Annotated in this window: 56 protein-coding genes and 1 pseudogene (2 of these 57 running past the window's edge); 40 read left to right on the forward strand and 17 right to left on the reverse strand. The window is 68.6% G+C overall.

All coding sequences use genetic code 11. From position 1 onward, the window contains the following. The 4 genes from ABZ863_RS12775 to ABZ863_RS12790 form a co-directional block, all read right to left on the reverse strand. On the reverse strand, positions 1-114 hold the 5' end (the start) of the coding sequence (locus ABZ863_RS12775) for a nitroreductase family deazaflavin-dependent oxidoreductase (RefSeq protein WP_358534612.1). It extends 321 nt beyond the left edge of the window; 114 of the gene's 435 nt are visible here — the first part of the coding sequence; its start codon is at positions 112-114; its stop codon lies off the left edge, out of view. 84 nt (positions 115-198) lie between these two features. Continuing rightward, positions 199-1,527: an MFS transporter gene (locus tag ABZ863_RS12780; protein WP_358534614.1), complete on the reverse strand. Its 1,329-nt coding sequence runs from the start codon at positions 1,525-1,527 to the stop codon at positions 199-201. Between the two features lie 20 nt (positions 1,528-1,547). After that, positions 1,548-2,105 (reverse strand): nuclear transport factor 2 family protein, encoded by a 558-nt coding sequence (locus tag ABZ863_RS12785; protein WP_358534616.1) that lies wholly within the window; start codon positions 2,103-2,105, stop codon positions 1,548-1,550. Between the two features lie 190 nt (positions 2,106-2,295). Continuing rightward, positions 2,296-3,069 carry an IclR family transcriptional regulator C-terminal domain-containing protein gene (locus ABZ863_RS12790; protein ID WP_358534618.1) on the reverse strand — a complete coding sequence of 258 codons (774 nt, stop codon included), beginning with the start codon at positions 3,067-3,069 and terminating at the stop codon, positions 2,296-2,298. A gap of 165 nt (positions 3,070-3,234) precedes the next feature. On the opposite strand from ABZ863_RS12790, the gene ABZ863_RS12795 reads away from it, so the two are divergent. Genes ABZ863_RS12795 through ABZ863_RS12835 form a run of 9 tightly spaced genes read left to right on the forward strand, consistent with a single transcriptional unit; the run spans position 3,235 to position 12,090 of the window. Beyond that, a complete protein-coding gene (locus tag ABZ863_RS12795) occupies positions 3,235-3,756 on the forward strand; it encodes a nuclear transport factor 2 family protein (RefSeq protein ID WP_358534620.1) in 522 nt (173 codons plus the stop codon). 56 nt (positions 3,757-3,812) lie between these two features. Beyond that, positions 3,813-4,988 carry a serine hydrolase domain-containing protein gene (locus ABZ863_RS12800; protein WP_358534622.1) on the forward strand — a complete coding sequence of 392 codons (1,176 nt, stop codon included), beginning with the start codon at positions 3,813-3,815 and terminating at the stop codon, positions 4,986-4,988. Between the two features lie 2 nt (positions 4,989-4,990). Beyond that, the gene (locus ABZ863_RS12805; protein ID WP_358534624.1) at positions 4,991-5,821 is read left to right on the forward strand and encodes a mycofactocin-coupled SDR family oxidoreductase; all 831 of its coding nucleotides are present in this window, start codon (positions 4,991-4,993) and stop codon (positions 5,819-5,821) included. A gap of 29 nt (positions 5,822-5,850) precedes the next feature. Further along, entirely contained in the window at positions 5,851-6,669 is an 819-nt protein-coding gene (locus ABZ863_RS12810) for a cupin domain-containing protein (protein ID WP_358534626.1), read from the forward strand. Beyond that, positions 6,666-7,640: a fumarylacetoacetate hydrolase family protein gene (locus tag ABZ863_RS12815; RefSeq protein WP_358534628.1), complete on the forward strand. Its 975-nt coding sequence runs from the start codon at positions 6,666-6,668 to the stop codon at positions 7,638-7,640. The genes ABZ863_RS12810 and ABZ863_RS12815 overlap by 4 nt, the downstream gene beginning before the upstream one ends. A gap of 20 nt (positions 7,641-7,660) precedes the next feature. Then, positions 7,661-8,497 (forward strand): mycofactocin-coupled SDR family oxidoreductase, encoded by an 837-nt coding sequence (locus ABZ863_RS12820; protein WP_358534630.1) that lies wholly within the window; start codon positions 7,661-7,663, stop codon positions 8,495-8,497. A 13-nt stretch (positions 8,498-8,510) separates the two neighbouring features. Next, the gene (locus tag ABZ863_RS12825; RefSeq protein ID WP_358534632.1) at positions 8,511-10,493 is read left to right on the forward strand and encodes an acetoacetate--CoA ligase; all 1,983 of its coding nucleotides are present in this window, start codon (positions 8,511-8,513) and stop codon (positions 10,491-10,493) included. Beyond that, positions 10,490-11,260, forward strand: coding sequence for an SDR family oxidoreductase (locus tag ABZ863_RS12830; RefSeq protein WP_358534634.1), 771 nt, complete (start codon positions 10,490-10,492; stop codon positions 11,258-11,260). The genes ABZ863_RS12825 and ABZ863_RS12830 overlap by 4 nt, the downstream gene beginning before the upstream one ends. Continuing rightward, positions 11,260-12,090 carry an SDR family oxidoreductase gene (locus ABZ863_RS12835; RefSeq protein WP_358534636.1) on the forward strand — a complete coding sequence of 277 codons (831 nt, stop codon included), beginning with the start codon at positions 11,260-11,262 and terminating at the stop codon, positions 12,088-12,090. Before ABZ863_RS12830 ends, ABZ863_RS12835 begins: the two co-directional genes overlap by 1 nt. 84 nt (positions 12,091-12,174) lie before the next feature. Here ABZ863_RS12835 and ABZ863_RS12840 read toward each other — a convergent pair whose 3' ends face one another. The 4 genes and pseudogenes from ABZ863_RS12840 to ABZ863_RS12855 form a co-directional block, all read right to left on the reverse strand. After that, positions 12,175-12,741 carry a hypothetical protein gene (locus ABZ863_RS12840; protein WP_358534638.1) on the reverse strand — a complete coding sequence of 189 codons (567 nt, stop codon included), beginning with the start codon at positions 12,739-12,741 and terminating at the stop codon, positions 12,175-12,177. Between the two features lie 376 nt (positions 12,742-13,117). Then, complete coding sequence (locus tag ABZ863_RS12845) at positions 13,118-13,270, reverse strand: hypothetical protein (protein WP_358534764.1); 153 nt, start codon at positions 13,268-13,270, stop codon at positions 13,118-13,120. 18 nt (positions 13,271-13,288) lie between these two features. Further along, positions 13,289-13,963, reverse strand: a pseudogene (locus ABZ863_RS12850) (replication-relaxation family protein); the annotation flags it as partial. 69 nt (positions 13,964-14,032) lie between these two features. Further along, on the reverse strand, positions 14,033-14,290 hold the full coding sequence (locus ABZ863_RS12855; protein ID WP_358534640.1) for a hypothetical protein: 258 nt from the start codon (positions 14,288-14,290) through the stop codon (positions 14,033-14,035). Between the two features lie 363 nt (positions 14,291-14,653). On the opposite strand from ABZ863_RS12855, the gene ABZ863_RS12860 reads away from it, so the two are divergent. The 15 genes from ABZ863_RS12860 to ABZ863_RS12930 all read left to right on the forward strand — a co-directional run bounded on the left by ABZ863_RS12860 (position 14,654) and on the right by ABZ863_RS12930 (position 32,244). After that, entirely contained in the window at positions 14,654-14,839 is a 186-nt protein-coding gene (locus tag ABZ863_RS12860) for a helix-turn-helix domain-containing protein (protein ID WP_358534642.1), read from the forward strand. Between the two features lie 228 nt (positions 14,840-15,067). Then, the gene (locus ABZ863_RS12865) at positions 15,068-16,048 is read left to right on the forward strand and encodes a site-specific integrase (protein WP_358534644.1); all 981 of its coding nucleotides are present in this window, start codon (positions 15,068-15,070) and stop codon (positions 16,046-16,048) included. A 471-nt stretch (positions 16,049-16,519) separates the two neighbouring features. Then, complete coding sequence (locus ABZ863_RS12870) at positions 16,520-16,807, forward strand: hypothetical protein (RefSeq protein ID WP_358534646.1); 288 nt, start codon at positions 16,520-16,522, stop codon at positions 16,805-16,807. A gap of 94 nt (positions 16,808-16,901) precedes the next feature. Continuing rightward, complete coding sequence (gene pstC / locus ABZ863_RS12875) at positions 16,902-17,900, forward strand: phosphate ABC transporter permease subunit PstC (RefSeq protein WP_358534648.1); 999 nt, start codon at positions 16,902-16,904, stop codon at positions 17,898-17,900. 4 nt (positions 17,901-17,904) lie between these two features. Continuing rightward, positions 17,905-18,972 (forward strand): phosphate ABC transporter permease PstA, encoded by a 1,068-nt coding sequence (gene pstA / locus ABZ863_RS12880; RefSeq protein ID WP_358534650.1) that lies wholly within the window; start codon positions 17,905-17,907, stop codon positions 18,970-18,972. 2 nt (positions 18,973-18,974) lie between these two features. Then, on the forward strand, positions 18,975-20,609 hold the full coding sequence (pstS, locus tag ABZ863_RS12885) for a phosphate ABC transporter substrate-binding protein PstS (RefSeq protein ID WP_358534652.1): 1,635 nt from the start codon (positions 18,975-18,977) through the stop codon (positions 20,607-20,609). Beyond that, positions 20,606-23,035 (forward strand): hypothetical protein, encoded by a 2,430-nt coding sequence (locus ABZ863_RS12890; protein ID WP_358534654.1) that lies wholly within the window; start codon positions 20,606-20,608, stop codon positions 23,033-23,035. Before pstS ends, ABZ863_RS12890 begins: the two co-directional genes overlap by 4 nt. Before the next feature lie 151 nt (positions 23,036-23,186). Continuing rightward, positions 23,187-24,179: a substrate-binding domain-containing protein gene (locus ABZ863_RS12895; protein WP_358534656.1), complete on the forward strand. Its 993-nt coding sequence runs from the start codon at positions 23,187-23,189 to the stop codon at positions 24,177-24,179. Between the two features lie 50 nt (positions 24,180-24,229). Beyond that, positions 24,230-25,813 carry an Ig-like domain-containing protein gene (locus ABZ863_RS12900; protein WP_358534658.1) on the forward strand — a complete coding sequence of 528 codons (1,584 nt, stop codon included), beginning with the start codon at positions 24,230-24,232 and terminating at the stop codon, positions 25,811-25,813. A 117-nt stretch (positions 25,814-25,930) separates the two neighbouring features. After that, positions 25,931-26,989, forward strand: coding sequence for a DUF916 domain-containing protein (locus tag ABZ863_RS12905; RefSeq protein WP_358534660.1), 1,059 nt, complete (start codon positions 25,931-25,933; stop codon positions 26,987-26,989). Then, positions 26,982-27,725, forward strand: a complete 744-nt coding sequence (locus ABZ863_RS12910) for a hypothetical protein (protein WP_358534662.1) — start codon at positions 26,982-26,984, stop codon at positions 27,723-27,725. The genes ABZ863_RS12905 and ABZ863_RS12910 overlap by 8 nt, the downstream gene beginning before the upstream one ends. 5 nt (positions 27,726-27,730) lie before the next feature. Continuing rightward, positions 27,731-29,257 (forward strand): hypothetical protein, encoded by a 1,527-nt coding sequence (locus ABZ863_RS12915; RefSeq protein WP_358534664.1) that lies wholly within the window; start codon positions 27,731-27,733, stop codon positions 29,255-29,257. Then, on the forward strand, positions 29,254-30,168 hold the full coding sequence (locus ABZ863_RS12920) for a sortase (protein ID WP_358534666.1): 915 nt from the start codon (positions 29,254-29,256) through the stop codon (positions 30,166-30,168). Before ABZ863_RS12915 ends, ABZ863_RS12920 begins: the two co-directional genes overlap by 4 nt. Before the next feature lie 32 nt (positions 30,169-30,200). Beyond that, positions 30,201-31,019 (forward strand): phosphate ABC transporter ATP-binding protein, encoded by an 819-nt coding sequence (locus tag ABZ863_RS12925; RefSeq protein ID WP_358534668.1) that lies wholly within the window; start codon positions 30,201-30,203, stop codon positions 31,017-31,019. 22 nt (positions 31,020-31,041) lie between these two features. Further along, complete coding sequence (locus tag ABZ863_RS12930) at positions 31,042-32,244, forward strand: lytic murein transglycosylase (RefSeq protein WP_358534670.1); 1,203 nt, start codon at positions 31,042-31,044, stop codon at positions 32,242-32,244. A 6-nt stretch (positions 32,245-32,250) separates the two neighbouring features. On the opposite strand, the gene ABZ863_RS12935 is transcribed toward ABZ863_RS12930, so the two are convergent. From ABZ863_RS12935 to ABZ863_RS12945, 3 genes are all read right to left on the reverse strand, one after another. Next, positions 32,251-32,790, reverse strand: a complete 540-nt coding sequence (locus tag ABZ863_RS12935) for a TetR/AcrR family transcriptional regulator (protein ID WP_358534672.1) — start codon at positions 32,788-32,790, stop codon at positions 32,251-32,253. Between the two features lie 22 nt (positions 32,791-32,812). Further along, positions 32,813-34,345, reverse strand: coding sequence for an MFS transporter (locus ABZ863_RS12940; protein ID WP_358534674.1), 1,533 nt, complete (start codon positions 34,343-34,345; stop codon positions 32,813-32,815). 71 nt (positions 34,346-34,416) lie between these two features. After that, complete coding sequence (locus ABZ863_RS12945) at positions 34,417-35,088, reverse strand: hypothetical protein (protein ID WP_358534676.1); 672 nt, start codon at positions 35,086-35,088, stop codon at positions 34,417-34,419. 122 nt (positions 35,089-35,210) lie between these two features. Between ABZ863_RS12945 and ABZ863_RS12950 the strand changes: the two genes are divergently transcribed. Then, positions 35,211-36,008: an HPF/RaiA family ribosome-associated protein gene (locus tag ABZ863_RS12950; protein ID WP_358534678.1), complete on the forward strand. Its 798-nt coding sequence runs from the start codon at positions 35,211-35,213 to the stop codon at positions 36,006-36,008. A 36-nt stretch (positions 36,009-36,044) separates the two neighbouring features. Here the strand turns inward: ABZ863_RS12950 and ABZ863_RS12955 are convergent, their stop codons facing one another. The 3 genes from ABZ863_RS12955 to ABZ863_RS12965 form a co-directional block, all read right to left on the reverse strand. Continuing rightward, entirely contained in the window at positions 36,045-37,136 is a 1,092-nt protein-coding gene (locus ABZ863_RS12955) for a hypothetical protein (protein ID WP_358534680.1), read from the reverse strand. Positions 37,137-37,155: 19 nt separating this feature from the next. Beyond that, a complete protein-coding gene (locus tag ABZ863_RS12960) occupies positions 37,156-37,434 on the reverse strand; it encodes a hypothetical protein (RefSeq protein ID WP_358534682.1) in 279 nt (92 codons plus the stop codon). Positions 37,435-37,557: 123 nt separating this feature from the next. Then, positions 37,558-38,205 (reverse strand): protein-L-isoaspartate(D-aspartate) O-methyltransferase, encoded by a 648-nt coding sequence (locus ABZ863_RS12965; RefSeq protein ID WP_358534684.1) that lies wholly within the window; start codon positions 38,203-38,205, stop codon positions 37,558-37,560. Positions 38,206-38,519: 314 nt separating this feature from the next. Here ABZ863_RS12965 and ABZ863_RS12970 point away from each other — a divergent pair, with 314 nt between their 5' ends. The 6 genes from ABZ863_RS12970 (at position 38,520) to ABZ863_RS12995 (ending at position 42,672) form a co-directional block, all read left to right on the forward strand. Continuing rightward, the gene (locus ABZ863_RS12970; RefSeq protein WP_358534686.1) at positions 38,520-39,020 is read left to right on the forward strand and encodes a SigE family RNA polymerase sigma factor; all 501 of its coding nucleotides are present in this window, start codon (positions 38,520-38,522) and stop codon (positions 39,018-39,020) included. A gap of 1 nt (position 39,021) precedes the next feature. Beyond that, entirely contained in the window at positions 39,022-40,002 is a 981-nt protein-coding gene (locus ABZ863_RS12975) for a hypothetical protein (RefSeq protein ID WP_358534688.1), read from the forward strand. Between the two features lie 114 nt (positions 40,003-40,116). Beyond that, positions 40,117-40,890 (forward strand): PspA/IM30 family protein, encoded by a 774-nt coding sequence (locus ABZ863_RS12980; RefSeq protein ID WP_358534690.1) that lies wholly within the window; start codon positions 40,117-40,119, stop codon positions 40,888-40,890. Further along, complete coding sequence (locus ABZ863_RS12985) at positions 40,887-41,165, forward strand: hypothetical protein (protein WP_358534692.1); 279 nt, start codon at positions 40,887-40,889, stop codon at positions 41,163-41,165. Before ABZ863_RS12980 ends, ABZ863_RS12985 begins: the two co-directional genes overlap by 4 nt. A 5-nt stretch (positions 41,166-41,170) precedes the next feature. Beyond that, complete coding sequence (htpX, locus tag ABZ863_RS12990) at positions 41,171-42,079, forward strand: zinc metalloprotease HtpX (protein WP_358534694.1); 909 nt, start codon at positions 41,171-41,173, stop codon at positions 42,077-42,079. Between the two features lie 14 nt (positions 42,080-42,093). Continuing rightward, positions 42,094-42,672, forward strand: coding sequence for a hypothetical protein (locus tag ABZ863_RS12995; RefSeq protein ID WP_358534696.1), 579 nt, complete (start codon positions 42,094-42,096; stop codon positions 42,670-42,672). A 7-nt stretch (positions 42,673-42,679) separates the two neighbouring features. On the opposite strand, the gene ABZ863_RS13000 is transcribed toward ABZ863_RS12995, so the two are convergent. Further along, entirely contained in the window at positions 42,680-43,327 is a 648-nt protein-coding gene (locus ABZ863_RS13000; protein WP_358534698.1) for a helix-turn-helix domain-containing protein, read from the reverse strand. A gap of 116 nt (positions 43,328-43,443) precedes the next feature. Here ABZ863_RS13000 and ABZ863_RS13005 point away from each other — a divergent pair, with 116 nt between their 5' ends. Beyond that, positions 43,444-43,998: an NADPH-dependent FMN reductase gene (locus tag ABZ863_RS13005; RefSeq protein ID WP_358534700.1), complete on the forward strand. Its 555-nt coding sequence runs from the start codon at positions 43,444-43,446 to the stop codon at positions 43,996-43,998. A gap of 12 nt (positions 43,999-44,010) precedes the next feature. On the opposite strand, the gene ABZ863_RS13010 is transcribed toward ABZ863_RS13005, so the two are convergent. Together ABZ863_RS13010 and ABZ863_RS13015 are read right to left on the reverse strand one after the other, a co-directional pair. Then, positions 44,011-45,450 carry an ATP-binding protein gene (locus ABZ863_RS13010; protein WP_358534702.1) on the reverse strand — a complete coding sequence of 480 codons (1,440 nt, stop codon included), beginning with the start codon at positions 45,448-45,450 and terminating at the stop codon, positions 44,011-44,013. Beyond that, positions 45,447-47,120 (reverse strand): FAD-dependent oxidoreductase, encoded by a 1,674-nt coding sequence (locus ABZ863_RS13015; RefSeq protein WP_358534704.1) that lies wholly within the window; start codon positions 47,118-47,120, stop codon positions 45,447-45,449. The genes ABZ863_RS13010 and ABZ863_RS13015 overlap by 4 nt, the downstream gene beginning before the upstream one ends. A 227-nt stretch (positions 47,121-47,347) precedes the next feature. On the opposite strand from ABZ863_RS13015, the gene ABZ863_RS13020 reads away from it, so the two are divergent. The 8 genes from ABZ863_RS13020 to ABZ863_RS13055 form a co-directional block, all read left to right on the forward strand. Then, entirely contained in the window at positions 47,348-48,757 is a 1,410-nt protein-coding gene (locus ABZ863_RS13020; RefSeq protein WP_358534706.1) for an MDR family MFS transporter, read from the forward strand. Between the two features lie 52 nt (positions 48,758-48,809). Beyond that, the gene (locus tag ABZ863_RS13025) at positions 48,810-49,397 is read left to right on the forward strand and encodes a TetR family transcriptional regulator (RefSeq protein WP_358534708.1); all 588 of its coding nucleotides are present in this window, start codon (positions 48,810-48,812) and stop codon (positions 49,395-49,397) included. Positions 49,398-49,435: 38 nt separating this feature from the next. Continuing rightward, entirely contained in the window at positions 49,436-51,511 is a 2,076-nt protein-coding gene (locus ABZ863_RS13030; protein ID WP_358534710.1) for a heavy metal translocating P-type ATPase, read from the forward strand. Between the two features lie 140 nt (positions 51,512-51,651). Then, positions 51,652-51,834, forward strand: coding sequence for a hypothetical protein (locus ABZ863_RS13035; protein ID WP_358534712.1), 183 nt, complete (start codon positions 51,652-51,654; stop codon positions 51,832-51,834). 149 nt (positions 51,835-51,983) lie between these two features. Next, positions 51,984-52,937, forward strand: coding sequence for a MaoC family dehydratase (locus ABZ863_RS13040; protein ID WP_358534714.1), 954 nt, complete (start codon positions 51,984-51,986; stop codon positions 52,935-52,937). A gap of 57 nt (positions 52,938-52,994) precedes the next feature. After that, the gene (locus ABZ863_RS13045) at positions 52,995-54,356 is read left to right on the forward strand and encodes an MFS transporter (protein WP_358534716.1); all 1,362 of its coding nucleotides are present in this window, start codon (positions 52,995-52,997) and stop codon (positions 54,354-54,356) included. After that, positions 54,353-55,360: a hypothetical protein gene (locus ABZ863_RS13050; protein ID WP_358534718.1), complete on the forward strand. Its 1,008-nt coding sequence runs from the start codon at positions 54,353-54,355 to the stop codon at positions 55,358-55,360. The genes ABZ863_RS13045 and ABZ863_RS13050 overlap by 4 nt, the downstream gene beginning before the upstream one ends. A gap of 32 nt (positions 55,361-55,392) precedes the next feature. Next, on the forward strand, positions 55,393-56,670 hold the 5' portion of the coding sequence (locus ABZ863_RS13055; protein WP_358534720.1) for a thiamine pyrophosphate-binding protein. 423 nt of this gene lie beyond the right edge of the window; the window shows 1,278 of its 1,701 coding nt (coding positions 1-1,278); it begins with the start codon at positions 55,393-55,395; the stop codon falls past the right edge of the window.

Below are 56,670 nucleotides of genomic sequence, written 5' to 3' on the forward strand. Positions count from 1 at the left end.
GATGGGCAGACCGTGCAGGGCGTTGCCTTCGGCCCCGTCGGTGCGCTCGTACAGCTCGACCTGATCCCGAACCGGCCCTCGCGTGCTGGGCTCATACTCTCCGGACAGTGGCATCTGGATTGCTTCCTTCTGTGTTTGATGGCGCGAGAGCCGCTATCACGCTCGAGGGGACTGTGCCGAGCGGCTGGGCTCTGGCGCTCACGCCGCCAGCTCGCTTCCCTTCGTCTCCTTCACGAAAGCGCAAGCGACCAGGCTGACCAGCGCGCACACCACGAAGTACCCCGCTGGCGCGAGCTCGCTGCCCGTGGCTGTCAACAGCAGAGTGGCGACGAACGGGGCCGGGCCGCCGAGCAGCATGTTGGTCACGTTGTTGCCGAGGGCGATTCCGCTGTAGCGGAAACGCGCCTGAAGCATCTCGGCGTAGACCGCGAACGAAACGCCGTTGACGACCGAAACGCAGATGAACAGCACTCCGGGCGCGACAGCGGCGAGCAGTGCGGGGCCATCGGACATCAACATGAACATCGGCACGCCGAGCACCGCGCCCGCGGCGGAACCAGCGATAAGCAACGGTTTACGGCCGACGCGATCGCCGAGGTAGCCGGAAATGGGCAGCGTGATCATGCCGAGGACGATGGCGATACAGATCGAGGCGAAGGCCAGCTGTGGTGAATGGCCACCGACCGTCTGTAGATAGGTCGCGGAGTAGACGGACGCGATATAGGCACCGCCGGTGATCAACCCGCCGAGGGCGATAATGATCAGGACTTCGCGCTTGGCCGACCTCAGTAGCGCGAACAGCGGCACCTGTTCGACTTCTTCTCGTCGCTGGAGTTCCTTGAACTGCTTCGTTTCGTCCAGCGAGCTGCGGATCCACAGTCCGGTGAGGCCGATGACCAAGCTGAGCAGGAACGGCAGGCGCCAACCCCACGCACCGACCTGTTCCTCGCTGAGCACAGATGTGAGCAGCAGCGCCATGAGCGCTGCACACAGCGACCCGATGTAGACACCGGCGTTGACCATGGAGGTATGGAAGGCTCGCCACCGTCGGGGCGCGTGCTCGGACACGAACGAGTTCGCGCCACTGAGCTCTCCGCCCGCGGCGAAACCCTGTAGGCATCGCGAGAGCGTGAGCAGTACGGTCGCCCACACGCCCAGCGTCACGTAGGTCGGCAGCATGCCCATGACCGCCGTGGCAACGGTCATCAGCAGGATCGTCCAGGTCAATGCCCGTTTACGGCCGTACTTGTCCCCCATGTGTCCGAAGAAGATGCCGCCGGGAACACGAAGGAAGAAGGCCACCGCGAAGGCGGCGAAGGTACCCAGCAATGCCGCGGCCGGGTCGTCCTTGACGAAGAACTGTGCGCTGAGCACGGTGGCCATGTAGCCGTAGATACCGAAGTCGTAGTACTCGACGATCGAGCCGAGAACGGCGCCACGGATGACCTTGGCGTTCGTTCCGGACGGGCGAGCGCGCGTGTCGTCGACCGTCGGGCCGGTCATGGCGGAAGCGTCGTTTGTCGTCATTGACAAGCTCCTAGTTCTGTTCAGCGGAGCGATTCGAATTCGTAGACGAGGTCATGGGGCGCGTGCAGGCCGACCGGCTGGCGGGACGAGAAGGCGGCCTCGCCCAGACCGTCGACGAGCCGGGACTTGCGGATCCAGTCGTAGACGACGGTGCGTCGCAGCACCCGCCACTCTTCGGCGCGCTTTTCGAAGACATCCAGGTACCGGCCGGCGAGGAATGTCTGGATACGCACCCCGTCCTCGCCGACCTCGAGAGCATGCAGGGCGATGAAGTACGCCTCGACATCGGCTTGGTCGCCACGAAGCGCGATGCTCGTGTTGCAGATCGAGTGAACCACGTGATCGGTGGGGGAGTATCCCTCGATCACCCGCTCGATCAACCCTTCCGGTCCACCCACGTACTCGCCGTGGTGATCTTCGGCGTCGGGCCAGTACGCGGAACGGATGGCGTCGACATCGACCCGGTCGACGCCACGGCAATAGCGATGAAGTGCCTCACGAATCGCTTCCCGGTCGAGTAGCTGCCGCACCATCGACTCCAGAGCTGTCGTGGCCGGCGGGAATACTTCAGCAGACATGGCCGCCATGCTTTCTCATCGACTGCGAACCTGACATCACCACGTGCTGTGCGTTATGCGCTCGAGCGTGCGCGAATTGCCTTGAGATTGCCATCGCTCGCCGGCAGTGTCAACGGCCGAGTTCGATCCGCCGACCGGCGCCGGAACCATCCACAATGGATGGGCGCGGTGGGCGATCGGAACCGGAGGGTCAGTTGAGCACGGCGAGATCTGATTCGATGCGCTTCGCGGTCTCGTGGAGACGTGGAAGAAGCTCGTTGATGAGCTTGCGTGCGGAGTAGGCGGCGGCCAGGACGCCGATCGAGATGGCGGCGACGACGGTGCCGTCCCGGTCGTGCACGGGAACCGCGATGGTGCGCAGCCCCATTTCGAGCTCCTGATCGCCGAGGGCGTATCCCTGGTCGGCCACGGTGATGAGCCGTTTACGCAGTGCCGGCTTGTCGGTGATCGTGTACCGGGTGGTCGGTGTCAGTTCCACGCGTTCGAGATAGGCCGCGCGTGCTTCGGCTGACTGGGCGGCGAGTAGTACGTGACCGAGCGGGCTCTGGTGGGCGGGTATCCGCAGTCCGACCCTGACGTTGATGCTCACCAGGCGCCGGGCCTGCACGCCGGCGATGTACACGATCTCGTCGCCGTCCAGGACGAACGCCATGGACGTCTCGTGGATCTCGCTGGTGAGCTGGGCGAGGTGCGGCTGGATGACGTCCGGGAAGTCCACAGTGCCCAGGTACGCCTGAGCCAGTTCGAGAACCCTGGGCCGGACGAAGAAGTTCGAGCCCTCGACCCCGATGTAGCCGAGCTCGGCCAGGGTGTGCAGCAGGCGCCGGGCGACGGCGCGGTCCACGCCGACCTCGCGGGCGACCTCGGAGATGGACAACCGGGTGCGGTCCTCGCCAAAGCAGCGCAGCACGGCGAGCCCGCGGTCGAGCGACTGGACGTAGGGGCCGTCACCCGCTCGAGGCATGTGGCTTTCCTTTCCCGCTTCTGGTCGAGGTATCCGGAAGCGTATCGCACACAGGTGCGCATACTGCCCGGTTCCCCGATCGCCTGGTTGACACACATTCCACCCGGATGGCACCCTGTGCGCTAGTAGCTCAAGTATGCGTTATCCGCACGAAGGGGTGCTGGTGTGACAGAGCGTCTCGTGTCTCGGCTCGCTGACCGGATGGAGATCCAGGACTGTCTCCATCGCTATGCGCGGGCGGTCGACCGGCTCGACTACGAGGGCATCGCGGAGTGCTATTTCGAGGACGCCACCGATGCGCATGGTTCGTATGTCGGACCGGCTGCCGGGCTGGTGGAGGACATCCGGCGCCGGCACCAGACGATCGACGCGGCACAGCATTTCGTGACGAATGTGCTCATCGACTTCGACGGTGACGACCGCGCGTTCGTCGAGTCCTATTGCCTGGCTTACCTGCGGCAGCAGCCCGTCGACGGCTCGACATCGCAGTCCGAAGCGATCACGCGGTGCCGCTATGTGGATCGCTTCGAACGGCGGGACGGGCGGTGGGCGATCGCCGACCGGGTCGTGGTGTTCGACGAATCGGTGTCGGTCGAGGTCGTGGACATACGTCGCGGCGACTGGGTCGCCTCGCGGCGCGACAAGTCCGACCCCGTCTATTGGTGGGGACGCGCCCCGCAGGCGTGACCCGTATCCGCAAAGCCACTATCTCGCACGAGAATGGGAAGACCGCGATGACCGCGATGACCGTTCAGGGACACTGGGAAGATCGGTTCGCCCCGCTCGCACAGATCCTGGAGAAGAACCTCGCTTCGGGGGAGGACGTCGGGGCCTCGGTCGCCGTGATGCTCGACGGCCGGCCGGTCGTCGACCTCTGGGGCGGCTGGGTGGATCAGGCGCACACCAGGCCGTGGGCGCGGGACACCATCGTGAACGTCTGGTCGAACACCAAGACGGTGACGGCGCTGGCCGCGCTGATCCTCATCGACCGTGGTGACCTGGACCCCTTCGCTCCGGTGGCGTCCTACTGGCCGGAGTTCGCCGCGAACGGTAAGGAACGGATCGAGGTCCGGCACATTCTTTCCCACACCTCGGGGGTGGCGGGCTGGGATATGCCGGTCACGATGGACGACGTCTACGACCCGGTGAAGTCGGTGGCGATGCTGGCCGCCCAGGCGCCGTGGTGGGAGCCCGGCACGGCCGGTGGGTACCACGGGCTGAGCATCGGCCACCTGGTGGGCGAACTCGTGCGCCGGGTGACCGGCATGAGCCTGGGCAGGTTCGTCGCGCAGGAGATCGCGGCCCCGCTCGGCGCGGACTTCCACATCGGGCTCCCGGAGTCCGAGGACTCGAGGATCTCGCCGCTGATCCTCCCGCCGCCCGGGCCGGCCTTCGACGAAGCGCTCGTCGACATCGACAAGGACAGCGTGGGCTACAAGCTCACCGCCGCCGGCCTGGCCACCGACCCGGCCACGGCCTGGGATGTCCAGTGGCGCCGGTCGGAGATCTGCGGTGCCGGCAACGGCCACGGCAACGCGCGCTCACTGGCCACCATTCAAGCGGTCGTCTCGCATGCCGGTGAGTTCCAGGGAGTCCGGCTGCTGTCGGAAAAGACCTGCGACCTGATCTTCACCGAACACGCCAAGGGCCCCGATCTCTATCTGGGGCTGCCCATCCGGTGGGGGGTGGGCTACGCGCTGTCCTACCCGGAGGCGTTTCCCTACCTGCCGGACGGCCGGGTGTGTTTCTGGGCGGGCTGGGGCGGTTCGATGGTCATCAACGACCTCGACCGACGCCTCACTTTCGCCTACATCATGAACAGGATGGAGCCCGGCGTGCTCGGCACCTATCAGGGGATCGTCGGTGGCGTCCGAAGCGAGGAACTGATCAGGGCGACCTATGCGGCGCTGGAGGCATAGCGATGGGAAATCTGGAGAACAAGGTCGCCCTCATCACGGGCGGCGCCCGCGGCCAGGGGCGCGCGCACGCAGTGGCGCTGGCGAGCCGAGGTGCCGATGTCGTGCTCGTGGACGCACCCGGTCCGGTGGCGTCGGTCAGTTACGGGCTGGGCACGGAGTCCGACCTGAGTGACACGGTCAAGCTGGTCGAGGAGCAGGGCCGGACCGCGCTCGCCGTCCAGGGGGACGTCCGGAGCTCGGAGGACATGCGGCGCGCCGTGACACTGGCCGTCGAGCAATTCGGTCACGTCGACATCCTGCTCGCCAACGCCGGTATCACCTCCTACCGGCAGCTGTCCGAAATGGACGACCAGCAGTGGCAGGACATGATCGACGTCAATCTGACCGGAGTTGCCAACAGCATCCGGGCCGTGCTGCCCCACATGCTCGAGCGCTCCTACGGCCGCATCGTCGTGACATCCTCGCAGGCCGCGCGACGCGGGATGCCTAACCTGTCCCATTACTGCGCGGCGAAGTGGGGCCTGATCGGACTGGTCAAGACCGTGGCGCTGGAGGTCGCGCCGTCGCTGGGCATCACGTGCAACGCGGTGCTGCCCGGTGGGGTGGACACGCCGATGATGCGCCACGACGAGGTCTACCAGGTTTTCGCGCCTGAGCTGGCGGCTCCGACGGTCGACGATCTGGAGGAGCGGCTGCGGCGCTTCAATCCCATGCCGACCGCGTGGATCGAGCCCAGTGACATCTCGCATGGCGTGCTGTATCTGGTGAGCGACGAGGCGCGTTACGTGTCAGGCACGACCCTCGACATCGCCGCAGCCTTCAACGCGTCCTGACCCATCCACGAATTTCAGAAAGGCAAGGCATGAACCAGGCGACGAACTGGAAGTCCGGCTGGACCGCGGCGAACCCACTGGACATCAAGACAGGGCTGGTCGGCAAGGACGACGGCACCTGGGTCACGGTGCCGGGCGCGTCCTATCGCGATCTCGGTCTTGCCGAGGCCACCGGCGGCCTGCTCCGCGCGCGGCATCTCCGCGGTACGGGCACCACCGACTGGCAGTTCCACGACCTGGACTTCCAGTGGTTCTTCGTGCTGCAAGGCGAGATCAAGATCCGCACCGAGGACGGCCGGGACCTCACGCTCGGCAAAGGCGCTTCGGCCTACCAGCCACCGTTCTGGCGCCACCAGGTCTACGCGGTGTCCGACGACTACGAGGCCATCGAGGTCACCGGCCCCGCCGACTTCGAAACGGTGACGGGCCGGGATGCGATCAAGCCGGCACGCGCCGGGGAGTTCGCACACCTGAAAGGGGTCTACACCTTCGACGAGCCGGACGAGTACGTCCGCGGTGACGGCCCGCGCGCCTGGTCACTGTACCGCGACCTGGGCACCCGCGAGCCCACGGACGGCCGGGTGCACATCCACATCATCAAGCTCGACACCGAGCAGCCGTCTCCCAAGGGTGGCACGGGCGAGCACCACCACTCGATGGCGCAGTGGTTCATGCCGATCCGCGGCTGGATCGACATTTCCGCGGAGGGACAGCCGGATCGGCGCCTGCACGCCGGCGACTTCATGAAGCTGCAACGGGGTGCGGCCCATAACGCGTTCGACGCGTCCCCTGACTACATGACGCTGGAGTTCTGCGTGCCGGCCGACTACGAGACGGTGGCGCGGTGATCCTCGCAACCCTGCAAGGCGGCGGGATCGACGGCACCCTGGTGGTGGTGAGCCGCGACCGCCGCCGGCTGGTGGTCCCGCCGCGCGGACCCCGGACGATGCAGCAGGCGCTGGATGAATGGCCCTCGTGGGAACACGCTCTCGAAGCCACGTTCGTCGAGCTTGACGACGAGCGACACGGCTTCCCGGTGGAGCACGCGACGTTCGACGCGCCCCTTCCCCGCGCGTTTCACTGGGCGGAGGGAAGCTGCTACCTCCAGCACATGGAACGCATCCGGGGCGGCCGGGGCGAAGCCCTGCCCGTCGACCACCTCCGCCAGCCGATCGTGTACCAGAGCGGCAGCGCACGGAACATGGCTCCATGCAGCGATATCGCGCTGCTGGACCCCGCATGGGAGCTCGACCTCGAGGCCACGGTGGTAGTGATCACCGGTCACGTCCGAGGCGGCGCGAGCGAGGACGAGGCCGCGGACCAGATCCGGCTGGTGGGCATGACCAACGACCTGACCTACCGGAAGCTGCTGGTGGACGAACGGCGGCAAGGGACAGGCGTCTACTCGTCCAAGCCGGGGCGGGCCTACGCGCCGTTCGTGGTCTCCCCGTCGGACCTCGGGCCGGCCTGGAGCGGGTCGAACCTGCGCGCGGTCCTGCGGTGTGAGGTCGGCGGGGACACACTCGGCGTGCCGCGAGCCGACCGGGACATCGCGTTCGAGTTCCCGCAGATCCTGGCGCACCTGGCGAAAACCAGGCCGTTGGTGCCAGGCTCGATCGTCGGTACCGGCACCGTCTCCAACGCCGATCCGGCAGCTGGCTACGCGTGTATCGCCGAGAAGCGCGCCGTGGAGCTTGCCAAGGACGGCGCAGCCACGACCCCGTTTCTGCGTGTCGGCGATACCGTCGGCATCGAGGCGCTCGGCGACGACGGGACATCACTGTTCGGGCGCATCCGCCAGACCGTCGTCCCCGCATGACACGAGGGAGCTCAGAAGGAATGTCCGGATTCGACGGACGGGTCGCGTTGATCACCGGTGGTGCTCATGGCCAGGGCCGCGAGCACGCGGTGCAGTTCGCGAAGGCAGGTGCGGACGTCGTGCTCGTCGACGTACCGGAGAAGGTCGCGTCGGTCCCGTACCCGCTCGGCACGCCCGAAGAGCTGCACGAAACCGCAGCCCTGGTCGAGGAACACGGGCGGCGAGCGCTCGCGATCGAGGCGGACGTGCGCCGCATGGACCAGATGAACGCCGCGGTGGCGCGGGCCGTGGACGAGTTCGGCGCCGTCGACATCGTGGTGGCCAACGCCGGCATCGTCACCTATCGACCGTTGTCCGATATGGACGATCAGATGTGGCAGGACACCATCGACGTCAACCTCACCGGGGTGGCCAACACGGTGCGCGCGGTACTGGCGCACATGCTCGAACGACGTTACGGGCGGATCGTGGTGACCTCGTCCCAGGCCGGTCGCCGCGGGGTGCCGAACCTGGCGCACTACTCGGCGTCGAAATGGGGCCTGATCGGGCTGGTGAAGACGGTCGCGCTGGAGGTCGCGCCCGCGCTGGGGATCACCTGCAACGCCGTACTACCGGGAGCCGTCGACACGCCGATGATGCACCACGACGAGGTCTACGCTGTCTTCGCGCCCGATGTTCCCTCCCCCTCACTGGCCGACCTCGAGGAACGGCTGGGGCAGCTGAACCCGATGCCGATCACATGGCTCGAACCGAGCGATATCTCCCACGCGGTGCTACACCTCGCGAGCGAGGAAGCGCGGTATGTCTCGGGCGCGACGATCGACGTCGCGGCGGCGTTCAATGCGAACAACCCGTGACCGGGCGGCACACATGACGAGCCCGCGCGTGCTGTGGCGACCGACGCCCGAATCCATCGCCGCGACCCGGCTCCACCGGTTCGCCACCTGGGTCTCGGAACGCCGTGGGATCACCTTCGGTGACAACACCGACTACGACGCCGTGTGGCGCTGGTCGATCGACCACCTCGACCAATTCTGGGCCGACCTGGCGGCCTGGACCGGTGTGTTACCCGAGCCGACCGGTCCGGTCCTGGCGAAACCGGCCATGCCGGGCGCGGTGTGGTTCCCGGATACCCACGTCAACTTCGCCGAACAGGCACTGAAGAACGGCAGTGACCAGTATCCCGCTCTGGTCGTGGTGGACGAGAATCTCGACACCGTCGAGATCACCTGGGCGTCGTTGCGGGCCCAGGTGGGAGCCTTCGCCGACACCTTGCGACACCTCGGCGTACAACGGGGTGACCGGGTCGCGGGTTACCTGCCCAATGGAGCCGAGGCGGTGGTCGCCTTCCTCGGCGCCGCCGCGATCGGTGCCGTGTGGACGGTATGCGCGCCCGAATTCGGTCCCAGTGCTGTGCTCGACCGGCTCGCTCAGGTCGAGCCCGTCGTCCTAGTGGCCGCCGACGGCTACCGGTTCAACGGCAAGGCTTACGACCGGCGCGATCAGGTCGCCGAGATACGGGCGGCGCTGCCCACGCTGCGCGCCACCATTCTGGTACCGGCCCTGTACCCAGCCGAGGAGCGGGAAGGGACCATGCCCTGGCGGTCCGCGGTCGCGAGCGGGCAGGAACCACGGTTCGACCGGCTGCCCTTCGATCATCCACTGTGGATCGTGTACTCGTCGGGTACGACGGGGCTACCGAAGGGCATCGTGCACGGACACGGCGGGATCGTGCTCGAACAGTGGAAGCAGGCCGCGCTCCACAGCGACATCGGTCCCGGTGACCGCTTCTACTGGTACGCATCGACGGCGTGGATCATGTGGAACATCGCCATTTCGACGCTGCTGTCCGGGGCGACCGTCGTCGTCCACAACGGCAGCCCGTCCTATCCGGCGCTCGACGTGCAGTTCGCGATCGCCGAGAAGACCGCGATCACCTATCTCGGGACCAGTGCCGGCTATCTCAGCGCCTGTGAAAAGGCGGGGCTGGAGCCACGAGACCGCTTCGATCTGTCAGCGCTGCGCACCATCGGCTCAACCGGCTCACCACTGCCCGCGTCGACGTTCGAGTGGGTCTACCGCTCGGTCAAGCCCGAGGTGTTCCTCAGCTCCTCCTCCGGGGGCACGGATATCGCGAGCGGTTTCGTCGGGGGCAGCACGCTGCTTCCGGTGGTGGCCGGTGAGCTGCAGCGGCCGATGCTCGGGGTCGCCGTCGAGGCCTGGAACGACACCGGTCATCCGGTCGTCGGCGAGCTGGGCGAGCTCGTCGTGACCACGCCGATGCCGTCCATGCCACTGGGGTTGTGGGGAGATTTGGACGGCGAGCGTTACCGGGCGACATACTTCGAGCCGTGGCCGGGCGTGTGGCGGCACGGCGACTGGCTCGAGATCACCGACCGGGGCACCTGCCGGATCATGGGCCGGTCCGATTCGACGCTCAACCGTGGCGGCGTCCGGATGGGCACCGCCGAGATCTACGCCGCCGTGGACACGATCCCGGACATCGCGGACTCGCTCGTACTCGGCGTGGAGCAGGCGGACGGCAGTTACTACATGCCGTTGTTCGTGCGGCTCGTGCCCGGCACCGACCTCACCGCCCCGCTAGTCGCGGCCATTGGCGAGGCGATCCGGACCGGGGCGAGCCCCCGCCACGTGCCCGACGAGGTGATCGCGGTACCCGCCATCCCGCGCACCCGGACCGGCAAGCGCGTCGAAGTACCCTTGAAGCGGCTTTTTCAGGGCGTGGCCCCGGACAAGGCGCTGAATGCCACCGCGCTCGACGACCCGTCCTCGCTGGATACCTTCGTCGAGCTTGCCAAGCATCGGTTCGAATCCCCGAGGAGGCCGCGATGACAGGCTCGCGACTTGCCGGCAAGACCTGCATTGTCACCGGAGCCGGCAGTGGCATCGGTGCGGCGACGGCCACGCTGTTCGCGGAGAACGGTGCGCGCGGGGTCGTCTGCGCCGACCTTTCCGCCGAGGCGGCCAAGGCGACGGCCGAGGCGATCACCGCCGCGGGCGGGAATGCGTCGCCGTTCGCCCTGGACGTGTCCGACGAAACAGCCGCCGACGCTCTCATCGAGCACACCAGCGCGGTGTACGGCCGGGTGGACGTCCTGCACAACAACGCGGCGACGGCGATTCCCGGCGCCGTGCACGAGACGAGCCTGCAGGACTGGAACCGCGTCCTGGCGGTCAACGTCACCGGCGCCTTCCTGGTTTCCCGCGCCGCGCTGCGGGTCATGCTTGAGCAGCACTCCGGGGCCATCGTCAACACCTGTTCCAACCACGCCACCGTGGCGTCACCGCGGTTGGCTTCGTACCACGCGTCCAAGGGTGCGATCCGGGCGCTGACCCGGCAGATGGCGCTCGACTACGCCCCGGACATCCGGGTCAACTGCATCTCCCCTGGACTGGTCGACACCCCGGCCGCACGCGGGGTCAGGGGCGGGACCGAGGCCGTCTGGGCGCGCAAGCAGGAGTCGAACCGCTACTTCAAACGCGCGGCCCAGCCGTTGGAAATCGCCTACGGGGTGCTGTACCTCGCCTCGGACGAGGCCGGCTTCCTCACGGGACACGATCTGGTGATGAGCGGCGGCCAAGGCGAGGTGGCGTTCTGATGCCGGTGGAGATCTCGCTGTGCGGGCGTGTCGCCGTGGTTGCGGGGGCGGGCCGTGGAATCGGGGCGGCGGTGGCCGGACGGCTGGCCGAGGCCGGCGCCGCGGTCGCCGTCGTCGACTCCCTTTCTGAGCGCGCGGAGAGCACCGTCGAAACGATTCGCGCCTCGGGTGGTGTCGCCGTCCCGGTCGTTGCCGACCTGCTCGAACCGGCGAGCGGCCCGCGCATCGTGGCGGAGACCGTCCGGCTCCTGGGTGGCATCGACATCCTCGCCACCGTTGCCGGCGGCTCGTGGGCCTACGTACCCTACCGGCGGATGCACGAGGTGACCGACGACGAATGGGACCTCGTGCACCAGCTCAACCTCACCTACGTCTTCCGGCTGACTCGGGAGACCATCCGCACCCTGCTCTCGCAAGGACGGGGCGGAGCGATCGTCCACATAGGATCCATCGCCGGTGTCCTCAGCTCACCCAGCGCCGCGGCCTACGGCGCGGCGAAAGCGGGAATCGGATCGCTGACGCGCAGCGTCGCCCACGAGTACGGCGCCGACGCGATCCGCGTCAACTGCGTGGCACCGGGACGTATCGAGACACCGGCGACGACTCCGGCTTCCGCCGAAAACGCGGTCGAATTCACCGGCAGTATCCCGCTGCGGCGCACGGGCCAAGCGTCGGAGGTCGCGGACGCGGTGCTGTTCCTGGCCTCCGACCTCGCCCGGTACATCACCGGCCAGACCCTCCTCGTGGACGGAGGGGCCACGGCAACCCCAGGGCTCGTGCCCACAGATGGCACGCCACTCCCGTCCTCCGACGCGGCCGGTCGGCGCTGAGCCGACGGCATCGTCAACCGTCGGCGCGTAACGGGCGGGCGGTCTTGGGCGGTCGGCGGTTGGTGCGGCCGTCGATCAACCGGGTCACCTGCCGATGCCGATGGCCTTGCGCGCCGAGCCGAGCACGCGGCCCGCCCGCTCGCGAGCCTTCGCCGCACCCTCGGCGAGCGTACCGATGGGCGCACCGATGTCGAGTCCTTTGTGGAATTCGCTGCCGCGATAGCCGAATGTGGAGGTGCAGGTGCCGCTCGTGGAGGTCGTCCAGCTGCCGGTCGTCGCACTGGTCGTACAGGTGGCACCTTGGACAGCCCCGACGATCTGGCGCGCTGTTGCCTCGAATTTCGCGTAGCGGTCAGGAAAGCCTGATCGCTGTACGGTCTGGGCGGCAACGGTGACCGGCATCTGCCAGTTCGGCAGCGCCAACAGGTGCCGGTAGAACTGCTCGCTGCTGTAGGTGGGGTCCATGATCTGCGCGACACTTCCCCAGCCTTGGGACGGCCTCTGGTGGAATAGGCCGACGCTGTCGCGATCGCCGTAGTTGAGGTTTTTCAGTTGTGACTCGGTGAGTGCGGTGGCGATCGCGACGACCCAGCCCTGCTCGGGCATGTTCATCCGTTTGCCGACAGCGACGATCGTCGCCGCGTTGCTCATCTCCTGCGGTCCGTACCCCGCTGCCGAGGTCGCGCTCGCCCCGGCGGGGGCACCGTTCATGGCCCCCGCCGGAACTGCTGGAACTGCCGAATACGGCTTGAACCACAGCGATGGCGCCGCCACCGATGAAGAGCATGATCACGACGACGAACCCGGCACCGGCGGCGGCCACCTTGCCCATGACGCATCACCTCCACGGATGCGCGGGGTCGGGCGGGTGCATCGGGGAGGGCGGGGCCACCTCCGGACGTGCGGCGGCGGCCGTGGCGGCCGTCGGACGCTGCCCACCGCTGGGGGCCGAGGCGCGCAGGTTCGGCCAGAGGGTGGGCAGGTCAGCCAGCGCCACTCGACCGGCAGTGCCGGACTCGTCGAGCCGTCACCAGCGCGGAGCGGCCATATCGAGCGGATCCGCCGCGGCCTCGCCGCTGCTGGTCGCCACGGGTACGAGTGCAGGCCGGTCGAGACCGCGCAGCGCCTCGGTCATCGCCCTGCGTGCGTTGACCTCGCGCCTGGCACTGGGCAGCCACACCAGCACGGGTGTGGTGATGCCCGTGACCTCGGCCAGCCGCTCGTAGCGGGCGAGCTTGCCCGCCAGGCGGGACAGTTGCTCGGTGCCGAAGTCGAACTCGATGAACCACTCGACGTCCCGGCCAGCCTCACGCCAGCGGCCGTAGCCGTCCGGGGTGACGATGTCGCCCCAGTGCCGGCCGCACCGGTCGGCCGACCACTACGCCGCGAGCACACCAGCGGCACCGGGCTGACGCGCTCGGCGGATCAGAGTGGTGAACAGCCCATTGCAGCCCACGGTGTGCGCCAGCTGTAGCGAGAACGCGCGTCCAATCTCGCGCTCACGGCTGTAGCCCAGCTCCTTGGGATCGATGCCGTCCTCGCGAGCCAGCGCGACCGCCCCGGCGGTGTCGAGGACGTAGTACATCGGGTGCGAGCCGCGGTCGCGGTGCGGCTGGAACCGGTGCAGCACGCCCCACTGATAGAGGTTGCGCAGGCGCAGGTTCGCCCCGCGGCGACCGGTGAAGGCAATATCGATGATCTGGGTGCTGGTGAGCACGTGGTGCTCGAACAGCATCCGGCACAGCCACCGGTCGCGATCGGTGAGATGCCGGGCCAGCCACGCGTGATGCTCGGCCGAGTTGAGCACCCGCGCAACAGGTCGTTCCGGCCGATGTGCACGCAATTGTCGCTGCTGGGTGGGATTGCTCACCATCGTGACGTGCACCTCCAAGACGGCAGGACGCGAGAACGCCCTGCGGGCAAACGGAAAAAGCTGAGCGGGTCAGGCCGCGCGGCGCGGATCGAACGCCACCGGCTGGACGTGCTCGGCCGGATCGGGCGTGCTTCGAGGCTCGGTGTTCACGAGCGCGAGCCGACGGATCTCCTTGGCCCGACCGGGAATCGCGGGCGGAAGCTTCTCAGTGACCGCGGTGAACGGGGGAGCTTCCTCGCTGTCGAGCACCAGCCGCGCGGCGATGTGGAACCGACCGAGATTGGCGAGATCATGCTCGGAGAGCCGAGGCGCGGTATGCCGGGCCAAGTCCCGGGCGTCTTCGGGCGACGCCGAGAAAATGAAGAGCGCCTTAGCAGGTTTCGCACTAGTCGAGCTCGCCTCGACCGTGTCGGCCTCGGTCTACCGCACGACACGGATGTCCGATTCGCCCGATTCAAGCCAGTCGGAAGGTCAGTACCATGACGACCGCAAAGACACTTTGATACACCAATGTTGTTGCAAATGCACAGGTTGATTCGATCCTTGTACAGCGGTGTCGCGACCAGAGACAGGGCGATAGCTGCCCGAGGCCGCAATCCTGAAGTATGCGAAATCCCCTGCCGCGACGAAGAGGGGATCAGCACTCAACCTGAATCAATGGGGGATTCCAGGTGAAATAGAGGGGTAGATATGACTACTGAACAACTTCGGACCATCGAGGAGGTGTCGGCCTACCTTCAAGTTCCAGTTAAGACTCTGTACGACTGGAGGGGGAAGGGCTACGGCCCCGAGGGAAAGAGAATCGGAAAGTATGTTCGATACAAGGCCGAACTTGTTATCGCCTGGTTCGACGCACTCGACGATGAATCCAGCTAGGAGAAATCATTGGGACAGCCACCCTTAGAGCCCGGCACATGGGGAGTAATCAAGGTGGAAGAGCTACCGCGAACCAGGAATGGAAAGCGGAGGGCTCGCGCCAGCACGTACTTCAGAATGAACAATGGAACGCGAACGCGCATACGTCGCCACAGCAGCTCCGGAAACAAGGCGAAGAAGCGCCTTAAGAAGGCGCTCAGTGATCTAGTAAAAAAATCCAGAGGTGACGTGATCCAAGCCGAACACCGTTTCGTCTACGTTGCGGAGAAGTGGTGCAAAGAACTGGACGAGGCAGCCGAACTTGGTGGCCTCTCCTACAACACCGTGCGAACCTATCGCGGAAGTTTGAAGAACTGGGTGCTTCCGGCGCTGGGAAATCTTCAAATGAGGGAGGTGACTGTGACGGCTTGCGACAAGCTCGCCAAACGCGCCCTGGCGCAGGCTTCGTACGACACAGCCAAGACCGTGAAAGCCGTAATGAACGGCGTCTGCGCGTACGCCGTTCGCCACGACGCTATCCTGATCAATCCGGTCCAATCGGTCGGTCGCCTCACTCGAGGCGGGAGTAAAGAGGTCCTGGCGCTCGACCGCGATCAGCGGAAGGACCTGCTGAGCAAGCTGCGCGACTACGGACCCACACGCCAAAATGACGCGAGCGGCCGATCGCTAGGCGTCCGAGGCCAGGTCTGGCTTGATCTTCCCGACATCATGGAAGCGATGCTCTCGACAGGGGTTCGCCTCGGAGAGCTACTTGCTCTGCACAGTCCCGAGGTAGATCCGCAAGCAGCGACAGTCAATGTCAACCACCGGCTGATCCGGATAACCGGGCAAGGCCTTGTCAGACAGCCCCATCGCAAGAGCAGCCGGACCGGCTTGCTGCTGAAGGTTCCGCAGTGGTCGATACCGATGTGGAGTAGCCGGAAGCTCGCATCTGACAACGGCCCGTTGTTCCACTCCTTCACCGGCGAGCACCTTGATCCCGCAAACGTGATCAATCGGATCAGCGAGGCGATGAACGCAGTCGGGTACGGCTGGGTGACGTCACATGTGTTCCGCAAGACGGTCGGGACTGTGCTCGACGAGGCTGGCCTCTCTACGACCGCCATTGCGGACCAGCTCGGCAACACGAGAGCAGTTGCAGAGCGTCACTACCGGAGGCCCCGTGCCGCCAACCAGGCAAACGCCGACGCACTGGAAGACATGATGTAGGAGCAGCCATGGCCGATGAGTACTTCGACACTAAGTCGCCCCTCGACACCCGAGGAGACCCACCAAAAGAAGAAGCCCAGGTCATTGACCTGGGGGAGCAACGCCCGAGGTAGGAGGTAGCCTCCGTCTGGAGCAGCCGGACGGAGGGATTGAATGCGGCATTCAGCGTGCGTTCGTCCGCATTGTCCGGTCCCGGTGAACCACTCGTGCCCATGCCGTCCGTCGTGAGGTTCTTGGTCACCCACGGTTCTCCTGCCGGACATTCGCCGTAAATTCGACTACCTCACGCTTTCGCGGTCGTTTGTGACCGAAGGGGTGGCCGTGGCTAGCGCGCGTTTCCAAATATTTTCCACCGCCCCGGATTTTCAGTTAGTTTCTGTTATCAAGCCGAGTACGGCGGAGCCGGCTGGGGCGTCGGCCAGCGACGACGAACCCGAGAGACGGGCGTCGTCGGGCCAGGTCGGGTGGCGCTTGCTCGCCGCGAACAATCGCAGCCTCGGCCAGTCGCCGACACTGTTTTCCGACGTCGAGGAATGCCTGGACGGCATGCGACTGCTGCGGCGCCGGCTCCCCGAGGTCGAGATCGTCACCAAGTGCTCTGGCAGGCCACAGCAGTGGACCTGGCACCTGCACTACGACGGTGCCGAGCTGGCCGTGTCCAGCAGGGGCTATCAGCGCCGGATCCGCGCCCGCTACGCCGGGGTCTCCTTCAGCCAGCTGGCTCTCGTCGCTTATGGCAGCCCCTGCGTCGTCCCTTGATCGCGATCTGTTGGTCGTCAGTTAACCGTCGGGCGATGGAATTCAGGCCGTCCCCACCCCGATTCCCGAAAGCCGGAACAAGATGAGCGACGCAATGAGCTTGCGCGCGCCCGAGAGTGTGGAACGCCGCCGTCGCGTCCGCCCCCCAGGCGGAGCGGACTGGGCGTTCCGCTCGGTGCTGCGCGTGGCCGGGTTCGCCGTTCTGGCCATCATGGCCACGGTCGGCCTCTTCCTGACCCAGCGGGGCGCGGACGCACTCGGCCAGGCCGGGTTCGGCTTCTTCACCACCGAGGAGTGGGCAACGGAGTCCGGCCGGTTCGGAATCGCGGCCGTACTCGTGGGCACGCTCCTCATCGCCACCGTCGCGTTGTGCATCGCTTTCCCGCTGGCACTGGGGTTCGCGCTCTACATCTCCGAGTACGCCCCGCTCCGGATCAGGCGCAGCCTGATCAGCCTCGTCGACCTGATGGCGGCGGTGCCGAGCGTGGTCTACGGCCTGTTCGGCATGGTCTATCTACAGTGGAACGCTCTGGAGATCCCGCGGTGGATCTCCGAGTACTTCGGCTGGATTCCCTTCCTGCGAGTGGATGGCGTCGACCCGGACGATCCGCTCGCGTCGGAGACCGTCTACGCCACGTCGACGTTCTTCGCCGGGATCGTCGTCGGTTTCATGATCATGCCGTTCATCTGCTCGGTGATGCGGGAAGCGTTCTCGCGGGCGCCCGTCGGGGAACGTGAGGGCGCCTACGCGCTCGGCGCGACCAAGTGGGGCATGATCCGCGCTGTCGTGCTTCCGTTCGGGCGCAGCGGCGTCATCGGCGGCACGATGCTGGGCTTGGGCCGCGCACTCGGCGAGACCATCGCGGTCTACATGATCATCTCCCCGGTTTTCGCCATCCAGCTGCACATTCTCGCCAGCGGCGGCAACTCGGTGTCCGCGCTCATCGCACAGAAATGGGGAACCGCAAGCCCCTTCGGGCTGTCCGCGTTGATGGCGGCGGGGCTTGCCTTGTTCCTACTGACGCTGGTGGTCAACTTCGTCGCGTCCGCGGTGGTGGCGCGCAGCAGATCCGGCCAGGGAAGCGAGGGCTGAGCCGATGACACTGCCAGCAGACCACGAGGTTCGCCGAGACACCCGCGCCCTCCACGTGCAGGACGTGATCACTCTGGTCGGCGCCGCGGTCGCGGCGGTCGCGGTCACCGGCTGGGTCTCCGGGCGAATCCTGCCCATCAGCGGAGCGATCGCGTTCGTCGCGATCGCCTTTCCGGTCTTCCTCGCGTTCACCGCCCTGTTGACGTGGGTGGGCCACGACGGCCTGACCGTGCGTGACCGGCTCGCCGCGGTCCTCGCGCACGGTGTTGCCGCGGTCGCGCTGATCGCGCTGGTCTGCATCGTCGCTTTCCCGCTCGTGCAAGGCATCGACGCGCTGGTGCACGTCAACTTCTTCACCCAGGACATGTCCAACGCGGGCACCCTCGATCCGTTGACGCTCGGCGGCATCCTGCACGCGATCGTGGGCACGCTGCAACAGATCACCATCGCACTGGTGATCACTGTGCCACTCGGCCTCGCCTGCGCGGTATTCCTCAACGAGACGAGGGGCGCGTTCACCAGGTTCGTCCGCACCATCGTCGAGGCGATGACGGCGTTGCCATCCATTGTGGCCGGACTGTTCGTCTATGCCTCGCTGATCATCGGCCTGGGGATCGAGCGTTCCGGGTTCGCCGCCGGCTGCGCGATCAGCGTGATGATGCTGCCGATCACCGTGCGCGCCGCGGACGTGGTGATCCGGCTGGTTCCGGGATCGTTGCGGGAGGCCTCGCTGGCACTCGGCGCGCCCCAGTGGCGCACCGTCTGGCACGTCGTGCTGCCTACCGCACGGTCGGGCCTGACCACGGCGGTGCTACTCGGCACTGCGCGCGGCGTCGGCGAGACGTCACCGGTGCTGATCACGGCGGGCTTCACCCCGTTCCTGAACTTCAACCCGTTCGTTGACTCGCAGGTTTCCCTGCCACTGGCCACATTCACCCTGGTGACCTCGTCGGAGGAGACGATGAAGGCCCGCGGATACGGCGCGGCCGCGGTACTGATGGCGCTGGTGCTCGGACTGTTCGTACTGGCGCGCGCGATAAGCGGGCGGGAGCCCGGACGAAGGAGACGTTGAGGGTGTCCACACGAGACCGACGCTGGCGGATGTTGCTTGCCACACTGCTGGCAGCCGTCCTGACGGCCTGGGCCAGCCCGGCAGCCATGGCCCAGAACTACGTGCCGATCAGCGGCGCCGGTTCCACCTGGAGCTTCAACGCGCTCGACCAGTGGCGCAAGAACGTTCTGCAGTACGGCATGCGGATCAGCTATTCGGGCACCGGCTCCACCGATGGCCGCAACCAGTTCAAGGCAGGCCAGGTCGACTTCGCGGTCTCCGAGATCCCGTACGGGCTCATGGACAACGGGGTCCGCGACTCCCCGCCGACCAACCGCGGATTCGCCTACATGCCGATCGTCGCGGGTGGCACATCGTTCATGTACAACCTCACGATCGGCGGCAAGCGGGTCACCAACCTCAGGCTCTCCGGTGAGGTGCTCGCCAAGATCTTCACCGGGGCGATCACCAACTGGGCGGACCCGGCGATCAAGGCGGACAACCCCGGTCTGCAGCTGCCCGCGCGCAAGGTGGTGCCGGTGGTGCGCTCCGACGGTTCGGGTACCACCGCCCAGCTGACCATGTGGTTCGCCGCGCAGCACGGGGGGATCTGGGACGCCTACTGCCGCAAGGCGGGCAGATCGGCGCCCTGCGGATCCACTTCGGACTTCCCGATCACCCCTGCGGTGGTCGGCCAGTCGGGGTCGCTCGGGGTGACGAGCTACGTGCGCCAGCAGCAGAGCGAGGGCTCGATCACCTACGTCGAGTACTCCTACGCGCGTAACGCCGGGTTCCCCGTTGCCAAGGTGCTGAACCAGTCCAACTACTACATCGAACCCACCGCGCAGAGTGTCGCGGTCGCGTTGCTGCAAGCGCGCATCGCACCTGACCTGACCCAGGACCTCCGGTCCGTCTACACGAGCCGGGACCGCCGCGCCTACCCGTTGTCGAGCTACAGCTACATGATCCTCCCGACCACGGAGAGCGGGAAGTTCAACCGGGACAAGGGCCGGACGTTGTCCGACTTCGCCTACTACTTCCTGTGTGAGGGGCAGCAGCAGGCGGACCGGCTCGGCTACTCACCACTGCCGATCAACCTCGTCACGGCCGGAATGCAGCAGGTGGCGCGGATCCCAGGTTCCACGAGGCAGCGGGTCGACATCTCCAAGTGCAACAACCCCACGTTCTCGCGTGACGGCAGTAACACACTGGCCCGCACCGCACCGAATCCGTCCGAATGCGACCGGAAGGGCGCGACACAATGTGCCCAGGGCACCGGCGGGGCGCGGCAGGAGACCCCGGTCGGGACCGGGACAGGCAGGGGAACCGGCACCGGCACCGGCACCGCTTCACGTGGACAGGGCACGGCGAACCAGACGGGCGGGCCTGCCGGAAACACCGGAACCGACCCGGCAGCGCAGTCCGGGCAAACCGGCGACAGCGCCACCGGTCCACAGTCACAGGCCGCCATCGACCCCGAGACCGGAGAGGTCATCGGCGGCACGGAGGTGCTCGGCGCGAGTGCCATCCCCGTGTCGGTTCAGTTGCGGGACAACAACTTCGTCCTGCTGAGCGTGCTAGCCGTAGTGCTGCTCACCGGGTTGATCATCGGCCCTCCGCTCATCGCCCGTGCGCTGAGGCGCAAGGAGGGACCATGATGCGCCCGCTGCCGCGGCTTCTACTGGCCCTGGTCCTCGTCGCGGCGGGGCCGGCGTTGCTGACCGTTCCCGCGCAGGCCGCGACCGGATCGGCCGTGACAGTAGCGGGTTCCGGACCGTTCGACGGCCTGCGGGTGACCGTCAGCCAGACCCGCGACCTGATCAACCAGACGGTCCGGGTGTCGTGGAAGGGCGGTACGGCGACAGGGCCCGCTGGCAACTTCGGGATGAACTACCTGCAGATCATGCAGTGCTGGGGTGACGCGGCCACGGGCCCGACGCGGGAGCAGTGCCAGTACGGCGGGCTCGCGGCGCAGTCGGCGCCGAGCGCGGGTGACTACGTGCGGCTGCGGCAGGTCAGCTATGGCAGGACCCTCGGCGACGGTGACCCCAAGGAGACCTACCTCCCCAGCGACGGCAAGCAGGCGGTGGTGCCGTTCACCTCGGCAGGCGGGAAGACCACGGCGGAGACCGGTGAGTTCTTCGATGCCGGAACCACCAACGAGATCCCCTTGGCGAAGACGCGGCTGGACGGCACCGGCGAGGTGGACTTCGAGGTGCAGACCGCGCTCGAGTCCTACGGGCTCGGGTGCGGAAACGTGCTGGGGAACGGAAAACCGAGGTCCTGCTGGCTCGTGGCCGTGCCACGCGGCGCCACCGAGGTCAACGGCAGACCTGTCGGCACCGAAGGCATGCCCAACTGGCTGGTGTCCTCGCCGTTGTCGGCAAGCAACTGGCAGCACCGGATCGCCGTCAAGCTCGACTTCCGCCCCGTCGGCTCGTCGTGCCCGCTCGGTGCGGCGGAACGGCCGACCTCGGGGCACGAGTTCATCGCCGATGCGATGCTGCGCTGGCAGCCCGCTCTCTGTGCCGGTGGCGGAACCGTGTTCGGCTTCACCCAGGTTCCCGACGCGATCGCCCGTGGCCAGCTCGCGGGCGCCGAACCCGGCCTTACGTACGTGACCCTGCCGGTGGCACCGGATGCGGTGCCACCCGACCGGCGGATGGTGTACGCGCCGGTGGCGTTGTCCGGGCTGGCGCTGGCGTTCGTCACCGAGCGGCAGTCCGCGGGCGAGGGCGTGGTGCCGGAGGATGTCTGGCGGCGTGACGGGCAGCTGATCAACACCATGAACCTGACCCCGAGGCTGGTCGCGAAGCTGCTGAGCCAGTCCTATGCGTGGTCGATCCCGGGACGGCCAGAGCACCTCGCCGGCAACCCGGCCTCGTTGACCAAGGACCCCGACTTCCTCGCGATCAACGAGGAGTTCAAGACCTACGGCGCACTCATGTCCATTGTGGATGCCGTCGTGCCGTCCGGCGACCAGGACATGACCGAGCTGCTGTGGTCGTGGGTGAACGCCGACCGCGAGGCACGTGCGTTCCTCGACGGGGAACCGGACAAGTGGGGCATGAAGGTGAACCCGAACTACGGGAAGCTGGCGCTGCCGATCTCGAACTTCCCCAAGTCCGACCTCGCCTGCTGGCAGCCGGGAACCCTGGTGGAGACGTGCGCGCTCACACTGCACCCGCCCGCCAACGACATGCACGAGGCCGGCCGCGCGATCAGCAGGGGCGACACACTCGGCAAGGCGCCCAGCGGGCTGGCCACCCCCGACGGCCAGCCGGAGCTCAAGCGCGTCGAACGCCAGCCACAGGGCAGCCGCGGGCTGATCGCGGTGGTGGACACCGCGACCGCCGCCCGCTACGGGCTGGCGACCGCGCGGCTGCGGACAGCCTCTGGCGACTTCGTCGCCCCGACCAACTCGGCGCTGCTCGCCGGGGCGGGCGCAATGCGGCCGACCCCGGTCCCCGGTGTGCAGGCGCCGAACACCCAGGCGAAGACGAAGAACGCGTACCCGCTGGTGAACCTCAGCTACGCCACGACCGCACCCGCGGTACTGACCACGCAGGCCGGGGCCGAGTATGCCGACCTGATCCGGTTCGCGGTGGGGCCGGGCCAGACGCCGGGCGTCGCGGCGGGCCAGCTGCCGGACGGTTACGCGCCGTTGCCGGCGGCCCTGCGCGCCAAGGCGCGCAGCGCAGCCGACGCGATCGAACGGCAGGCCGGCAAACCCCTCACCGCGAACGGTGCGGACAACAACGGCGATGCGGGTACCGGTGGCTCGGCAGGGAACCTGCCGCCGACGGGGGACTATTCGGCGGGTACCTCGGGCAGCTCACCCGGCGGCACGGCCAACGGCGTGGGTGGCACCGACGAGGACCTCGCGGCCGCGTTGGGGGTGCCACACCCCGCCACCGCGCCCGACGGCTCCTCGGTTACGCCCCCGCGAGCGTCCGCGGGCCGCACACCGGCCATGCCGCTCGGCTGGCTGCGTTATGGGCTCGCGGCCGCATTCGTTCTCGGCGGACTGGCGGCAGGAGGTTCGCCCCTGCTGCAACGGCTGAGCATGCGGTTGAGGAGGTGATGCACTGGCGGGGCCTGTGACCGGCTGCAACCAGCCACAGGCGCCACCTTCCGCAGATGTGCGTTGACCGGGGCGATGGGCGTGAAACGTGGCCCCGGTACGTGCCCGGACACCAGTCCGGTGCACTACTGCGAGACTAAGGATACCTGCTGTGAGAAAGAAAAGACTCTGCCTCGGTGCGGTGGCCGGTTTGCTCGCTGTCGGGCTCGCCACGGGCTCGGCCAGCGCCGACCCCTCGGGCACCCCGACCTACCGTGACCTCGCCGGTGTCGGCTCCGACACCACCCAGGACGTCATGAACGGCCTGGCCGACACGATCACCGTCAACGGCTCCAAGGTCATCGGCTCGTACGACGCGACGGGCTCGGCCACCATCACCACCAAGGACCCGGCCACCAGCCCCCAGTGCCAGAACATCCCGCGGCCGGTCGGTTCCGGCAACGGTGTCAACGCGCTGGTCAACTCGCTGGACAACAGCACGGGCTGCGTCCAGTTCGCACGGTCGTCGAGCAACAACGCGTCGAGCTACGCCGGTAAGAACCTCACCTACATCCCCTTCGCGGTGGACGCGGTGACCTACGCGGTCCGCTCGGACAGCTCGATCTCCAAGCGGCTCACCACCGCGCAGCTCAGGTCGATCTACAACTGCACCGCTCCGGGTAGCGGAACCACCTACAAGCCGCTGCTGCCGCAGTACGGTTCGGGCACCCGGCAGTTCTTCATGCGCTCGCTCGGTCTCACCGACGCGGCGAACTACACCCAGCAGTTCACCTGTGTGTCCGATGTGGACGCCACGGGACAGCCGATCATCGAGAACACCGGCACGTTCCTCGCCCAGCAGCAGCACATCGCGCCGTACTCGATCGCGCAGTACATCTCGCAGATCTACGGTGTGTCGCCGTCGGTGCAGGGTAAGGCCGTGCTCACCACGATGAACGGTGTCGCGGCGACGGTTCTCAACACGGGCTCGTCGTTCAAGCGCGACGTCTACAACGTCGTGCCGACCGGTCAGCTCGGCAACGCGCCCTACAGCACGGTTTTCGTCGGCCCGAACTCGGCGGTCTGCACGAACGCCGCCACGATCACGAGGTACGGCTTCGGGACCGCCCCGAACTGTGGTGACACCTCGATCGTGACGCCGTGATCCACCGCATCGCACGTTCACAGCATTCTCTTCAGAGAGGCACAACAACCATGCGCACCACAACCATGCTGCGCCGTGCCGGGGTCGGCGCGCTCGCGCTGACAGCGGCCGCCGCAGCCGCGATCGGCAGCGCGGGTATCGCCGCGGCGGAACCCCCGGCGCAGACCCTTGGGCCACTGACCATCTCCCCGGCCACGGGTATCGACATCAGCGCGCCGGTGGCGCAGACCTCCGCGGGCTGCCCCGATACCTCCGACGCCTACAACATGTTCGTCTACGGTCCCGGCGGCTGGACCAACGGCCTCATCGCCACCACCACGTCGAGCGCCGGGTTCTCCACGACCCAGGGCTTCCCGATCGCGTTCGGACTGTCCTTCAAGGACATCGCCACGGACAACCAGACGACGATCGAGCCGGGTCAGTACACGATCGTCGCCAACTGCGTCGACGCGTTCTCGCAGGAGGTGCTGGGCACCTTCACCCAGAACATCTGGTTCACCTCGCCCACGCAGTACACCAGCACCGACCCCGACGCGCCGATCACCACCAGCACGGCGCTGTCGGTGACGCCGGCCAGCCCCGTCACCGACGGCACGCCGGTGACCCTGACCGCCACCGTGTCCCCGGCCTCGGCCACCGGCACCGTGCAGTTCGTGGACGGCGCAGGCAACCTGGGCAGCCCGGTGCCGGTTTCGGGCGGCACCGCGACCCTCACCACCTCGTCGCTGTCCGCGGGCGCCCACTCGCTGACCGCGGTGTTCACCGGTTCGGCGCCGAACATCTCCGGTTCGACCTCGCCCGCAGTGAACTACACCGTTGAGGCCAAGGTCGCGCAGCCCACTACCACCGCGCTCTCGGTGAACCCGAGTGGCACGGTGGAGCAGTACAGCAGCGTGACCCTCAACGCCACGGTGTCGCCTGCCGGTGCCGCCGGCCGGGTGCAGTTCACCGACAACGGCGCCAACGTCGGCGCTCCGGTGACCGTTTCGGGCGGGCAGGCAACGCTTGCCACCTCGACGCTGGCTGCGGGATCGCACTCGCTGAAGGCGGTCTTCCTGCCCACCAACTCCGCCGACTACGCCGGTTCGGAGTCGGCCGGCGTGGCACTGGAGGTCACGCCGTTCGCCGGGGTCACGGCCTCGGAGACCATCACCACCGAGGTCGCTGCTGGTGAGCTCGTGATCAGTGTCGCGAACCAGAACGTCATCCTGCCCACCGCGGAGCTGCTGCCCGACGCCAGCATGTCGACGACGAGCGGCGCTCTGAACCCCGTGACGGTCACCGACACGAGGGCCGGTAACCCCGGCTGGAACGTGTCCGGCCAGGTCACCGACTTCGGCGACGGCAGCGGCAACGCGATCAACGGTGCCAACCTCGGCTGGACCCCGAAGGTCATCGACAAGTCGGCGGTCCAGACCATTGCTGCGGGCTCGGCCGTCAACCCGGCCCAGGCCCTCGCGCCTGGTCAGACCGCGCCTGCCGGTGTCGGTCTGTCGTCCTCCCGCACGCTGGCCACCGCCGGCGCGGGCGGCGGCACCGGCACGGCGAACCTCGGCGGCGACCTCGTGCTGAACGTGCCCACCTCGACCATGGCGGGCATCTACACGGCGGTGCTGACCCTCACCGCCATTTGATCCCACTGAATACACCCGGCGACCGGCTCCCCGCATAGCCGGTCAGGGGACGGAACGGGGCTCACGTCTCTTCCACCCGTTCCGCCCCCGCACCGGTCACTCCACAAAGGACATCCCGTGCCCACCGTCAGAACCCGCCTACGCCGCGCGGCGGCCGCGCTCGCCTGCGCGCTCGTCCTGCTCGCCGGAGCCGCACCGGGCGCGGCACTCGCCTCGCCCGCCGCGCCGCCCGCGTCCTCTTCGGACAACCGCGCCACCTTCGGCGTCCGGCCGGCCACCGCAACGGCCCCGGACACCAGGCCGAACTTCAGCTATGCCGCCACGCCCGGCGCCGTGGTCAACGACTTCATCGCGGTGTCCAACCTCGCCACCACGCCCGTCGCGCTGCGTGTCTACGCCAGTGACGCGTTCAACACCCCCGACGGCGGTTTCGATCTGCTGCCGAAGGCGAGTGACCCGGTGGACGTCGGCGCGTGGGTGCGGACGAGAGCGAGCACGGTGACGGTGCCGGCCCGGTCGATCCAGATCGTCCCGTTCTCCGTGCGAATCCCCAGTAACGCCACGCCAGGCGACCACGCCGGTGGCGTCGTCGCCTCCCTGGTCACCACGGCCACCGGGGCGAAGGGACAGAAGGTCGCCGTCGAGCAGCGGGTGGGCACCCGGATCTACCTGAGGGTGTCCGGCGCGGTCCGGCCCGGCTTGTCCATTGAGGATGTTCAGCATTCCTACTCCGGCGGGTTCTTCGCGCGCGGTGACGTCGCTGTGAGCTACACGGTGCGCAACACGGGCAACATCCGGCTCGCGGGCAGGCAGCAGGTGTCGGTGAGCACCCCATGGGGTTCCACTGTGGAGGCCGGCAAGCTCGGCGACCTGCCGGAGCTTTTGCCGGGCAACTCGTTCCGGGTGACCGCCACGGTGCCGGAGCTCCTGCCGGCGGGCTGGCTCACCGGCACGGTGCGGATCGAACCACAGAACAGCGCGGCCGATCCCGACCTCCGCCTCGACCCGGTCACCACGGAGTTCACCGTCGTCGCGGTGCCCTGGGCGGTGCTTGCCGCGCTGGCGCTGCTGATCGGGCTGCTGGTGCTGCGTTACTACCTGCGCAAGCGGCGGCGGGGCGCTTCTGAGGATTCGGATCCCGTGGAGAAGAACAAGGAGGAGCGAGTCGATGCGTAGCACTCTCGGTGTACTCGCCGCGTCCGCGGCGGTGTTCCTCGCCCCGGCCGCGGCGCAGGCGGATGAGCTGGGCGGGCTGGAGATCACACCCGGCGCGAGCGCCGACATCGCGGTGATCCAGCTGCGCACGTCGGCCGGCTGCCCGGCACAGGCGGACGCTTACTACGCCACCGTGACGGGCTCCGGGTTCGCCGCACCCGGCGCCGTCGTCGTGCCCAACGGCTCGGCGGGACTGTCGCACGACGGGCCGTTCGTCGTGCACCTGCAACAGACCATGAAGGACTTCGCCGCCGACGCGGGAACCACGTTGAGCGGCGGCTACACGTTCACGGTCTTCTGCATCGACTCCTTCAGCCAGCGGAGCTTCGGTGAGTTCACCGGCGCGCTGCGGTTCGCCACTCCCACCCGGTACGAGGCGATCGGGGACGCGAAGGGGCCGGACAGGTTGCCGGACCCCAGTACCGAACCAGCCGCGCCCGGCCCCGGTACACCGTCCGACGGATCGCCTGGCCAAGCACAGGGTGCACCGGAACAGGCCCCGGCACAGGCGCCCGAACAGGCCCCGGCGCGAGCCTCGGACAACGATGCCGCCGCGGGCACCGCGGACGCATCCGGTGGCCTGGAGCCGTTTCTGTACGTCGCGGGCGGCGCGCTGGGCGCCGCCGCGCTCGGCCTCGTGTTCGGCGCGGTACGGCGCAAGAAGCCGGTGACGACATCAACGAAGACGGAGGAATGACGACCATGCGCAAATGGCACCTGGCGGCCGCGGGCGGCGTGCTGACGGCATCGCTCGTGACGGTGCTGATGATCGAGACCTCGGGGCACGCCGAGCCGCCCACTGCGACACTCGGCTCGATGACGATGGAACCGCCCAGTGGCCGCGAGATCACCGCGCCCCTCGTCCGCACCGCGACGGGCTGTACGACGGACTCCGACGGCTACAACGCGTTCGTCTACGGCCCCGGCGGCTGGTCCGGCGGGCTGCTGGCCACGTATGGCACCAGTGACGCCGGGTTCTCCACCACACAGCCGTTCGCGGTCAACTTCACCAAGTCGTTCGTCGACATCGCCGTCGACAACAACACCGTGATCCTGCCCGGCGAGTACACCGTGGTGGCCAACTGTGTGGACATGTTCACCACCGAGGTGAAGGGCACGTTCACCACCAAGATCTGGTTCACCGACGCGACCCACTACACCAGCACCGACCCGAACGCGCCGACCACCACCACTACGACGACTGACGCGACCAGCACCACGACCACTGACCCGACCACCAGCACGACCGAGCCGACCACCACAGAGCCGACCACCACAGAGCCGACGACGACCGAGCCGACCACGACCGAGCCGACCACGACGACAACCGAGCCCACGACCACCGAACCGACCACCACTGAGCCGACCACGACGACAACCGAGCCCACGACCACGACGACCGACGCGACGACGACAACGACGGACGTCACCACGACAACGACTGACGCGAGCACCACCACGACCACGGCGGAAACGACGACCACGACGAGCGACCCCGCACCGGCACCGGGACGGCTGGGCTCGCTGACCGTGCAGCCGGAGACCGGACTCGACATCAGTGCGCCGCGCGTCCAGTCCAGCGGCGGCTGCGCGACGGATGCCGACGCCTACAACATGTTCGTGTTCGGCCCGGGTGGCTGGGCGGACGGGCTGATCGCGGCGACCACATCGGAAGCGGGAATGTCGAAGTCCGATCCGTTCGGGGTCTACTTCTACCAGTCGTTCGCCGACATCGCCCGCGACGCCGAGACCACCATCCAGGCCGGCGAGTACCGGATCGTGCTCAACTGCGTCGACGCGTTCTCGCAGGAGGTCAAGGGCTTCTTCGACACGAAGATCTGGTTCACCGACGCCACCCACTTCACCACCACCGACCCGGGTGGCGGGACGACGACCACGACCACGACCGACGGCCCGACGTCGACCACCACCAGCGACACCGAGACGACCACCGACACCACGACCGATGAGTCCACAACGGACACCGAGACGACGACGGACGAGTTCCCCTCGGACGTCATCACTCCGGAGGACGACGGGACCACGGACCTAGGCCAAGGCACATCGCCCGATGCCGGATCGGACACCGGCGACCTGGCCTACACCGGCACCCCGATCGGACTCGCCGTACTGCTCGGGCTCGGTCTCGTCGGCGGCGGCGCGCTGGCGCTCCAGGCGTCCCGCAGGCGTGCCGCGGACCGGAGTGAACCCGGCGGGAACCACTTGTGACCACTGTGGAGCTGCCACCGGTGCAGGCGCCGGCGCCTGCACCGGTGGCAGGCGCGCCGGAACCGCATCAGGCAGGCCTTCGCACGGCTGCCCATGCGCTCGGCATCGTCGCGGCGATCATGCTCGGGTTCGTGTTCCAGGTGACCGTGCTGGGCGCACTGTCCCACGACCGAGCGCAGGAGCTCGCCTACGACCAGTTCCGTTCCGAGCTGGCGCAAGGAGTCGGCCCGGTCTCACCGCTCGACGAACAGCGGCGCCTGTTGGAGCCCGGCACCCCGGTCGCGATCATCCACATTCCCCGCATCGGGGTGCACGAGGTGGTCGGGGAGGGTACCTCCGCGACCGCGCTGATGGCCGGTCCTGGACACCAGCGCGACACAATGCTGCCGGGACAGGCGGGTCTCAGCGTGATCATGGGCAGGCGCGCGGCCTACGGTGCACCGTTCGCCGACCTCGGGCAGCTCCACCGCAACGACGAGATCCGCATCATCACCGGGCAGGGCGAGCACGTCTACGCCGTCACCGGCGTGCGCAGGGCGGGTGACCCACTGCCTCCCGCCCTGCGCGACGGTGAGGGCAGGCTGGTGCTCGACACCGCGGACGGGCCGATGTTCCTGCCCACCGACGTGCTGCGGGTCGATGCCCGGCTCGTGAGCCCCGCCCAGCCGACCAACGGCGTCGTTCCGTCGTTCGCGATAGCGGAGTCCGAGCGCGTACTGAGGAGCGATCCGTCGGCGCTGACCGGAATCGTGCTGTGGACAGCGATCCTGCTGGTTGCCGCGCTGGGCGTGGTTTATGTCCGCAGGCGCGCTGGCCGTTGGCACGCCTGGATCATCGGCATCCCGGTGCTCGGTGCGCTCGGCTCGGCCGTCGCGGACCATGCGGCAGCCCTGCTCCCCAACCTGATGTGAGTGCTGACGTGAGCCACTCGAGGAGCGAGACGATGACACTGACCGACACGATGGAGATCTCGGCCATTACCAGCGAGCCGGCGAGCCTGGAAGCGAGGTCGATCTCGGCCTGGTTCGGCGACCACAAGGTGCTCGACCGGGTCTCGCTGGTGATGCCGGGCGGGTCGGTCACCGCGCTGATCGGCCCGTCCGGCTGCGGGAAGTCCACGTTCCTGCGCACGCTCAACCGCATGCACGAGCTGGTGCCGGGAGCGTCACTGGCCGGCGAGGTCCTGTTGAACGACAACGATATCTACGGCCGCCGCTGGAAGCTCACCGAGGCGCGCAGCCAGATCGGGATGGTGTTCCAGAAGCCGAACCCGTTCCCGGCGATGTCCATTTACGACAACGTGGTCGCGGGTCTCAAGCTCACCGGCAGGCGAGCCAGGAGGTCTGAAAAGGACAGTCTGGTGGAGGAGTGCCTCAGCAAGGCCGGGCTGTGGAAGGAGGTCCGGGAGCGGCTGCGCCAGCCCGGCGGCGCCCTGTCCGGAGGGCAGCAGCAGCGGCTCTGCATCGCGCGTTCGCTCGCCGTGCGCCCGAAGGTGCTGCTCATGGACGAGCCGTGCTCCGCGCTGGACCCGACGTCGACCCGCCGCATCGAGGAGACGATCGCCGAGCTCGCAGACGAGATCACGATCGTGATCGTCACGCACAACATGCAGCAGGCCGCCCGGGTGTCCCGCCAGTGCGCGTTCTTCCTGGCAGAGAACGGAAACCCAGGCGTCATCGTCGAGTCAGGGCCGACCGACGTGATCTTCGATACTCCCTCGGACCCGCGCACCGAGGACTACGTGAACGGCCGCTTCGGCTGATCGTCCGCTTTGGAGGAACAAGATGCGGAACTGGCTACGGTACGCCGCCGCCGCGGGTGCCGTGCTCGTGGCGCCGACGCTGCTCGGCGCCGATCTGCCCAACCGGCCCACGACGCAGCTGGCGCTCGCGGCCCCCACCCCGCCGCCGTGGGCGCCCAGTGTGGACGGCTCGCTACCTGAGCCGATCCCGCTCGACACACTGGAGACGGAGGTCGTGCCGACCACCGAACCGCCCGTGCTGTACACGGCGGGTCCGGTGGCCTCGGCGCCGGATGCCGGCTTCGGCATCCCGGCTTCCGCGTTGGCGGCCTACCAGCGGGCGGAGCGGACACTGGGCACCGGACTTCCGGGCTGCCACGCGCCGTGGTCGCTGCTGGCGGCCATCGGCAAGGTCGAGTCCGGCCACGCCAGGGGCGGGCTGGTGGATGCCGAAGGCAACACGGCGCAACCGATTCTGGGACCGGTGCTCAATGGTGGCGACTTCGCAGCGATCCCCGACACGGACGGCGGCCTGTTCGACGGGGACACCGTCTGGGATCGCGCGGTGGGCCCGATGCAGTTCATACCGTCCACCTGGCGGCACTACGCGGCCGACGGCAACGGCGACGGTGTGCTGAGCCCGCACAACATCCACGACGCGGTGCTGGCCGCGGGCCGCTATCTCTGCGCCGGTGGGACCGACCTGTCCGATCGCCAGCAGCGGGCCGCGGCGGTGTTCCGCTACAACCATTCGCAGACCTACGTTCGCACGGTCCTCAGCTGGGCCGACACCTATGCCCGTGGCGTGACACCAGAACCCGACAGCACAGACGGCGGCGGATGGGTCGTCGCCGCTGGAGCGGCAGCCCCGCAGCACGCGCCGGACGATGCGCCGGCGCCGACCGGACAACGGCCGGCTGGACCGGCTGCTCCTGGGAAGGCACCGGGTGGCACGCCACCGGCGAGCCCGGAGCCATCCAGCCCGCCGTCGCCGACCAGCTCTGTGCCGGCACCGCCCAGTTCGACGCCGCCGCCGACCAGTTCCACGTCGGCACCGCCCAGTTCCGAGCCGCCACCGACCAGTCCCGAGCCCACGCCGACAAGTCCCGAGCCGACCACTCCTGAGCCCACCCCGCCCAGCTCCGAGCCGCCCGCGGACACCGACACGAGCACACCGGCCGAGCCGGCTCCGTCGAGCCCGCAGCCCACAGACCTGCCGGCAGGTGGCGCCGCCGTGCCGGTCTGACCTCGCCTAGGGCTGCAGGATCATCTGGGCGATGTGTTCGGCCAGCCGCTCCCGGGTCTGGGGAGGGAGCGGCTGGTCGAACACGGACTCGTACATCCAGAGGCCGTCGGCGGCCAGGCGGGCGATGAACCGGATCAGCACGCCTCGATCGGTGTCGACCGCGTCGATCGGCGTCGTCCAGCGGTCGAGCACGGCCTTCCAGGGGAGGTTGTGCTCGGGGTGGGTCGCCGCTTCGAGCATGAGCTGCAGTTCGGCGCGGGTGGAGGACTGCGCACACACCCTGGCGTAGGCGGCGAGGCGTTCATCGGGAGTCGCCTGGTCGTACGATTTGCCTGCCGCGTCGACGAGGGTGGCTTCCCATTCGGCGGCCAGGTGCTGGTGGATTGCGGCGAGCAGGGCCTCGCGCGAGGGAAAGTGGTACATGATCCCACCACGAGTCAGCTCGGCCTCCGCGGCGACGGAGTCGAACGTGACCGCCGTGACGCCCTCGCGTTGGACTAGGCGCACGGCGGCACTCAGGATCGTGCCGCGGTTGCTCACGCGCATGGACGCTCCTTCCCGTTCCTTCTCAGTGGCTGGAGTCATACGCTGACGACGCCGAACCCGGCCCGTAGCGGCGCAACAGCACGGCGGTGATGGCCGCGGCGAGGGCCAGTACGGCTGCCGCGATGACCATGACGACAGCGTAGCCGTGGTCGAAGGCGCTGAAGGCCGCGTCCAGGATGCCCCGGTCCGAGCCGGCGGTGGTGATCGCCCCGATCAGCGAGTCGTGCGCCGCGGCCGGTGCGCCGGCAGGCAGCTCGACGGTCCCGGTGTAGACGGCGCCGAGGAGGGCCCCGAGGAGAGCGACGGCGGTGAGGTTCCCGAACTCGTAGGAGACCTCTTCGACGGAGGACGCCATGCCGGCGCGGCGGGCGGGCACGTTGCCGATGATCGCGGTGGACGCCACCGCCATCACGGCACCGAGCCCCATGCCGGCAAGCGCCAGCCCTCCGATGACCCACCCGAACCCGGCGCTGATCCCGTACAGCGTGGTCAGCACACCGGCCGCGGCGACGAACAGACCGCCGCTTATGAGGTAGCGCATGCCGATGACGTGCAGGAACGCGCCACCGAGCAGTGCGGTGGGAAGCGAACCGAGGACGAGGGCGGAGACCAGCAGACCCGCCTGTAGTGGGCTGAAGTCGGAGACCAGCTGGAAGCGCTGCGTGGTCACCAGCTGTACCCCGCCCGTGGCGAACATCGCGAACCCGGCGGCGAGCACCCCGGACAGGAACGCGGGGTTACGGAAGATCGTGAGATCGAGCAACGGGTAGGGCAGTCGCCGCTGACGCCGGGTGAAGACCAGCGCCCCGCCGACGGTCGCGATCAGCGCGATGACGGCGACGGGCCAGGACGGATCGGACGTCGCGAGCTCCTTGATCGCCACGACGAGGCCGACGAGCGTGACCATGATCTGCAGTGACGAGACCAGGTCCCACCGCTTCGAGGGGTCCGCGTCGTTCGGCGGCGCGATCCTCGCCGCGACGGCGAAGGCCAGCACGGCGATCGGCACGTTGATCAGGAACACCGAGCCCCACCACAGCCGCTCGAGCAGCAGGCCACCCAGCAGCGGGCCCGCCGCGCCGCCGACGATCGCCAGTGAACCCCAGATCGCGATCGCGATGTTGCGCTCGCGATCGTCGCGGAACGTGACGCGGATCAGCGCGAGCGTGGACGGCATCATCGCCGCAGCTCCCACCGCCAGCGCCGCCCTGCCGGCGATCAGTACCCCGGGGTTCGGCGCGAAGGCGGCCACGAGTGAGGCGCCCGCGAACACCACCAGACCGATCAGGAACATCCGCCGGTGCCCGACGCGGTCACCCAGTGTCCCCGCCCCGAGAAGCAACCCGGCCATCACCACCGGATAGGCATTGATGATCCAGAGACCCTCCGTGCTGGACGCACCGAGCTCCCTGGTGAGTGTGGGCAATGCCGTGTACAGGATCGAGTTGTCCAACGCGATCAGCACCAGGCCCGCACCCAGCACCACCAGCAGTGTCCAGCGTTGCCGAGCGGTCAACAGCATCGGGTCGTGGGCTGGTGCGCGATCAACAGTCACTCTGAAACTGTACCATCAAGAATGTATAGTTTGACACGACCCGAGAGCCCACCGATTGATGTAGACCACTTTCAGGTGATCACCCGGGAACGCAGGTTCTGGAACTGGCGCAGCTGCATGGTCACGTGTGCGGGCTCGCCGACCAGCAGGTCGAACGGCCGGGTCAGCCGGCGTGGGCGGCTCCGGCCGCGGGTGCGGACCACGAGACGGGTCTGCTCGCCAGGGGTCGGTCGCAGGTGGAACGCCCAGATCCCGTTCAGATAGGCCAGGGGCAGGGGAGTGGACCCGGCGTTGAAGGAGCGGCCGGACGGCAGCACCAGATCCGACCGCAGCACCAGGGTGCGGTTCGGCTCCAGCATCGCGACCGTGAACCAGGTCTGGCCGTTGCGCGATGCGCTCACCCGTTGCCCCACCCGCAGGCTCTGCCATTCGGCGACAATGCGGTCCGTGCTCGGTTCGCCATAGTGGTCCAGCCGGTCCCAGCTGTACCAGCCGCCGCGGTCAGCGCCCATCTGCACCAGCCAGGCCCAGACCCGCTCGGGCGGGGCGGGAAGGGTCGTGGCCATCGTCGAGGAGCCGCCGGCGTCGGGGACCAGTTCGTCACCGGGATAGGCGCGGGCGGCCTCGTCCCGCGTGGCGCCCCAGGTCAGCAGCCGTGGCCGGACCCGCAACGCGTAGACCGTCGCCGCGGCGGCGGCCGTGCCGAACCGGAGTAGACGGACCCCGGAACGCTGTCCGCTCATCTCGTCAGCGTCCCACCGCTGTGGCTTTGGCGAGAAGGACCTTTCGGCCCTAGGTCCGCCTCGCAGCGGCGGCGTAGCAACGGTTCACGGGACAACGGCGACCCAGGGAAGGACTGACTGGCATGCGTCGATCCAGGACGAGCGCGGCAGTCGCCGTGGACGTGACAGTCCGTGACGAGTTCACACCCACCGCGGTCGACTACGCACGCACCAAGATCGGCAAGCTGGCCAAGCTCGCCCACGAGCCGGTGCTCGCCGCGCGAGTGCGGCTGACCCGGCACGGTAACCCGGCGGTGGCGCGGCCGGTGATCGCACAGGCGAACCTCGACGTCAACGGCCGCCTGGTGCGCGCGCAGGTCGCGGCGCCGACCGCGGAGGAGGCGATCGACCGGCTCGGCGCCACACTGCGGCAACGGCTCGCGCGTGTCGCCCAGCACTGGGAGGCCCGGCGCGGCCGCATGCCGGGGCCGGACGAGTGGCGCCACATCTCCGAACCCGCGCACCGGCCCGGCTACTTTCCGCGCCCACCCGCCGAACGGGAGATCGTCCGGCACAAGTCCTTCACCGTGCCTCGCTGCACCGTGGACGACGCCGCCGCGGAAATGGAGCTGCTGGACTACGACTTCCACCTGTTCACCGAGTCCGGCACCGGACACGACAGCGTGCTCTACCGTGCAGGCACCACCGGCTACCGGCTCGCGCAACCGACGCCACCAGAGCCCGGCGGGCTCGCCACGCACCAGCTGCCGGTGACGATCAGCCCGCAACCCGCACCCGCGCTCAGCACAGGGGGTGCCGTCGAGCGGCTCACACTGACGGGCCTGCCGTTCCTGTTCTTCGTCGACCCCGCGCTGGGCAGGGCCCGCGTGCTGTATCACCGCTATGACGGGCACTACGGGCTGATCACACCCGCCGCGTAAGACGGTCCACAGTAGACAGCGTAGACAACTCAGCGTTCAGTAGCGGAGCAGCGCTGCCACCGGCGCCCGGCCGGGCATATCGGCGGGCGCGACGGTATAGAGGATGCCGCTGGTCCGGATTGTGTGCTTCGCGGCGGTTTCGAGCCGTTCCCACTCCCGAGGTGCTGCTCCGGCGGACAGGAACAGCACCTCGACCCGCCCGGCGCGGGCGGCGTCGACGGCCATGTCCGGATCGTCGGTGGCCAGCCCCGTACCCAGCGCCTCCGCGTAGCGCGCCGCCGCTGCCTGTCGCCTGCGGTCGAACTCCGGCTCCGTCAGCAGCCACGCACGGGCGTGCAGATCCGCTGCCGGGACCCGGTCCGGATTGCCGGGAACACCGGCTTTCAGGACATGTGGGTAGCCGGTGATGTCGCGGAAGGCCGCGCGGATGTGGTCGACGCCCGCCAGCACGAGTGGGGCGTGCTGCCCGCGCAGAGCAGGGCGGACGGCGTGGTGCACGGTCTGCAGGTAGCGGCCGAGCCGCTCCTTCTGCACCTCCGCGCCGATGCCCTGGCCGTGGAGGATGGTCCGGACGTTCGCCCCGGTACCCTGCCCGGAGTGGTGACCGCGCTGGCGTTGTAGCTCGTCGTAGCGCAGCGCGTCCTGGACACCGCGTGGCATGTCGGGCACGGTCAGCACCTCCGCGCCGGAGCGGGTGCAGGAGAGCAGCCGCACCTCGTTCTCGCTCAACGCCAGTAGGAAGAACCTGCCGTCGCCGGTGAGCAGCGGCAGCAGCGGGAAGACGTGGAAGCGGTCCGAGACCGCGACCAGTGACTCGAAGGCGAGCGGCAGCCGGAAGGCCCGCCACCAGCCGGCCCGCAGGAACACGCCGACGCCATCGCCCCGATACCGCCAGAAACCCGCGTCATCCATGAGGGCACGCGCCGGCCGCAGCAGGTCGCGAGCGTCGGCGCGGCGCTCTCCGGTGGCCACCAGTTTCTCCTCGGCGCTGTGCACGAGGTTGGTCAGCCCGATGGGGTCCTGCTGTGTCTCGGGGCCCGCTCGATGCGTGGGCAGATACATCGACACGCAGTGCGACCGTGGCTGTTCGAGCAGTACGGTCAGCTCGTGCCGGGAGAACCGATCCATCGTGTTTCCTTTGCGGTGGCTAGGCGTTCTGGACTCCACCGGCTTCCTGAAGAACGGTCTTGAGAACCTCGGCGCGCTGGCCGGCCAGCCTCAGGTCGTGGTTCATCAATGCGCCGCGCACCTCGCGCAGGGCGGATTCGATGCGGGTGCGGTACTCGACGCCGAGTCGGTTGCCGAAGTACGCGATGGCGCGCTCCGCCTGGGCGCACACTGTGCTGGCGTCGGTGTGGCCGGCTGTGCCGTCCCACCGGTGCGGGCCCTGCGACTGCGCCACGTAGCGCCGCAAGTTGTCGGTCATGTGCTGTCTCTCCTCTTCGGACAGTCAACGTGCCGGGCTCGGAGGATCGCGGAGTGCCACCGCCGATCGTCGTCCTTTCTCGCACGGTCGCGCCGGGCGCGTGTGGGTGGACAGAGGAGAAAGTCACTTCGGCAGGGGAAAGCCGTAGTCGCCGTGCAACCGGACGAACCTGGCCAGCGCCAGCACATCGCGGCTGCGCAGCCCGCCGGGAGTGTGCTGGAACAGGACGACCTCCTCGTGCCCGCCCCACCCGATCGGCTGGACGAGCCTGCCACCGGCGCGGAGCTGATCGGCCAGCGGCGGGGGAACCTCGGGGTAGGCGGCCGAGACGATGATCGCGTCGTAGGGGGCGTGCTCCGGCACCCCGCCGCTCCCGTCGCCGGTCAGCAGGGTCACGTTGCGGATGCCGGCGCGGCTGAGGTTCCGCTGTGCCCGTTCGGCCAGGTCCGGCCATCGCTCGACGCTGACCACATCAGCCGCCAGGCGGGCCAGCAGCGCTGTCTGGAAACCGTGACCGGTCCCGATCTCGAGGACGTGTTCCGCTCCGGTGAGCGCGAGGCCCTGGATCATCCGCGCCGACAGTGACGGCTGCGTGGTCACCTGAGCGTGACCGATCGGAAGCGGTTCGTCGGTATAGGCGGCCGCGCGGTGGCCGGCGGGCACGAAGGCCGCTCGCGGCGTCCGTCGAACGGCGTCCAGCACCCGCTCGTCGCTGACACCGGCCGCCGCCACGGCCTCGGCGAGCTCGTCCGGGGAAGGCGTCGTGCTCATTCGCCCTGTGCCATCTCGTCTCCTCGGTCGCACCCGCGACGGTGACGGTGGCCTGGCGCGAGGTCACAGAGTCGAAGAACGCCCGAAACTAGGGACTTTCGACCCCATGACAACCCACCACGACGGAGTCATACTGCGGTTTACCGGGGAAACCCGGTGACCCGCTCGAGGAGGGACGAGAGCCCCAGCCCCGGGCGGGCCTTTTTGTGCCCCCGTAGTGTCACGCGTGTCACATGCAACCTTCCGGCCGCCCGGCGGCATCAATGGGGTAGAGGCTTCGCGGTCGCGAGGCGGGACGGGAAGGTGGCGCGTCGATGGGGGACGCCGAGTTCACGGAGTACGTCACGGCGCGCGCGTCCTGGTTGCGCAAGGTGGCCTACCTGCTGTGCGGGGACTGGCACCGGGCGGACGACCTGGTCCAGACCGGGGTCACCAAGCTCTACACGAACTGGCACCGGGCGAACAAGGCCTGGAACCTGGACGGCTACGTCCGCAAGACCCTGGTGAACACCTTCCTCGCCGAGCAGCGCTCGTCCTGGCAACGGCTGGTCGATCTGCGTGGTACCGACGACGATCCGGCGACGCCGGAGCTGGACCGCGAGGCAGTGCTCGACCTGCGTGGCGCGCTGGCCGCGCTGCCGCCGCGCCAGCGGGCCGCCGTGGTGCTGCGTTACTACTGCGACCTGCCGGTCGACGAGGTCGCCAGGACCTTGGGCTGCTCGCTCGGCACCGTCAAGAGCCAGACGGCACGCGGCCTCCAGACCCTGCGGCGGCTCCTGGAGAGCCAGCCCATCACTGCTACCCCGGAGAGTTGACATGACCGACCTCACCAGTGCTCTGGCGGAGCTGGCCGACGAGCCCGCCCCGCCGATGCGGCTCGATCTCGACCGTGCCCGGCGGGCAGGCCGGCGCCGCCGGCGGCTGCGGCACTGCTCGATCGCGGGCGGTGCCGCCGTGATCCTCGCGGCGGGGCTGACGTTGCCGCAGGTCTTCGCTCCCGGCGAGCCCCCCGATCAGGGCGTGGCCCTTCCCGCGGCCGAGGGCGCCAGCACCGAGCACAATCCCCTGCGCGCCTACGCCGACTTCGGCTGGCTGCCCGACTCGATCGCCGGGGTCGGCTACGCGGTGGGAGCGCACGGCGACAACACGCTGGCGCGGGGACTCGGCGAGTTCCCGGCCTACATCTGGCTCAGCGTGTACGACGAGGAACCGGGGCTGAACGGCCAGCAACAGCAGGCATTCGCCGGGGAACCGGCGCGGGTTCCCGCTGAGGTCGGGGGCCGCCAGGGGTACTGGCTCACCGCCGATGCGCGGGACCCGATCAACGGCGGCGACTCCTATCTGCGCTGGCAGACAGAGGATGGCCGGTGGGCCGAACTGAACGCCTACTACCTCAACGTTCCCGACCCGCAGCAAACGCTGCTCCGGGTCGCGGCCGACGTCACGTTCGGCACCGAACCCGTGCCGCTGCCACTGCGCATCAGTGAGCTGCCCGCGAACTTCCGCGTGGAGGACGCGCTGCTGTCCCGGCCGTCCGGGCCGGACGGCGGCTGGGACATGCAGCTGATCTACAACGTCAATGGCGGCAGGGTGACCATCGACGTGCAGCCACAGGACCAGCGGGGCATGCAGGACGGCGCTGCCTGCAAGACCGAGAAGGGTCTGCGGGCCTGCGTCACCGTGCACCAGCCCCAGGCGGTGGAGCTGGACCGCATCGGCGGCGTGCAGGGCGTGCTCGACCGGATCACGCTCCTCGGCCTGGACGAGCGCGACTGGACGACCCGCGTCGTCGGCTGACCACCGCTTCGTGACCTAGTGCCCTGCCTGGCAGGACCCTCGTCCCTGGCGAGATCGGCGTCGCCGCGACGACCCTCGGGATAAGGAGAAACCCGTGGGAAGGAGTGGGTCGCCATGGGTATCGCCCGGCGCCTTGCCCTGCTGTTCCGAGTCAAGGCCAACAAGGCGCTCGACCGTGCCGAGGATCCGCGGGAGGTGCTGGACTACTCCTACCAGCGGCAGGTGGAGATGCTGGCCAAGGTGCGCCGTGGTCTCGCGGATGTCGCCACCAGCCGCAAACGTGTGGAGCTCCAGATGCGGCAGGCTGGTCAGGCGGCCGACCACTTGCAGTCGCAGGCGGCGCAGGCCGTGCAGCAGGGCCAGGAGGATCTGGCTCGTGAGGCACTGACCCGCCGCTCGGCCGCCCTCGCGCAGATCGAGCAGCTGCAACCACAGGCGGCCCAGCTGCGGTCGGACGAGCAACGGCTCACCGTCTCCGCGCAGCGCCTGCAGGACAAGGTCGAGGCGTTCCGCTCCCGCAAGGAGACCGTCAAGGCCACGTACACGGCCGCGGAGGCGCAGAGCAGGATCGGTGAGGCGGTGTCCGGTATCTCCGAGGAGATGGGCGATGTCGGGCTCGCCATGCAACGCGCCGAGGACAGGACGGCCCAGATGTCGGCGCGGGCGGACGCACTCGACGAGCTGATGTCCTCGGGCGCACTGGACGACGCGTCGCAGCCGATCGGCAAGCGTGACGACATCCAGGCTGCGCTGGACTCGGGCCGCGGTGGGCAACCCGCCATCGAGAGCCAGCTCGCTCAGCTGAAAGCCCAGATCGCGGCACCGGCTCCGCCCGCGCAGCTGGAATCGAGGGAGCAGCAGCAACCGAAGGGCACGGAGGCGTCGTGATCATCCGTATTCTCGGCGAGGGCCAGTACGACGTCGAGGACAGTCGTGTCGAGGAGCTCAACACCCTCGACGGGCAGCTGCAGGACGCGGTCGACGCCGGTGACACCGCGGCGTTCGGCCCGGTGCTGGCGGCACTGCACGCCGCGGTGAGGGACCGTGGAACCGCTGTGCCCGCCGACATGATAGTTCCGTCGGACCTGGTACTTCCTGCCGCGGACGCCGAGCTGGCCGAGCTCACGGCGTTGCTGACCGACGACGGCCTGATTCCAGGGTGAGTCCAATGCAGACCCGGTTCCGGCCGGACCGCCAGCTCTCGGCGCGTATGGGCGTCACGATGTTCCTGCTCGGGCTGCTCTACGTCGCGTTCATCGCGGTCCTCGTGGTGCTGATCAAGTCGGTGGTGGTCGTCGTCCTGCTCGCGGTCGGGCTCCTCGCCGCACAGTGGTGGTTCTCCGACCGGATCGCCCTGTACGGCATGCAGGCCCGCGTCGTCACCCCCGAACAGGCGCCGCGGCTGCACGCCATCGTCGACCGGCTGTGCGCGACCGCCGACATGCCCAAACCCCGCGTGGCGGTCGCCGACACCGACCTGCCGAACGCGTTCGCGACCGGCCGCAGCAGCAAGCGCGCGGTGCTGTGCGTGACCACCGGGCTGAGCCGGCGTCTGGAGACCGGTGAGCTGGAAGGCGTGCTCGCGCATGAGCTCTCCCACGTCGCCCACCGCGACGTGGTCGTGATGACCGTCGCGTCGTTCCTCGGCGTCGTGGCTGGGCTCGTGGCCCGGTTCGCGTTCTACTCAACCCTGTTCGGCGACGGGCGCAGGGACGGCCGTGACGGTGACGGTGGCCAGCTGTTCCTGATGATCCTGCTCGTGATGGCCGTGTCGGCTGCGGTGTACGCCATCAGCTTCCTGCTCATCAGGGCGCTGTCGCGGTATCGCGAGCTGGCTGCCGACCGGGCCGGCGCGATGCTCACCGGACGCCCGTCCGCACTCGCCTCGGCGCTGACGAAGATCAGCGGCGACATCGGCCGGATTCCCACCCGTGACCTGCGCTCCGCACAGGCGTTCAACGCCTTCTTCTTCCTGCCCCTTGTGGGAAAGGGGCTGACACTGGCCAGCCTGCTCGCGACCCACCCGCCACTGCAGAAGCGGCTGGACCAGCTGGCGACGCTCTCGAACCAGCTCTGAGAGGCGGTGCCGCCGTGGGGTTACTGGATGTCCTCTTCGGACGTACGAAACCGGTCCAGCCGAACCTGGACGTACTGTTCTCCGTCCCCGGAGCCGCCTACACCCTCGAAGCAGCAACGGGCCTGGCGTCGAGCGGGGTGGGCGCGGTCTGTTTCAAGCCGGCCGAGGGCGGGGCCGCCGCGCGGACGCGGGAGGAGATCACGGAGCTGCTCGGTCTCGAGCCCGGCGGCAGCATCACGGTCAGCGACGACGAGTACGGCTACACCTGGATCACCTCCAGACAGACCACTGTGGACGTTCCGGCACTGGTGACGCAGCTGCACGCGGTGAACTCGACGCTCGCCGACGCAGGCTTCGGTCCGTCGCTGCTGTGCACGATCATCGGTTTCGCGGATACCAGGGATGGCGGGCACCGGCGTCTTGGACTGGTGTACCTGTTCAAACGCGGAACGTTCTACCCGTTCGCCCCCACCGGAACCCAGCGCCGCGACACCGAGCTGGAGCTGCAGGTGCGCGGCGAGCTGTCCGGTGAGCTGCCGATCGAGGAGGACCTCCAGCGGTGGTTTCCCATCTGGTCGGCGCCGGTTCCCTGAGCGGGGCTCAGTGCCCGGTGAGCCGGGTGACCAGATCGTGCCAGCCGGCCTCGAGCCGTTCCACGGGCAGGCCACGCTGGCACACCAGATGATGCAGCGATGCGGTGTCGAGCGACCGGAGCAGCATGTGCGCGAGCAGTTCGATGTCGCCATCCACGCCGACCTGCCGTAACAGCATCCTGATGTGCGTCAGGTGCACCCCGTACGCGGGCACGAGGTAGCGACGGAGCGGGCCGGGTTCGGCGGCGAGGTAGAGGTCGATGCTGGCGTTCTCGTGGTGCAGCCGCGCCGGGCCGTATGCGTGGAGCCGCTGCCCTGCCTCGGCGCCGGGGCCCAGCGGGGGCGGGCCGGTCAGCATCGCTTCCTGGAACTGCTCCTCGGAATGGTTGAGCAGGGCCAGCAGCAGGCCCTCGCGGTCCCCGAACCGCCGGAACACGGTGCCCTTGCCGACGCAGGCCGCCGTGGCAACGGCGTCCATGGTCAGGTTCGCGGCGCCACGCTCGGCAACCAGCTCGGCGGCGGCCTCCAGCAGGCGGGCCCGGTTGCGGACGGCATCGGCTCGCTTGCCTGCGCTCACCGACTCGGCCGACAGCAAGTCGAGCATCACCCGCCCGTCGTCACTTGAGGAGGGGGATCGCGGAACGGCACCGGTCATCACACAAGAGTAACCCCCGCCACGCTAACTGGACCACGGTCCGCTTAGGGTGTACAACACATAAGTGGACCACGGTCCGGTTGTATCCCTAACTTGTGTTCGAGGAGTTGTCTGCCATGACCGTTCGTATCCTGGGCCTCGTCGGTAGCCTTCGCGCGGGCTCGCACAACCGCCAGCTCGCCCACGCCGCCGCCGAGCACGCCCCGGAGGGCGTGGAGATCGTGTTGTTCGACGAGCTCGGCGAGGTGCCCTTCTACAACGAGGACATCGACGTCGACGGCTCGGTACCGGCCGCCGCCGTCCGGCTGCGAGAGGTCGCGGAGTCCGCTGACGCGTTCATCCTGTTCTCGCCCGAGTACAACGGGACGATCCCGGCCGTGCTGAAGAACGCGATCGACTGGTTGTCCCGGCCGTTCGGCGCCAGCGCCATCAGCGGCAAGCCGACCGCCGTGATCGGCACCGCCTTCGGCCAGTACGGCGGCGTGTGGGCGCAGGACGAAGCGCGCAAGTCGGTCGGCATCGCAGGCGCGAAGGTGATCGAGGACATCAAGCTCGCCATCCCCGGCTCGGTGACGCGGTTCGCCGAGACCCGCCCTGCCGACGACACGGAGGTCGTCGACGGACTGCACAAGGTGCTCGGCAGGCTCACCGCGGAGATCGCCGCCGCCTGAGTCCGGCCGAGGTCACTCGCCTCCTGGGGCCAGCGGCAGGAGGACCTGGAACCGGGTGTCGCCGGGCGCGGACTCGACACGGATGTCGCCGTGATGGCGGTTCACCACGATGCGCCAGGAGATGTCGAGTCCCAGCCCGGTGCCCTGACCGAACGGTTTCGTCGTGTAGAAGGGATCGAAGATCCGGCCGCGGATCTCGGCGGGGATTCCCGGGCCGCTGTCGCCGATCTCCACCAGCACGCGATTGCCGTCAGCGGCGGTCCGCACGGTGAGGGTGCCCCTGCCCTCCATCGCGTCCACCGCGTTGTCGATCAGGTTCGTCCAGACCTGGTTGAGCTCGGCGGCGTACACCGGCACCGGGGGCAGGCTCCGGTCGTAGTCGCGGACGACCCGGATCCCGTCGCCGATCTTGTGGGTCAGCATGGTGAGCGTGCTTTCCAGCAGGTCGTGGATGTCGACGACCCGGTTCGGCGCGCGGTCGAGCTGCGAGTACTGCTTCGCCGCGTCCACGAGACTGGAGACCCGCGTGGTCGAGTCCTCGATCTCGCTCATCAGCTGCTCGGTTTCGACGGTGTAGTTCAGCCAGCGGATGGCCCCGTCGAGGATCGTGGGGTCCGGCTCGCCGGAAGCGTCCAATACAGCTATGACCCGGTCCAGCCAGTCGGGGTCGATCCCCGCCGCGACGAATGTCGGCGCGAGGTCCCAGCCACCGGCGATGCCGTGCTCGTCGAGCCAGTCGCCGACGGCGTCCTCCCGGTCGCTGGCCTCCATCGGGCTGAGCGCCGGGGCTTTCGCCGCCTGCTCGGCAGCGGCCTCCTGGAGCTTGATCAACGTCTCCAGGGTGGCTCGGTCGTAGCGGCCCCCGGCGATCTTCTCGAGCTTGTGCCGCATTCCGGCAACCCGTTCCCGTAGGCTCGCCGTCGCGCGCACCGCGGCGGCGGCGGGGTTGTTCAGCTCGTGGGTCAGCCCGGCCGACAGTGTCCCGAGCGCCAGCAGGCGTTCCCGTTGCCCGATCGCGACCTGCGTGTTGTGGAACCCGAAGAACAGGCCCTCCAGCATGTGCACGGCCATCGGGAACCACTCGCGCATGATCGCCCCGAGCCCGGTGGCGGCGAGTACGTAGAACCGGGACGGCACGGTCACGGTCAGGGTGCCGATGTAGAGCTGCGGTACCCGGTCGCCGAGATAGGCCTGCCATGCACCGGCGTAGACGCCTGGCTGGCTGGTGCGCGTGGTCTCCACGTCCTCGTTGCCGACCCGCCGCGAGAGCACCACCTCGCCTTCGATGAGGACGTAGAAGCACGTCGCCGGTTCGCCTTCCCGGTACAGCACACCGGGCTCGACGGACTCGACGTAGCCTTCCCGGCACAGCCGGTCGAGCTGGTCGGCGGTCAGGTGCTCGAAGAGGAACAACGTGCGGAGCTCGTCCGCAGCACAGGGCGTTACGGTCATCGTTTCTCCAGATACCGGTGCACGAGTGAGACCGCCATCGCGCCGTCGCCCACCGCGGAGGCCACCCGTTTGATCGAGTCGGCGCGCGCGTCACCGGCGACGAACACGCCCGGCAGGCTCGTCTCCAGGTGGTACGGCTCGCGATCGAGCGTCCAGCCTGCCGGGCGCCCGTTGGCCAGCAGGTCGGCGCCGGCGAGCACGAACCCGGCGTTGTCCCTGGCCACCACACCGTCCAGCCAGTCCGTGTGCGGGCTCGCGCCGATGAACGCGAACAACCACGTCGACTCGACGGTGTCGACCGCGCCGGAGGGCAGGTGCCGCAGTTCGAGACGCTCCAGGTGGGAACGGCCGTACGCGGCGACGACCTCCATGCAGGGCCGGACGGTGATGTTCGGGCTGTCCGCGATCTGCTGGATCAGGTAGTGCGACATCGAGTCCGTCAGCGAGGGCGCCCGCACCAGCATCGTCACGGACTTGGCCTGCCTGGCGAAATGCACGGCCGCCTGGCCTGCCGAGTTGGCGCCGCCGACGACGTAGACGTCCTCCCCGGCACAGCCGGATGCCTCGGTGAGTGCCGATCCGTAGAAGACGCCACGTCCGGTGAGCTCCGCCGCGCCGGGGCAGGGGAGCTGCCGGTAGGACACGCCGGTCGCGAGGATCACCGCGTGCGCGTGCAACCGCGAACCGTCCGCGAAGTGCACCGAGCGCGCCGAGCCACGTGCCTGGAGCCCGACCACGTCCCGCGTCGTCAGTACCTCGGCGCCGAACCGGGTCGCCTGCCTGCGGGCCCGGTCGGTGAGCTGCACGCCGGACACCCCGTCGGGGAAGCCGAGGTAGTTCTCGATCCGTGAGCTCTGCCCGGCCTGCCCGCCGGTGGCCGTGCGTTCCACCAGCACGGTACGGAGGCCCTCCGATGCGGCGTACACGGCCGCGCCGAGCCCGGCAGGCCCACCGCCGATGATGATCACGTCGTAGAAGTCCGCCGCGGGTACCGTCGGCAGCCCAACCTGCTCGGCGAGTGTGGCGTCGCTCGGCGCCACGAGCGCCGTCCCGTCCGGTGCGACCACGACCGGCAGCGAACGGCCGTCCTCGCCGGCCGCGTCCAGCAGCCGCCGCCCCTCGGGATCGTCGGACTGGTACCAGCGATAGGGAACCTGGTTACGGGCAAGGAAGTCGCGTACCTGGTGCGAGCGCGCCGACCAGCGGTGGCCGACGACCCGGATCTCGGTGACCGGTGTGAGGTCGGCGGTCCGCCACGCGTCGAGCAGCTCGTCGACGACCGGGTAGAGCTTCTCCTCCGGCGGGTCCCACGGCTTGAGCAGGTAGTGGTCGAGATCCACCACGTTGATCGCATCGATCGCCGCGTCGGTGTCGGCGTACGCCGTGAGCAGCACCCGCCGCGCTCCCGGGTACAGGTCGAGTGCCTGTTCGAGGAACTCGATGCCGTTCATTCCGGGCATGCGGAAGTCGGCGAGCAGCACCGCGACGGCGTCGCCACGCAACGCCATCTCCCGCAGCGCGTCGAGTGCCTGCTCGCCCGATTCGGCACGGACGATCCGGTGGTGCTCGCCGTAGCGGCGGCGCAGATCGCGAGCCACCGCACGGGAAATCGCCGGATCGTCGTCCACCGTGAGCAGTACCGGACGGACGGGCGCGATGCCTGTGGTCACAGGTCGAGTATGCCGCCGCGGCGCCGTCGTGTCGCGTCGCACGGCGTTTCCGCGGGGTAACGCCACGGACACAGTATGTCCTTTGTGGACTGTTGGGGTGTGACGGTCGTCCAACCTGGTTGCGCTCGGGGGGTGAACAGAGGTTTACTACTTTCGGAAAGGCGGTGAACAACGGTTCACCGCCTTGCTCCGTGTGCTGGTCGGCACGTCAGAAGAGGAGCTCGCTGGTGACCGCAACGCTGTCCGCACCCGAACGCTCGCGTACCCGGCCCGCCGGTGCCGTTGGCGTGCTGGCGATGTCGGGCATCGCGGTGTCGCTCATGCAGACGTTCGCGGTTCCGTTGCTGCCGGAGTTCCCCAGGCTGCTCGGCACCACGCCGTCCAACGCCGCCTGGCTGATCACGGTGACGTTGCTGACGGGAGCGGTCTTCGCGCCGGTGCTGGGCAGGCTCGGCGACATGTTCGGCAAGCGCCGCATGCTGTTGGCGGCGCTGGCCGCGATGGCGCTCGGTAGCGCGCTCGGCGCGGTCAGCAGCGACTTCACCGTCGTCCTCGTCGCGAGGGGGTTACAGGGCATCGCGATCGGGGTCATCCCGCTCGGCATCAGCATCATGCGCGACGAGCTGCCGCCGGAACGGGTCGGTACCGGCATCGCGATGATGAGCTCGACACTGGGTGCAGGCGGTGCCGTGGGCCTGCCGCTGGCCGGCCTCGTCGCGCAGTACGCGGACTGGCACTGGCTGTTCGCCGGTGCAGCGGTGTTCGCGGTGCTGCAGATGGTGCTCGTGTGGCTGTTCGTACCGGAATCGCCGGTGCGTAGCGGAGGCCGGTTCGACGTCCTCGGCGCGCTGGGCCTCTCGGTCGCGTTGCTGTGCCTGCTGGTACCGGTGTCGCGTGGGACGCAGTGGGGCTGGTCCAGCCCCGTCGTGCTCGGGATGTTCGGCGCCGCCGCTGTGCTGTTCGTCGCGTGGGGCTACTACGAGCTGCGGGTGCCCTCGGCTCCGCTGGTGGACCTGCGGATCTCGGCGCGCCCGGCGGTGCTGTTGACCAACCTCGCGTCGATCCTGGTCGGTGTCGCGATGTTCGCCTCGTTCATGGTGAGCGCACAGATGCTGCAGGCTCCCGCGCAGACCGGGTACGGATTCGACCTTTCCCTGGTGCTCAGCGGTGTGGCGTTGCTCCCGGTCGGCGGCGCCATGGTCGCGTTCTCCCCGCTGGCGGCCGTGATCTCGCGCCGCTGGGGTCCGCGCGTCACGCTGGTGCTCGGTGCGGCGGTGCTGGCACTGGGCAACCTGGCTCGCCCGCTCCTGCACCATCCGCTCGTGGCCGTGATCGCGGTGGTCACGGTGACCTCGGTGGGCGCCGCGCTGGCCTACGGTGCGGTGCCCGCGTTGATCATGCGTGCGGTGCCGATGTCGGAGACCGCGGCGGCCAACAGCCTCAACGCGCTGGCCCGCTCGGTCGGCACGTCGACGTGCAGTGCGATCGTCGCGACCGTGACCGCGGGACTGGTGCTGCATCTCGGCGAGACGAGCTACCCGTCGGGACAGGCCTACACGGTGGTCTTCGTCATCGCGGGTGGCGCAGGCGTGCTCGCCGCGCTGATCGGCGCGCTGACGCCGGCACCACGCCGGTGACGGCGCCGTCACGGACGCGGTGACCGTGGGCGGGTCGCGTTAGCCTTACGCCGTGTCCACTCCGGAGCCGGTGACCGCTGTCGCCGACGAGCAGAAGCGCGATGCCTACGCGACGCGTGCCGCAGTGCTCACCGCAGCACGCCGCCGGTTCTCGCTGCACGGCTACGCCGATGTGAAGCTGCGTGACATCGCGGCCGACGCGCAGGTGAGCGCCGCGCTCGTCATGAAGTACTTCGGCAGCAAGGAGAACCTCTTCGCCGAGGCGTCGAGCTTCGAGGCCGAGGCCGCGGTGCTGCTCGACTGCCCGCTCGACGAGCTCGGCACGCACCTGGTGCGCACACTGCTCGACTTCCACGAGCGCACCAGGGCCGATCCGTTGCTGCGCGCGCTGTTCACCTCGTCCCGGCCCGCGGGTGCCACGTTCCGGGAGAACTTCGAGCGGCAGTTCGTGACGCAGCTCAGTGACCGGCTCAGCGGGCCGGATGCGCGCCTGCGTGCCGAGCTCGTGTGTGCGCATCTGATCGGCCTCGGTGCCACCCGGCTCGTCCTGCGTACGGAGGCGATCTCCGCCGAGCCCGACGAGCGGCTGGTCGCCAGGACGGCGCCGTTGTTGCAGGGCTGGATCGACGGGGTCCGGTAACAGTTGCATTCATACCCCATAGGGGTATGGTGCGCGGTATGGAGACCGCGCGCAGAGCCCATGGCGGCCATGGTGACCACGCCGCCGTGTTCCGCGACCGGTTCTGGCTGAGCCTGGTGCTCGCCGTGCCGGTGGTCGCGGGTAGCCGGATGGCGGGGGAGCTGCTCGGATACCAGGTGCCGGGCTGGGCGGGCTGGGTGGCGCCGGTGCTCGGCACCGTGGTCTACGGCTACGGCGGCTGGCCGTTCCTGTCCGGCGCCGTCGGTGAGGTGCGGTCTCGCAAGCCGGGCATGATGACGCTGGTGTCGCTGGCCATCACGGTGGCGTTCGCGGCCAGTGCGCTCACCACATTCGGCGTCGGCGGGCTCGACCTGGACTTCTGGTGGGAGCTGGCGCTCCTGGTGGTCATCATGCTGCTGGGCCACTGGCTGGAGATACGGGCACTCGGGCAGGCGTCCGGGGCGCTGGAGGCGCTGGCCGAGCTGCTGCCGGACACCGCGGAGCGGATCGACGACGGGCAGGTCACCGCGGTGCCACTGGCCGAGCTGCGAGTGGGCGACACGGTACTGGTGCGTTCGGGCGGGCGGGTTCCCGCGGACGGCAGCGTGGTCGAGGGCAGCGCCGAGCTGGACGAGTCGATGGTGACGGGGGAGTCCCGGCCAGTGCGCCGCGCCGTGGGTGACCGGGTGGTGGCGGGAACGGTCGCGACCGACTCGGCGATCCGCGTGCGTGTGGGGGCGGTCGGCGAGGACACCGCCATCGCCGGCATCCGGCGGCTGGTCGCCGACGCGCAGAGTTCGCGCTCCCGCGCGCAGGCGCTGGCCGACCGTGCCGCGGCGATGCTGTTCTGGTTCGCGCTGGGCTCGGGTGCGATCACGTTCGGTGTCTGGCTCGTGCTCGGTGAGGCGACGACCGCCGTGGAACGCACGGTGACGGTGCTGGTCATCGCCTGCCCGCACGCGCTGGGGCTGGCCATCCCGCTGGTCATCGCGATCTCGACGGCACTGTCGGCGAAGGCGGGCATACTCGTCAAGGACCGGCTCGCACTGGAGCGCATGCGCACCGTCGACGCGGTGCTGTTCGACAAGACCGGCACCCTGACCAAGGGCAGCCCGGCCGTCACCGAGCACGCCGCCGTGGACGGTTGGTCGCGCGACGCGGTGCTCGCGCTGGCCGCCGCCGCGGAACGGGACTCCGAGCATCCCTTGGCCCGAGCCATCGTCGCCGCGGCGACCGCGCGGGGTGACGTGCCGGTGGCGCGTGACTTCCGTTCGCTCACCGGCAGGGGTGTCCAGGCCGATGTGGACGGTCAGACGGTCGCCGTCGGCGGCCCCGCACTGCTGCGCGAGCGCGCCGCCGCGCCGCCCGAGGGGCTGGACCGGGTGACGAAGGAATGGGCCGATCGCGGCGCCATCGTGCTGCACGTGCTCGCGAACGGGCAGGTGGCCGGTGCGCTGGCGCTCGCCGACGAGATCCGCCCCGAGTCGCGGGAGACCGTGGAGCAGCTGCATGCCGATGGCGTCCGGGTCGTCATGATCACCGGCGACGCGCGCACCGTGGCCGATGCCGTCGCCAAGGATCTCGGTGTGGACGAGGTGTTCGCCGAGGTACTGCCCGCGGACAAGGACGCGGCGGTGGCCGAGCTGCAGCAGCGCGGCGAACGCGTCGCGATGGTCGGCGACGGCGTCAACGACGCCCCGGCGCTGGCACGGGCCGATGTGGGGATCGCCATCGGCGCCGGCACGGACGTGGCCATCGAGTCCGCCGGCGTCGTGCTGGCCTCGGACGACCCGCGCGGTGTGCTCGCCACGCGGGTGCTCTCGACCGCCAGCTACCGCAAGATGTGGCAGAACCTGAGCTGGGCGACCGGATACAACCTGTTGTCGGTGCCGCTCGCGGCCGGTGTGGCCGCCCCGGTCGGATTCGTCCTGCCGCCGGCAGCCGGAGCGATCGCGATGAGCCTGTCGACTGTGATCGTCGCGCTCAATGCCCAGCTGCTGCGCCGGCTGGACCTCCGCCCGGGCCGGGCGGATTTCGGGACAGGCCAAGGGAATCGTGGTAATCTTGCGCGGTCGTCGAGTTCGGGACACGCGCCCGATGACACACCCAGATGACGACGGAAGCTCCGCGAGTGCGGCTGGTACGCCAGGCCCGCGCTCACCCTGAGGCGGAACTTCCGGGGGGTGGGGTAGGACAGGCACACAAGCGACCACGTGGTGCCAGGTCTCAGGGCGGCGCCGGTAGTGGAGCGTGTGTGTTGTCTCTGTTGTGGATCTTTGTCATCCCCTTGTTCGTCGGTCTTCTCTTCGCTGTAGCGGCCTTCGTGTGGCTCACCGACCGCCGCGCTACCCAGATGAGCTGGAGCATCGGCAAATCCGGCGCCACCTTCCACATCGAACGCGCGGAGTCGCCCGCGCGCCAGGTAGCCGCCGTCTGACGCGCGCGGACCCCGCCCACTGGTTCGGCACTCACACCCTTTCGCGAAATCCGTAGTTGACATTGCGGTCACCGCTACCCTAAGTTTCTGCCTAGTCGTCTATACAACTAGTCATTTCGAGGCCGATGCGGCCCGACATGGAGGTGACAATGACGTCGCAGCTCAAGGAAGCTCGCTACGAGCTGGTCGAGGTACCCGAGCCCATGGGCCCGGTCACCGTGACGGTCGACCGGCGCAAGGTGCTCGACTACGCCTACAGCGAGGACGACTTCGGGTCGTGGTACTTCGGCGACTCGCCCTTCGGCGGCCCGGTCGGTCACCCGCTCGTGCTCGCCAACGACCTGCTGTTTCTCTTCTACGAGAACTACGACGGCAACACGGCCCAGGGCCTGCACACCCACGAGCGGCTGACGTTCCATGCGCCCATCCCGGTGGGCGAGACGGTGACGATCCAGGGCGGCTACGTCGAGAAGTACGAGCGCCGAGGTCAGGGCTACGTCGTACTCGAAGCCGAGGCACGCGGCGCCGATGGCCGGCTGCTGGTGCGGCACGTCGGCAAGGAGATCATGCGCACTGTCGCCGGTGAGGTCGTCGGCCAGCGCAGGGCAGCGCACGACGAGCGACCGCGCACGGTGCGCGGCACGGTCGACGCGAGCCTTCCCGTGGTCGGCAGGGCACGCCTCGACGTCCCCGAACATGCGGCGATCCCTTCGCGGACAACGACGTTCACCCAGGACCAGATGTCGGTCTTCTCCTGGGCGGGTCGTGGCTATGCCAACGTGCACACGCATTCGGACAAGGCCGCCGCGTCAGGCCTCGACCGCACCATCGTGCAGGCTCAGCAGCAGACCGGGTTGATCATCGCGAACCTGGTCGAGGTCTTCGGTGCGACCTTCTTCACTTCTGGCGAGCTCGACCTGCGGTTCGTCTCCCCGGCTTTCGTCGGTGAGGAGCTGACCACCAGCGGTGCCGTCGTCGGCGTCACCGACGGCAGGCTCGAACTGGAGGTATGGGTGGACAAGGCCGATGGCACCCGCACCGCGCTGGGCTGGGCCTCCGCCCGGGTCGACGACGACCCGGCCCGCCCGGCTCCGCTGCTCTGACCCGGGCCCCCGAGCCCGATCCCCTTCCCCCGCCCTGAGTTCGACAAAGGAGTCATCATGGCTGAGCCCGCAACCGCTGCTCCTGCCACCGAGCAGGAGCGCACCAAGCTCGCCAAGCGTGCGGCTGTCGCCAGTCTCGTCGGGACCGCCGTCGAGTGGTACGACTACTTCATCTTCGGCACCGCCTCGGCCCTGGTCTTCGGCCCGTTGTTCTTTCCCAACGAGGACGATCCGATCATCGGAACACTCTCCGCCTTCGCGGTCTTCGGCGTCGGGTTCTTCGCTCGTCCCGTCGGCGGCATCGTCTTCGGTCATTTCGGCGACAAGTTCGGCCGTAAGGCCGCTCTCGTCACCACGCTCATGCTGATGGGGTTCGCGACGTTCCTCATCGGACTGTTGCCCACGACCGACCAAATCGGACTCTGGGCACCGGTGCTCCTCGTTATTCTGCGGCTCGTGCAAGGTTTCGGCGTCGGCGGGGAATGGGGCGGTGCCTCACTCGTCGCCGTCGAGTACGCGCCAGCGGACAAGCGAGGTGCCTACGGCAGCTTCCCGCAGATCGGCAATGCCGTGGGTCTCGTGTTCTCCACGGGTATCTTCGCGCTCGTCTCACAGCTGCCCGACGAACAGCTGTTCTCGTGGGGCTGGCGCGTGCCGTTCCTGCTGAGCGCCGTGCTCATCGCCGTCGGCCTGTTCGTCCGCTTCAAGCTCACCGAGACCCCGGCCTTCAAGGCGGCACAGGACCGGCTGGAGCAGGAGGCGGCCAGCGGTAAGGCCAAGGAGAAGATGCCGATCGCCGAGCTGTTCCGCAACTTCAAGAAGCCGCTGCTGCTCGCGATGGGCATGCGTTTCGGCGAGGCCGTCTTCGGCTACATCATCCTCACGATCGGCCTCACGTTCGCCACGAACTACACCGAGATCCCGCGCACCGACGTGCTCATCGCCGGCACCGTTGCGGCCGCCGTGGCGATCTACACCTACTACTTCTTCGGCAAGCTGTCCGACCGGATCGGCAGGCGTGCGGTGTTCGTGCTGGGCTCGGTCGTCGCAGCGGTCGTGGCGTTCCCGTTCTTCTGGATTCTCGACGCCGACTCGATCGTGCTCATGTACGTGGTCTACGTCGTGGCCTACGCGATCGGGGTCGGCGCGCTCTACGGTGTCGAGCCGGCGTTCTTCTCGGAGCTGTTCAGCACGAAGGTGCGCTACACGGGACTCTCGCTCGCGGCGCAGCTCCCGAGTGTCCTCATTGGTCTGTGGCCGCTCGCCTCGACGGCGCTGCTGGCGGCGACCGACGGAGATCCGTGGCCCATCGCACTCATCACCGTGGTGGCGGCGCTGATCGGCTTGGTGTGTGCGCTGATGGCACCCGAGACCAACGAGAGCGACATCGTCGGCGAGAAGAGTGAGGAGGCTCGATGACGAACCCGTCCGACCGCCCCTGGCGGGACCTGACCGACCCACGCCGTGCACTGGAGACCGACGATCTGGAGTCGGGGCTCAAGGAGCCGGAGTTCGCCAACCTCGAGATCCCGGAGAAGCTCGGCACCGTGCGCGTCGTCGTGGACGACCACAAGATCAAGCGGTTCGCCTTCACCCATGACGACCACTCGCCGTGGTACCTGGAGGAGAGCCCGTTCGGCGGGCAGCGCATAGGGCACGCGGCGTTGCTGGGCAATGATCTTGTCCAGCTCTTCACACTGGTCTACGCCGGTAGCAAGGTCGTCGGCTACCACACCGAAGAACAGATGTGGTTCGACAGCCCGGCGCCGCTGGACGAGGTCGTCACGCTCACCGGCACCTACACCGAAGCCTACGAGCGTCGTGGCGAGGGCTACGTCGTGATGGAGGCACAGGCGACCGGTGAGGACGGGCGCAGCATCGTGCGGCATCGCGGCGTCGAGATCCTCAAGACCAGCCCCGGCGCGATCGGCGGGCGCGGGTCGGCGACGCCGAGCCGCAGGGTCACCGGTGAGGTTCCCGACGACGCGCGAGTGGTCGAGACGGTGGACTCCGGTGTCCGCGTCGGTGACGTGCTCGCGCCGCTGCACAAGACGATCACCGCCGAGCAGGCGGCGGTGTTCAGCCGCATCGGCGAGTACGTGCGCAACATCCACAACGACATCGACGCCGCACGGGCCGGTGGCCTGCGCGTCCCGATCGTGCAGGGGCAGCAGCAGTTCGGTGTGCTGGCCCAGCTACTCACCCTCCGATGTGGACCTTCCTTTCTCACTTCGGGATGGATACAGGTCAAGTTCCTCGCGCCTCTCGACGTCTTCGAGCCGTTCACCTCGACCGGCGTCGTCACCGCAGTCACCCCTGTCGACGAGGGCTTCCGCGTCGACCTGGAGATCTGGGTTCGCCGCGACTCGGACGGCCGTCTCATGACGGCCGGCTGGGCCAGTGCGACCGTGCCAACGTCCTGATCGGACCGACACAGAAAGCGGATTCTGCCCACATGAGCACATCCAAGACCGGCGGCCAGCTCGTCGTCGACATGCTGCGTTCCTTCGGCGTCGAGTACGTCTTCGGTGTCGTCGGAGGTCAGACCCTCGCGATCACCGACGCGATCATCGACACCCCCGGTATCGAGGTCATCCACACCCGTCACGAGAACGCGGCGGCCGTCATGATGGACGCCTACGGCCGCCTCACCGGCAAGCCCGCCGCCTGCATCTCGACCACAGGACCCGGTGCGACCAACCTGCTGACCGGTATCGGCGGCGCGTACCGGGACTCCAGCCCCGGCTTCGTCCTCACCTGCAACAACAACGGCGAGAACATCCACAAGGACGACGCGCAGAACGCCGACCACGTCGAGCTGATCAAGCCGCTCGTCAAGTACTCCCGCCTCGTCGCCCACGCCTCGTCGATCAAACAGGCGATGGAGGAGGCCTACGTCAACGCGCTCACCGGCAACCCCGGCCCGGTGCACCTCGACTTCGCCCGCGACACGATCGAAGGCGAGGTCGTGAACCCGCCCGCGATCCCCGAGGTGCACCCGAGCCGCACGTGGGTCACCGAGCGTCCCTCCGCCAACCCCGTGGCGCTCGCCCGCGTCGCCGAACGCCTGCTGACCGCCGAGCGGCCGGTGATCTGGCTCGGCAACGGCGGCAACCGCGCGCGTGCCAGTGCCGACGTGCTCGCACTCGCCGACGCACTCGCCATTCCCGTTGTCACGACCTTCAACGGCATCGGCTCGGTTCCGACGACGCACCCGCTCGTGTTCGGCGCCGTCAGCCGCATGGGCACCGCACTGTCCACAGAGGTCCTCGGCGACGCCGATCTCGTGCTGGCGCTCGGCAACAGTCTCAACGCCGTGTCGACAGGGCGGTGGAAGCGTGCCCTGCCCGAGGTCATCCAGGTGGACGTCGACCCGGCCATGATCGGCCGCTACTACTCCGAGGTCACCCAGGGCGTTGTGAGCGATCTCGGCTCGTTCGCCCGTGACCTCGTCACGGCCGTCGGCCCGCGCGCCGAGGCGGCCAGGCAGGGGCGCGCGGAGTGGATCGCGTCGTTGGGCAAGGCGCGCACCGTCTGGTGGCAGGGTTCGGAAGTCCAGGAAACCGGGGCCGAGGGCCCGCTCTCGCCCGCCGACCTCGTGCGGACACTACGTGAGGTCGCGCCCGAGGAGACCCTGCTGATCCCCGATGCGGGGAACCCGGGCGTCTGGTCCTTCCTGTGGGAGATCACCCAGCCGAACACCTACATCAAGCCGGTCGGCTTCGGCAACATG

It is taken from the genome of Saccharomonospora sp. NPDC046836, from assembly GCF_040645195.1.
Taxonomy (GTDB): Bacteria; Actinomycetota; Actinomycetes; order Mycobacteriales; family Pseudonocardiaceae; genus Prauserella_A.

What these genes read in the sequence shown, in the direction of transcription:
- ABZ863_RS12780 (WP_358534614.1), bottom strand. Translation starts at nt 1,527, where the DNA reads ATGACGACAAACGACGCTTCCGCCATGACCGGCCCGACGGTCGACGAC.
- ABZ863_RS12785 (WP_358534616.1), bottom strand. Translation starts at nt 2,105, where the DNA reads ATGTCTGCTGAAGTATTCCCGCCGGCCACGACAGCTCTGGAGTCGATG.
- ABZ863_RS12790 (WP_358534618.1), bottom strand. Translation starts at nt 3,069, where the DNA reads ATGCCTCGAGCGGGTGACGGCCCCTACGTCCAGTCGCTCGACCGCGGG.
- ABZ863_RS12800 (WP_358534622.1), top strand. Translation starts at nt 3,813, where the DNA reads ATGACCGTTCAGGGACACTGGGAAGATCGGTTCGCCCCGCTCGCACAG.
- ABZ863_RS12805 (WP_358534624.1), top strand. Translation starts at nt 4,991, where the DNA reads ATGGGAAATCTGGAGAACAAGGTCGCCCTCATCACGGGCGGCGCCCGC.
- ABZ863_RS12810 (WP_358534626.1), top strand. Translation starts at nt 5,851, where the DNA reads ATGAACCAGGCGACGAACTGGAAGTCCGGCTGGACCGCGGCGAACCCA.
- ABZ863_RS12820 (WP_358534630.1), top strand. Translation starts at nt 7,661, where the DNA reads ATGTCCGGATTCGACGGACGGGTCGCGTTGATCACCGGTGGTGCTCAT.
- ABZ863_RS12825 (WP_358534632.1), top strand. Translation starts at nt 8,511, where the DNA reads ATGACGAGCCCGCGCGTGCTGTGGCGACCGACGCCCGAATCCATCGCC.
- ABZ863_RS12830 (WP_358534634.1), top strand. Translation starts at nt 10,490, where the DNA reads ATGACAGGCTCGCGACTTGCCGGCAAGACCTGCATTGTCACCGGAGCC.
- ABZ863_RS12835 (WP_358534636.1), top strand. Translation starts at nt 11,260, where the DNA reads ATGCCGGTGGAGATCTCGCTGTGCGGGCGTGTCGCCGTGGTTGCGGGG.
- ABZ863_RS12840 (WP_358534638.1), bottom strand. Translation starts at nt 12,741, where the DNA reads ATGAGCAACGCGGCGACGATCGTCGCTGTCGGCAAACGGATGAACATG.
- ABZ863_RS12860 (WP_358534642.1), top strand. Translation starts at nt 14,654, where the DNA reads ATGACTACTGAACAACTTCGGACCATCGAGGAGGTGTCGGCCTACCTT.
- pstC (WP_358534648.1), top strand. Translation starts at nt 16,902, where the DNA reads ATGAGCTTGCGCGCGCCCGAGAGTGTGGAACGCCGCCGTCGCGTCCGC.
- pstA (WP_358534650.1), top strand. Translation starts at nt 17,905, where the DNA reads ATGACACTGCCAGCAGACCACGAGGTTCGCCGAGACACCCGCGCCCTC.
- ABZ863_RS12890 (WP_358534654.1), top strand. Translation starts at nt 20,606, where the DNA reads ATGATGCGCCCGCTGCCGCGGCTTCTACTGGCCCTGGTCCTCGTCGCG.
- ABZ863_RS12900 (WP_358534658.1), top strand. Translation starts at nt 24,230, where the DNA reads ATGCGCACCACAACCATGCTGCGCCGTGCCGGGGTCGGCGCGCTCGCG.
- ABZ863_RS12910 (WP_358534662.1), top strand. Translation starts at nt 26,982, where the DNA reads ATGCGTAGCACTCTCGGTGTACTCGCCGCGTCCGCGGCGGTGTTCCTC.
- ABZ863_RS12915 (WP_358534664.1), top strand. Translation starts at nt 27,731, where the DNA reads ATGCGCAAATGGCACCTGGCGGCCGCGGGCGGCGTGCTGACGGCATCG.
- ABZ863_RS12925 (WP_358534668.1), top strand. Translation starts at nt 30,201, where the DNA reads ATGACACTGACCGACACGATGGAGATCTCGGCCATTACCAGCGAGCCG.
- ABZ863_RS12930 (WP_358534670.1), top strand. Translation starts at nt 31,042, where the DNA reads ATGCGGAACTGGCTACGGTACGCCGCCGCCGCGGGTGCCGTGCTCGTG.
- ABZ863_RS12935 (WP_358534672.1), bottom strand. Translation starts at nt 32,790, where the DNA reads ATGCGCGTGAGCAACCGCGGCACGATCCTGAGTGCCGCCGTGCGCCTA.
- ABZ863_RS12945 (WP_358534676.1), bottom strand. Translation starts at nt 35,088, where the DNA reads ATGAGCGGACAGCGTTCCGGGGTCCGTCTACTCCGGTTCGGCACGGCC.
- ABZ863_RS12950 (WP_358534678.1), top strand. Translation starts at nt 35,211, where the DNA reads ATGCGTCGATCCAGGACGAGCGCGGCAGTCGCCGTGGACGTGACAGTC.
- ABZ863_RS12955 (WP_358534680.1), bottom strand. Translation starts at nt 37,136, where the DNA reads ATGGATCGGTTCTCCCGGCACGAGCTGACCGTACTGCTCGAACAGCCA.
- ABZ863_RS12960 (WP_358534682.1), bottom strand. Translation starts at nt 37,434, where the DNA reads ATGACCGACAACTTGCGGCGCTACGTGGCGCAGTCGCAGGGCCCGCAC.
- ABZ863_RS12965 (WP_358534684.1), bottom strand. Translation starts at nt 38,205, where the DNA reads ATGAGCACGACGCCTTCCCCGGACGAGCTCGCCGAGGCCGTGGCGGCG.
- ABZ863_RS12970 (WP_358534686.1), top strand. Translation starts at nt 38,520, where the DNA reads ATGGGGGACGCCGAGTTCACGGAGTACGTCACGGCGCGCGCGTCCTGG.
- ABZ863_RS12975 (WP_358534688.1), top strand. Translation starts at nt 39,022, where the DNA reads ATGACCGACCTCACCAGTGCTCTGGCGGAGCTGGCCGACGAGCCCGCC.
- ABZ863_RS12980 (WP_358534690.1), top strand. Translation starts at nt 40,117, where the DNA reads ATGGGTATCGCCCGGCGCCTTGCCCTGCTGTTCCGAGTCAAGGCCAAC.
- htpX (WP_358534694.1), top strand. Translation starts at nt 41,171, where the DNA reads ATGCAGACCCGGTTCCGGCCGGACCGCCAGCTCTCGGCGCGTATGGGC.
- ABZ863_RS13000 (WP_358534698.1), bottom strand. Translation starts at nt 43,327, where the DNA reads ATGACCGGTGCCGTTCCGCGATCCCCCTCCTCAAGTGACGACGGGCGG.
- ABZ863_RS13005 (WP_358534700.1), top strand. Translation starts at nt 43,444, where the DNA reads ATGACCGTTCGTATCCTGGGCCTCGTCGGTAGCCTTCGCGCGGGCTCG.
- ABZ863_RS13010 (WP_358534702.1), bottom strand. Translation starts at nt 45,450, where the DNA reads ATGACCGTAACGCCCTGTGCTGCGGACGAGCTCCGCACGTTGTTCCTC.
- ABZ863_RS13030 (WP_358534710.1), top strand. Translation starts at nt 49,436, where the DNA reads ATGGAGACCGCGCGCAGAGCCCATGGCGGCCATGGTGACCACGCCGCC.
- ABZ863_RS13040 (WP_358534714.1), top strand. Translation starts at nt 51,984, where the DNA reads ATGACGTCGCAGCTCAAGGAAGCTCGCTACGAGCTGGTCGAGGTACCC.
- ABZ863_RS13045 (WP_358534716.1), top strand. Translation starts at nt 52,995, where the DNA reads ATGGCTGAGCCCGCAACCGCTGCTCCTGCCACCGAGCAGGAGCGCACC.
- ABZ863_RS13050 (WP_358534718.1), top strand. Translation starts at nt 54,353, where the DNA reads ATGACGAACCCGTCCGACCGCCCCTGGCGGGACCTGACCGACCCACGC.